Source organism: Streptomyces aidingensis (assembly GCF_900112355.1).
Classification (GTDB): domain Bacteria; phylum Actinomycetota; class Actinomycetes; order Streptomycetales; family Streptomycetaceae; genus Streptomyces; species Streptomyces aidingensis.
Map to the genome: position 1 here is coordinate 407,523 of NZ_FOLM01000003.1, position 56,489 is coordinate 464,011.

Here is a 56,489-nt window from a genome sequence, read left to right on the forward strand (position 1 = left end):
CCAACGGCAGCGGAAAATCCACCCTGCTGCGCATCCTGGCCGGGGAACTCACCCCCGTGGCCGGCACCGTGCGGGTGGCCGGCCGGACCGGCCGCCTGCCGCAGCACCACACCCCGGACCCCGCGCTCCGGGCCGACCGGGTGCTGGGCATCGACCGCATCCGGTCCGCCCTGCACGCCATCGAGGCGGGCGACGCCCGGGAGGAGCACTTCACCGCCGTGGGCGACGACTGGGACATCGAGGAACGCACCCGCGCCGCCCTCGCCCAGCTCGGCCTGGCCCACATCGGCCTGGACCGGCCGGTGGGGCGGCTCTCCGGCGGCGAGTCCGTGCTGCTCCGGCTGGCCGCCCTGCTGATCCGCCGCCCCGAGGTGCTGCTGCTGGACGAACCCACCAACAATCTGGACCGCGCGGCCCGGGAACGGCTCCACGCCGCCGTCACCGCCTGGCCCGGAGCACTGATCGTGGTCAGCCACGACCGGGAACTGCTGGAGCTGGTGGACCGCGTCGCCGACCTGCACGACGGCCGGGTCACCGTCTACGGCGGCACCTACTCCGCCTACCGGGAGGCACTGGCCGTGGAGCAGCAGGCCGCCGAGCGGACGGTGCGCAGCGCCGAGTCCGAGGTCCGCCGCCAGAGCCGCGAACTCGCCGAGGCGCACGGCAAGCTGGCCCGCCGTACCCGCTACGCCGAAAAGATGTACGCCAGCAAGCGGGAGCCCCGGGCGGTGATGAAGCTGCGCAAGCGCTCCGCCCAGGTCTCCGCGGGCAAGCACCGCATCCTGCACGAGGAGCGGCTGGCCGAGGCGCGCCGGAAGCTGGCGGAGGCCGAGGAGCAGGTCCGGGAGGAGGCGGAGATCCGGGTCGATCTGCCCGGCACCCGGGTGCCGGCCCGCCGCCGGGTGCTCACCGTGCGCGGCGCGGTGCTGCCGCACGGCCGGGCCGGGGCGGTGGACCTCACCGTGGCCGGGCCCGAGCGCATCGCCCTCACCGGCCCGAACGGCGCCGGGAAGTCCACGCTGCTGCGGGCGGTGGCCGGGGAACTGGCCCCGGTCTCCGGCGGGATCGAGGCGCATGTGCCGCTGCGCCACCTGCCGCAGCGGCTCGATCTGCTGGACGACGGGCTGACCGTCCTGGAGAACGTCCGCCGGCTGGCCCCGGAGGCCGGACCGCAGCGGATCCGGGCCCGGCTGGCCCGCTTCCTGTTCCGCGGCGCCCGCGCCGACCGGCCGGTGTGCACCCTCTCCGGGGGCGAGCGGTTCCGCGCCACCCTGGCCGCGCTGCTGCTGGCCGAGCCGGCGCCGCAGCTGCTGCTGCTGGACGAACCGACCAACAACCTGGATCTGACCAGTGTCCGGCAGCTGGTCACCGCGCTGGAGTCCTATGCGGGAGCGCTGCTGGTGGTCAGCCACGACCTGCCGTTCCTGCGGGAGATCTCGCTCACCCGGTGGCTGCGCCTCCCCGCGGCGGACGAAGCCGGGGGCGAGGGGGCGGCCGGCGGCCTGCTGGAGACCGGTCCGCCGTGAGCGGCGGGCACCCGGGCGGCGACGGGACGGCGGCGGCGCGGAACCGGGAGACCGGCGAGGACGGCACGGCCCCCGGGCCGCCGGTCATCGGCGGGGGCCGGGGCGGTCCGGGCCGGCCAGCAGACCGCGCAGCGCCGCGGTGACCTCCTCCGGCCGCTCCAGGGCGGGCAGATGGCCGGTGTCCGGCAGGTCGATCCGGCGGGCCCCGGGAATGCCGGCGGCCAGCAGATCCGAGACCTCCTGGATCTCCGGCACATCGGACAGGCCGTTGATCACCAGGGTGGGCACGGTGATCTCGCCCAGCCGGTCCCCGGGCAGCGGCTCGGGCAGCCGCTCCGTCACCGGCGGATGCCCGCCGCCCCACTGCCGCAGCCAGTGGTCGCGCAGCATGGTCACGCACAGCTCCCGGACCCCGGGCGCCAGCGCCTCCGGGCCCCGGTCCGGCCCGGCCACCATCCAGGCCACATGGGCCTCGGCCATGGCGGTGGCGTCCTCGGCCAGATACGGGGTGGTGGCGCCGGAGCGGTAGCGCTCCCGGCGCTCCGCGGGGACCGTGGCGTGCACCCGCCGGGCCGCCTCCGCCAGCATCCGCTCGGGCCAGGGGCGGCCGGAGAGCCCGGAGCAGAGCAGGGCCAGCCCGGCCACCCGGCCGGGCTCGGCCAGCGCCGCCTCCAGGGCGTAGCTGCCGCCCATCGAACTGCCGGCCAGCACCGCCCGGGACACCTTCAGCCCGTCCAGCACCGCCAGCAGGTCCTCATGGTGGGCGAACGGTCCGGCGGGCCGGGCGGATTCGCCGTAGCCCCGCCAGTCGTAGCGGATCACCCGGTGCCGGCCGGACAACGCCCGGAACTGGTGCTCCCACATCCGGCGGTCCGCGATCCCGGCGTGCACCAGCACCACCGCGGGCTCGCCGTCGCCCGCCTCGTCGTAGCCGAACTCCCCGGTCTCCGTCCGCAGCAGCGCCATGCCGGAACGATAACCGGGGCCGCCGGGCGGGCGGGTCAGCGGCCGGCCACCAGGCCCGCGGGAAAGACGCCGGAGGCGACCACGGTCCGTGCCCAGCCGCCGGCCAGCTCCGTCAGCCGCCGCACCCCGGCCGGGCCGAGATGCTCGTACGGTGCGCGGTCCAGCCGGTCGGTCTCGTTCTCGATCTCCTTGCGCAGCGCCAGACCGTCCTCGGTGAGCCGGCCGCCGGCGTCCAGCAGCCCGCGGGCGCGCAGCCGGGACTCGGCCGCCGCCCATTCCCCGGCCGTCCAGCCGCGGGTGCGCAGGGCCTGCTCCCGGGTCATGCCGTGGCCGCTGGCGCCATGGCTGACCAGTGCCTCCAGCGGGTCCAGGCCCTCCCGCAGCAGTACCGCGAGATGGCCGTCGCCGCGGTGCTCGCGCAGCACGGTCGCGGCATGCCACAGCCGCAGATGCGGTGCCTCGGGCCGCGGCAGCCCGGCATTGGCCGCGCACAGCGGGCGGCCGTGCCCGGCGCACGCCTCGGCGGCGCGCTCCGCCAGCGCGGCGGCCTCGGCGGTCTCCGGGGCGTGTGCGAAATCCTGGCCGAACTGGCGGCGCAGCAGCGCGTCGGCGGCCCGCAGCCGGGCCTCGGTCACCTGCTGCGGCGTGGCCGCCTGCCACACCGCCGGCAGATGACGGGCGACCAGCCCCGGGCTGAAGTTGTAGAAGGTCGCGGCGACCGTGCCGGCGCCGACGGCGCCCAGCGGTGCGGCACGGGCGGCGAAATACGCCGCCTGCCATGCGGCGAGCCCGTACGGGCGCAGCTCCGCGGGCAGTTCGGGCGCGAAGTACAGCTGCGAGTGCAGCGGGTTGAGAGCGGCATGGCAGTACCGCCCCGCCCGCGGGGCAAGTGAGGTCATGGCCGACACGTTACCCATGGGTAGAACATCCGGGGTATCCCCGCCGGCCGCACAGTGGGCCAACGCACATCCCGCCCGGTCAGGCGGCCGGCCCGGCCGAGGGGGACCAGGGAAAGCGCGGGGCGCGGCGCTCCAGGAAGGCGGTGATGCCCTCGCCGGCCTCGCCGGCCGCCTCCTCCTGTCCCCGCCACCAGGCCAGCCGGGCGGCTGCGGGCCGCTCCCCGGCGTCCTCTCCGGCGTCCTCCCCGGGGTCCTCCCCGGCGGCGTCCGCGAACTCCTTGGCCGCCTGCTGGGTCAGGGCCGAGCGGGAGCGCAGCACGGCGGTGAACTCCGCCACCCGGCCGTCCAGTCCGCCGGTCGGCAGCACCTCGTCCACCAGTCCGGTGCGCAGCGCGCGTTCCGTGCCGATCAGTTCGGCGGAGAACAGCAGATACTTGGCGGCCGACGGCCCCACCAGCCGGACCAGCCGCCGGGTGGCACCCGGCGGGTAGACGAGGCCCAGCCTGGCCGGGGTCACCCCGAAGACCGCGCCGCGCTCCGCGAACCGCAGGTCGCAGGCGACGGCAAGCTGGCAGCCGCCGCCCACACAGGCGCCGCGCACCGCCGCCAGGGTCGGCCGGGGAAACGCCGCCAGCGCCTCCTCGGCGCGGGTGGCCAGATCCCGCGGGGCCTCGGCGTCCCGCAGGCTGCCGATGTCCGCGCCCGCGCTGAAGGTCCCGCCGTGGCCGGTCAGCACCAGCGCCCGGACCGCCGGGTCGGCGCGCAGCCCGGCCAGCAGTTCGGGGAACTCCCGCCACATGGCCGGTGTCATGGCGTTGCGCTTCGCCGGATTGCGCAGGGTGAGGGTGGCGATTCCGTCCCGGATCGCGCAGTGCAGGCCCGCGTCCATGCCCGCGATGGTACGGGCCGGGCTCGGGCGGTCCTCGGCCGGATGGCGCAGCCGGACCGGCGAACCACATGCAACCGGGGCAAAATGGGCGGCGGCCCCGCCGTCAGGCGGCCGGCCGGACCGACGGACCGGAGCAGGTGGTGCCCGCATGAGCCGCAGCAGTCCCGACACCCCGAACACCCCGAACACCCCCGGCCGTCCCGGCTCCTCCGGCGGCCCGGCGGCGCCCGGGAGGTCCGCCGCCGACCGGGTCAGCCGCGGCCTGTCCTGGCTGGTCGTGCTGGGCTCCCTGCTGGTGCTGGCCGGGCTGGTCGGCCTGGTCTATGTGGGCGTGGCCACCCTCACCTCGGTGCTGCTCTTCGGCTGGCTGCTGCTGTTCGGCGGTGTGGTGGCCCTGGCGCACGCGCTGGCCTCGCGGCATTCCCGCTATGTGTGGCTGGGGCTGATCGTCGGTGCCCTGAACATCGCGGCCGGTCTGATCCTGATCCTGCATCCGGACGTCAGCGCCGCCGGCCTCACCCTCTTCGCCGGACTGCTGTTCCTTTCCGGCGGGGTGTTCCGGCTGTTCGGCGGACTGGTGGTGCGCGGCAGCGAGATGATCTGGAGCCTGGTGCAGGGCGCCTTCGGCATTCTGCTGGGCATCCTGGTGCTGGCCGAATGGCCGGAGAGCACCCGCTATGTGCTGGGCACCTTCTTCTCGCTGGCGCTGCTCTTCGACGGGCTGGGCCTGATCGCCACCGGCATGGGCGGTCGCCAGCTCGTGCGGATGGTCGCCCCGGGGGAGTCCGGGCCGGCCGGGAGGGCGGGGGACGGCGGGAACACCTGAGCGGGGAAACGGGGGCGCCGCCTCCGGTTGAACGGTCGTAACCGCTTGGCTTTCGTCACGAATGAGTCAAGAGAAGGCAGAGAACGGCAAAATACGACCACTTGCGTTCAGTGCGTCATGGTGCGCTGGCACATGCCAACACTCGGACTGAGACCGCGTCGGCCGTCCGCACCCGGGCGCGGGACAGGGATCCGGACGCAGAAGAGGGGTCGGTGCCTCGCATCATGGACAGTCGATCAGGGGCACTCCCGCAGCAGCCCGCCGTCCCCGGCACCCCCCGCGCCGGTGCCTGGCGCTTCACCGCCGCCCCGGTGACCGCCTGCGTCCCGCAGCTCAGGCACGCCGTGCGCGACCTGATCCGGCGCCAGGGGGCACCGCTGTCCGAGGACCTGATGCACGGGCTGATGGTGATCCTCTCCGAGCTGGTCTCCAACGGCGTCAAGCACGCCGCGCTGCTCACCCCGGAGCTCGGCGTGGAGGTCGCGCTCGGCCAGGGCTGGATCCGGGTCTCCGTCGAGGACAACCACCCCTACCGGCCGGCCGCCCTGGAGGCCGACGGCGAGCAGACCGGCGGACGGGGACTGCTGCTGGTCAAATGCATCGCGCTGGAGGCCGGCGGCGCCTGCGGGGTGGAACCCACCGCGGCCGGCGGCAAGATCATCTGGGCCGCCGTGCCGATGGACCGGTGACCCCGCCCGGCCCGCCCCGGCGCCGGCCGCTCACCAGCCGGCCGCGCCGCCCGTCAGCTCACGGATCGCCGGCCGCGCCGCGTCCAGCACGGTCATGAACCAGGCCGAGAACGGCTCCCGCGCCCGGCGCAGGTCCAGCTCCCGCGGAGTCACCAGCGCGGTCTCCGCCACCTCCGCCGGGTCCGGCTCCGGCGCCCCGGCCACCACCCCGGCGAACAGGTGGTTGAACTCCCACTCCACCAGGCCGGAGGCCGGATCGGGATGCCGGTAGGTCACCGTGCCCGCCTCCCGCAGCAGCCGCGGCGCGACACCCAGCTCCTCCGCGGTGCGCCTGGTGGCCGCCAGAAACGGCTGCTCGCCCGGATAGGGGTGGCCGCAGCAGGTGTTGGACCAGACCCCCGGCGAGTGGTACTTGCCCGGTGCCCGCCGCTGCAGCAGCAGCCGGCCCGCCTCGTCGAACAGGAAGACCGAGAAGGCCCGGTGCAGCCGCCCCGGTTCCCGGTGGGCCGAGAGCTTCTCGGCCGTTCCCGTGGTGCGGCCGGCCTCGTCCACCAGTTCCAGCAGGATCGGGCCTGCCGGGCCGGAGGGACCGGGAACGGGAGTGCTGGGGGAGGTGTGGGGCATGAGGCTCAATCTCGACTTTCGCTCGCGACTCGCTCGGCTTGCGCGCCCTGACGATCACAGTCTGCCCGCTCCCGGCCCGGCCCGGTGACCGGACTGCCGCAGGCGGACACCAGTGCGGAACTCCCGCCGGCGCCCGGCCTCAGTGACACAGCCCCGGCTCGTGGTCGGCATGGCCGTGCGGTTCGAGCTGGAAGGTGCAGTGCTCCACGTCGAAATGGCCGCCCAGACACTCCTGGAGGTCGTGCAGCATCTGCTCGTGCCCCACCGCGTCCAGCGTCTCCCGGCCCACCACCACATGCGCGGAGAGCACCGGCATGCCGGAGGTGATCGTCCACACATGCAGATCGTGCAGATCCGTCACCCCCGGCAGGGCCAGGATGTGCGCCCGCACCTGGTCCAGATCCACGTCCCTGGGCGCCGCCTCCAGCAGCACCTCCAGCGCCTCCCGTGCCAGCCGCACCGTGCGCGGCACGATCAGCAGCGCGATCACCAGCGAGGCCACGGTGTCCGCCCGCTGCCAGCCGGTGGCCAGGATCACCAGCGCGGCGATCACCACCGCCAGCGAGCCCAGCGCGTCCGCCAGCACCTCCAGGAACGCGCCCCGCACATTGAGCGACTCCCGCTGGCCGCGCATCAGCAGGGCCAGCGAGACCATGTTGAGCAGCAGCCCCAGCACCCCGAACAGCACGGTGAGCCCGCCCGGCACCTCGGCCGGATCACGCAGCCGCTGCACCGCCTCGAACAGGATGTAGCCGCCCACCCCGAACAGCAGCAGGCAGTTCAGCAGCGCCGCCAGGATCTCCATCCGGGCCAGACCGAAGGTGCGCCGCCCGCCGGCCGGCCGCTGGGCGGCGGAGATCGCCAGCAGCGCCATGCCGATACCGATCACATCGGTGGCCACATGGCCCGCGTCCGCCAGCAGGGCCAGCGAACCGGTCAGCAGCGCGCCCACCACCTCGGCCACCAGCAGGGCGCAGGCGATCGCCAGGGTGAGCCGCAGCCGGCCGCGGTAGGCGGCGGCGGCCGTGCCGCCGCGGCCCCTGCCGGGGCCGCGGCCATGGCCGCGGCCGTGGTGGTGCCCGGCTCCCATCGTGCAGCGCCTCGCCTTCGCCCGCGGTCCGTCGGTGAGCCCAGTGAACTATGCCCCCCGGCCCCGCGGCAACGCGGCACTGAACACCGTTGTCATCTCCCCTGACCTGCGGTTTCGCCCGTCCGGGCGGTCAGGGGGCGGTCAGGGGGCGGCCACCTGCCCGGACACCTCGGCGGCCCCTTCCGCGGCCTGCCGCCGGCCCGCCCAGGCCGAGGCCACCATGTCGCGCAGATCACGCCGGGCGGTGAAGCCCAGCACCTCGGCCGCCCGGGCGACCGAGGCCACCACCCGGGCCGGGTCCCCCGGGCGCCGCCCGGTCACCTCGGCGGCCGGCTCCCGCAACCCGGTGACCTCCGCCACCAGCTCCGCCAGCTCCCGCACCGAGGTGCCCCGCCCGGTGCCGATGTTCACGGTCAGATCGCCGCCGCCGGACCGCCCGGTGTACCGGGCCGCCACCAGGTGCGCCCGCGCCAGATCCGCCACATGCACGTAGTCCCGCACACAGGTGCCGTCGGGGGTCGGATAGTCGTCACCGCAGATCTGCGGCGGCTCGCCCCTGGCCAGCCGTTCGAAGAACAGCGGGATGACATTGGAGGTGCCCCGGTCGGCCAGCTCCGGCCGGGCGGCGCCCGCCACATTGAAGTAGCGCAGACACACCGTGGCCATGCCGTGCGCCCGGCCGGCCGCCCGGGTCAGCCACTCCGCGGCCAGCTTGGTCTCGCCGTACGGATTGACCGGGCGGCAGGGGGCGTCCTCGGTGACCCGGTCGGTGTCCGGCGTGCCGTAGACGGCGGCCGAGGAGGAGAGCACGAACCGCCGGACACCGGCCGCCGCCACCGCCTCCAGCAGCACGGTCAGGCCATGGACGTTCTCCCGGTAGTAGAACTCCGGCCGGGCCACCGACTCGGCGACCTCCTTGCGGGCGGCCAGATGCACCACCCCGGCCACCCGCCGCCCGGCCAGCGTCCGGTCCAGCAGCGGCCGGTCGGCGACCGTGCCGCGCACCAGCGGCACCCCGGGCGGCAGCCGGTCCGGGATGCCGGCCGACAGGTCGTCGAGGACCACCACCCGCTCCCCGGCGGCCAGCATCTCCCGCACCACATGCGCGCCGATGTATCCCGCGCCGCCCGTGATCAGCCACGTCATGGACGGCAGCCTATGCCCCCGCGGGACGCCCCGGCGGCCGGCTGCGCCCGGGCGGCCCGGCGGAACGGTCCGTGATGAACGGACGGTGAAGAGACGGCCACCCATCCGCTAGTCTCGGCCAGCGGCCACAGGCCCGGGATGTGCCGCGCGGGGGCGGGCGCTTCCGGGCCCATCACCGTGCAGACCGCCGAGGAGTGGGTGACGCTGTCGACCGCCATGCTGACCGGCCAGCCCGTCGCGGGTTCACCTCTGGAGGAGGAACTCCGCCGCCTGGGCTTCACCGTACGCCGCCCGGACGGTGAACCCCCGCTCGCCGTACTGGCGGACCTGCCCGCCGGGGAACGGGTGGCCGTGGTCGACCCCCGCTTCGTCGGCCACACCCACAGCCTGCGCCTGGCCCTGGCCGATCCGCGCTTCCCGGCCGCCGCGGTCCCCGGCGCGCTGGGCGTGCAGCCGGCCGGCCGTCCGGCGCTGGAACGGGCGCTGGCCGCGGGCTGCCCGCTGCTGCCGGACCGGCTCGCCGGCCGGCTCGCGGCGGACGGCACGGCCGTGCACCGGCCGCCGCTCGGTCCGCTGGTGGCGCGGGTGCCGGAAGGCGGACCCGAGCGGGCGGCGGCCACCGCCGCGGTGGCCGCCGTGGACGGCGAGGCGGTCCGGCTGCGCTCCGCCGTGAAGGCCCGGGACGGCTTCTTCACCACCTTCTTCGTCAGCCCCTACTCCCGCCATCTGGCCCGCTGGTGCTCCCGCCGGGGGCTGACGCCGAACCAGGTCACCACCGCCTCGCTGGTCGTCGCGCTGGCCGCGGCGGGCTGCGCCGCCACCGGCACCCGCCCCGGCTACGCCGCCGCCGCGCTGCTGCTGCTCGGCTCCTTCGTACTGGACTGTGCCGACGGCCAGCTCGCCCGCTACGACCTGGCCTACTCCCCGCTCGGCGGCTGGCTGGACGCGGTGTTCGACCGGGCCAAGGAGTACGCCTTCTACGCCGGGCTGGCGCTGGGCGCGGCCCGCGGCGGCGACGGGGACCAGGTATGGGCGCTGGCGCTGGCCGCCATGATCCTCCAGACCTGCCGCCATCTGCTGGACTCCGCCTTCGCCGCCGCGGCCACCGGCGGCGGCCCGGCCGCGGCGCTCTCCGGCCGCCTGGACCGGGCGGGCTGGACGGTCTGGGCGCGCCGCATCGTGGTGCTCCCGATCGGCGAGCGCTGGGCCCTGCTGGCGGTGCTCACCGCGCTCACCACCCCGCGCGTCACCCTGACCGTGCTGCTGATCGCCGGCGGGGCCGCCGCCGGGTACACCACCGCCGGCCGGCTGCTGCGCTCCTGGCCGGGCCGCGGTTCCGGCGGCCCCGCGGCACCGGCCGCCGCCGCCCGGCGGCTGGCGGCGCTGACGGACGGCGGGGTGCTCGCGGCGGCGGCGGCGCGGTGGCCCCGGCCCGCCGCCCGGTACGCCGCACCGCTGTGGGCCGCGGCCGGCACGGCCCTGCTGACCGCCGCGCTGCTGCTCCCGGCCACCGCCGGCACCTGGTGGACCGCCCTGGCCGCGGCCGGCTACGCGCTGTGCGCGGGACGGGCGGTGGCCGCCCCGCTGACCGGTCCGCTGGACTGGCTGCTGCCCCCGATGTTCCGGGCCGCCGAGTACGGCACCGTGCTGATCCTGGCCTCCGGCGCCGGAAACGGCCCGCAGACCGACATTGCGATGAACGGAACCTTGCCCGCTGGTTTCGGGCTGGTGGCCGCCTGCGCCTACCATCACTACGACACCGTGTATCGCCCGCGGAACGACGCGGCACCGCCCCCCGCCCGGCTGGGATGGGCCTCCGGCGGACACGAGGGCCGCATCCTCGTGGTCGTGCTCGCCGCGCTCTGCGCGTCCGCGACGGCGTTCACCGTCACCCTGGCGCTCCTGGCCGGAGCGCTGGCGGCCCTCTGGCTCACCGGGAGCATCCGTTACTGGAGCTCCGGCCGGCCGGGCGGGGCGCGCCTTGCACACGACGAGTCAGGAGAGCCCGCATGATCGGCCTGGTACTGGCGGCTGGAGCCGGACGGCGGCTGCGCCCCTACACCGACACCCTGCCCAAGGCCCTGGTGCCCCTCGCCCGGGAGCGGGACGGCCGGCCCGTCACCGTGCTCGATCTCACCCTCGCCAATTTCGCCGCGATCGGACTGACCGAGGCCGCCGTGGTGGTCGGCTACCGCCAGGAGGCGGTGCGGGAGCGCCGGTCGCTGCTGGAGCGCCGGCACGGCGTGAAGCTCACCCTGATTGAGAACGACAAGGCCGAGGAGTGGAACAACGCCTACTCCCTGTGGTGCGCCCGCCAGGTGCTGGGCGAAGGGGTGATCCTGGCCAACGGCGACACCGTGCACCCGGCCTCGGTGGAGCGCGCCCTGCTGGCCGCCCGCGGCGGCGACCGCCGCATCATCCTCGCCCTGGACACCGTCAAGAAGCTGGCCGACGAGGAGATGAAGGTGGTCAGCGACCCGGCCGCCGGGGTACGCCGGATAACCAAGCTGATGGACCCGGCCGAAGCCGGCGGTGAGTACATCGGCGTCACGCTGATCGAGCCCGGGGCCGCCGCCGATCTCGCCGACGCGCTGCGCACCACCTTCGAGCGCGACCCCGGCCTCTACTACGAGGACGGCTACCAGGAACTGGTGGACCGGGGCTTCCGCATCGACACCGCCCCGATCGGCGAGGTGCCGTGGGTCGAGATCGACAACCACGAGGATCTCGCCCGGGGCCGGGAGATCGCGTGCCGGTACTGACCCGTCTGATCCCGTCCCCGGTCACGGTGGACATCCGCAGCGGCGCCCTGGACGGCCTCGCGGCGCTGCTGGCCGATCAGCGCATCGCCCCGACCGGCACGTTCGCGGTGGCCGTGAGCGAGGGATCGGGGCGTGCGCTGCGCGAGCGGCTCGCGCCCGAACTCCCCGGCGCCGACTGGTTCCAGGTCGGCGGCGGCACCCTGGACGACGCGGTACGGCTGGCCGGCCGGGTCCGGCGCGGCCACTACGACGCCCTGGTGGGGCTCGGCGGCGGCCGGATCATCGACTGTGCCAAGTTCGCAGCCGCGCGGGTCGGCCTGCCCATGGTGGCGGTCGCCACCAATCTCTCGCACGACGGCCTGTGCTCGCCGGTGGCCACCCTGGACAACGACGCCGGCCGCGGATCCTACGGGGTGCCCACCCCGATCGCCGTGGTGATCGACCTGGCGGTGATCCGCCGGGCCCCGTCCCGCTATGTCCGCTCCGGCATCGGCGACACCATCTCCAATCTCTCGGCGGTGGCGGACTGGGAGCTGTCGCACCGGGTCACCGGCGAGCCCATCGACGGCCTGGCCGCGGCCATGGCCCGCCAGGCCGGCGAGGCCGTGCTGCGCCACCCCGGCTGCACCGGGGACGACGACTTCCTGACGGTGCTCGCCGAAGGGCTGGTGCTCACCGGCATCGCCATGTCCATCGCCGGCGACAGCCGGCCGGCCTCCGGGGCCTGCCATGAGATCAACCACGCGCTGGACCTGCTCTACCCGCGCCGCCGGGCGCCGCACGGCGAACAGTGCGGCCTCGGCGCGGCCTTCGCCATGCATCTGCGCGGCTCCCCGCAGACCCCGCTGATCGCGGCCTCGCTGCGCCGCCACCGGCTGCCGGTGCTGCCCGGCGACATGGGTTTCACCGAGGAGGAGTTCCTCCGGGCCGTGGAGTTCGCCCCCCGGACCCGGCCCGGCCGCTACACCATCCTCGAACACCTGAACCTGACCACCGAACAGATCAGGAACGCGTACGCAGACTATGTCGACACCGTCAAAGCCATCGGTTGCTGAGCTCCGCCCCGTCGTCCATCCCCAGGGGATCAAGGACCGGCGCAGCGGCGAACACTGGGCCGGCCGGCTGTACATGCGGGAGATCTCCCTGCGCTGGACCCGGCATCTGGTGAACGGCCGGCTCAGCCCCAACCAGCTCACCGGACTGATGGTGCTGGCCGGAATGGCCGCGGGCGCGGTGCTGCTGCTGCCCGGGGTGCCCGGCGCGCTGGCCGCCGCCCTGCTGATCCAGCTCTATCTGCTGCTGGACTGCGTGGACGGGGAGGTGGCCCGCTGGCGCGGCGAGACCTCCGTCACCGGCGTCTACCTGGACCGGATCGGCCACTATCTGGCCGAGGCGGCGCTGCTGGCGGGCTTCGGCCTGCGCGCCGCCGATGTCTTCGGCTCCGACGGGGGCGGTCCGCAGTGGCTGTGGGCCTTTCTGGGCACGGTGGCCGCGCTGGGCGCCGTCCTGATCAAGGCGGAGACCGACCTGGTGGACGTGGCCCGGCTGCGCGGCGGCCTGGCGGCGGCCGGGGAGGAGTCCGCCACGCCGCGTTCCTCCGGGCTGGCGCTGGCCCGCCGGGCCGCCGCCGCGCTGAAGTTCCACCGGCTGGTCGGCGGCGTGGAGGCGTCCCTGCTCATCCTCGCCGTGGCCGCCTTGGACCGGCTCGCCGGAGGGACCTCCCCGCTCTTCTTCACCCGGCTCGGGGTGGCGGTGCTGGCGGCGATCGCGGTCGTGCAGACGGCGCTGCATCTGGTGTCCATCCTGGCGTCCAGCAGGCTGAGGTGAGCACGGTGGCCGCGGCACAGCTCAGCGTCGGCGCGGTGATCATCACCATGGGGGACCGTCCGGCCGAACTCGGCCGGCTGCTTCAGTCCGTGGCGGCCCAGGAGGGGGACCCGGTCCAGGTCGTGGTGGTCGGCAACGGCACCGAACTCCCCGGTCTGCCGTCCTGGGTGCGCACCGTGGAACTGCCCGAGAATCTCGGCATCCCCGGCGGCCGGAACGTCGGCATCGAGGCGTTCGGGCCGGGCGGCGGCGAGGTGGACGTGCTGCTGTTCCTGGACGACGACGGCCATCTGCCCGACCGGGAGACCGTGCAGCGGGTGCGGCAGGCGTTCGAGGCCGATCCGCGGCTCGGCATCATCAGCTTCCGCATCACCGATCCCGAGACCGGGACCACCGCCCGGCGCCATGTGCCGCGGCTGCGCGCCTCGGACCCGGCGCGCTCCTCCCGGGTGACCACCTTCCTGGGCGGCGCCAACGCCGTCCGCAGCCAGGTGTTCCAGCAGGTCGGCCCGTTGCCGGACCGCTTCTTCTACGCCCATGAGGAGACCGACCTGGCCTGGCGGGCGCTGGACGCCGGCTGGTCCATCGACTACCGGGGCGATCTGGTGCTGCACCATCCGACGACCTCGCCCGCCGCCCGGCACGCGCTCTACCACCGGATGCTGGCCAGGAACCGGGTCTGGCTTTCCCGCCGGAATCTGCCGCTGCCGCTGATCCCGGTCTATCTTCTGGTGTGGCTGGCCATCACGCTGGCCCGGCGGCCGTCCGGGCCCGCGCTGAGGGCCTGGCTGGGCGGTTTCGCGGAGGGCTGGCGCACTCCGTGCGGTCCCCGGCACCCGATGAGCTGGCGTACCGTGTGGCGACTGACCCGTCTGGGACGCCCCCCGGTGGTCTGACAGGCTCGGGTCTGACACCATCCTGTGGCCGGAACGTGACCGGGCACCCGGTGGGGGGCCCGCTCGTGCCGGCGCGGCAGCTGTGCCCTGTGACGTGGCCGAAGAGGACGAAAGTTTCAAGGTGAGCGAGACAACGCACCAGCGGACGACCGCCGGTTCCCCGGGCCCCGCGCCCGACCGAGATCTCAGCGCCGCGGAGCTGGCGGCCCGCCACGGCCTGACGGTCAGCGGTGCCCGGCCGTCGCTTCCCGACTATCTCCGGCAGCTCTGGGGGCGCAGGCATTTCATCCTGGCGTTCTCCCAGGCCAAGCTGACCGCGCAGTACAGCCAGGCGAAGCTGGGCCAGCTCTGGCAGGTGTTCACCCCCCTGCTGAACGCCTTCGTCTACTTCCTGATCTTCGGCCTGCTGCTCGGCGGCCGGGGCAACATGGAGATGCCGGAGTACATCCCCTTCCTGGTCATCGGCGTCTTCGTGTTCACCTTCACCCAGTCCTCGGTGCTCGCCGGGGTGAAGTCGATCTCGGGCAACATCGGCCTGGTCCGGGCCCTGCACTTCCCCCGGGCCTCGCTGCCCGTCGCCTTCTCGCTCCAGCAGCTCCAGCAGTTGCTCTACTCGATGATCGTGATCGCCGCCGTGCTGGTGGGCTTCGGGCACTACCCGACCTGGAGCTGGCTGCTGATCGTCCCGGCGCTGGCCCTCCAGTTCCTCTTCAACGCCGGCCTGGCCCTGATCTTCGCCCGCTGGGGCAGCGCCACCCCGGACCTCGCCCAGCTCATGCCCTTTGTGCTGCGCACCTGGATGTACGCCTCCGGGGTGATGTTCCCGCTCCACTACATGGTCATCGAACGGGCGAACGGCCCGGAGTGGCTGGCGAACCTGTTGATGAGCAACCCCGCCTCCGTCTACATGGAGGTGATGCGCCAGTCGCTGATCAGCGGACCCGCCCACCAGAGCCTGCCGGGCTGGTTCTGGCTGCTCGCGGTCGGCTGGGCCCTGGTGATAGGGGTCGGCGGCTTCGTGTACTTCTGGAAGGCGGAGGAGCGGTACGGCCGTGGCTGAGCGAAACGACACCGCCGGGCGCGCCGGCTCCCCGGGCACCGGCACGGAGCCGGCGGACGGGCGGGAGCCGGCCGGCGAGCCGCGCGTGCCGACCGTGATCGCGGACGATGTGCATGTGGTCTACCGGGTCTGGGGCGCCGGGCCCAAGGGCAATGCCGCCGCCGCGCTGCGCCGCATGGTGCGCCGGGAACGCCGCCCCAAGGTCACCGAGGTGCACGCGGTGCGCGGGGTCAGCTTCATCGCCTACCGGGGCGAGGCCATCGGCCTGATCGGCTCCAACGGCTCCGGCAAGTCCACCCTGCTGCGCACCATCGCCGGGCTGCTGCCGCCCGAGCGGGGCCGGGTCTACACCAATGGCCAGCCGTCCCTGCTGGGCGTCAACGCCGCCCTGATGAACGACCTGACCGGGGAGCGCAACGTCGTCCTGGGCGGGCTGGCCATGGGCATGACCCGGGAGCAGATCAAGGGGCGCTATCCGCAGATCGTGGAGTTCTCCGGGATCAACGACAAGGGCGACTTCATCAACATGCCGATGCGGACCTACTCCTCCGGCATGTCCGCCCGGCTGCGGTTCTCCATCGCCGCCGCCAAGGACCACGATGTGCTGATGATCGACGAGGCGCTGGCCACCGGCGACAAGAAGTTCCAGCGCCGCTCCGAGGCCCGCATCCGGGAACTGCGGGAGCAGGCCGGCACGGTGTTCCTGGTGAGCCACAACAACCGCTCGATCCGGCAGACCTGTGACCGGGTGCTGTGGCTGGAGAGCGGCGAACTGGTCATGGACGGCCCCACCGACCTGGTGCTCAAGGCGTACGAGGAGGAGACCGGCCGCTGACCGGCGCCCGGCCCCGGCCGCGGTACGGCCCCGCTCCCGCGGTGGGCGGGGCCGTACCGCGCGTGTCCGGATCCGGCGCCGGTCACCCGGCAAGGTAGAAATGAAGGTATGACCATCACCGCTGCGGGGGCAGCGCCACCGGCGGACCAGGACGCCGTCCGCGCCACCCTGGCCAAGGCGGCGCGGGAGAACTTCCCGGTCGCCCCGGGATTCCTGCCCCGGGCCTGGCGCCAGGACCTGATCGCCGTCTACGGCTGTGCCCGGCTGATCGACGACATCGGCGACGGCGACCTGGCGCCCGGCGGCGCCGACGCCGGGCTGCTCGGCGTCCCGGAGCCGGACCGCGGTGACCGGCTCGCCCTGCTGGACGCCGCCGAGGCCGATCTGGACCGGGCCTTCGCCGCGGCCCGCGGCGCCGCCGCGGAGGGCCCCCGCCACCCGCTGCCGGCCGCGCTGGTGCCCGCCGTGCGCCGGTCCGCGCTGAGCCCCGAGCCGTTCCGCGCCCTGATCGAGGCCAACCGCCAGGACCAGCGGGTCCACCGCTACCGGGACTTCGCCCAGCTGCTCGGCTACTGCGAGCTGTCCGCCAACCCGGTGGGCCGGCTGGTGCTGGCCGTCACCGGGACCACCACCCCCGAGCGGGTGCGCCGCTCCGACGCGGTCTGCACCGCCCTCCAGATCATCGAGCATCTCCAGGACACCGCCCAGGACCTGGCCCGCGGCCGGATCTACCTGCCCGCCGACGACATGGAGCGGTTCCGGGTCGGCGAGGCGGACCTGGCCGCGCCCACCGCGGGCGCCTCGGTGCGCGCCCTGGTCGCCGTCCAGGCCGACCGGGCGCGTAGGCTGCTCGACGAGGGCGCGCCGCTCGTGGGCAGTGTGCACGGACGGCTCCGGCTGCTGCTGGCCGGTTTCGTCGGCGGCGGCCGGGCGGCGCTGCGGGCCATCCACAAGGCCCGCTTCGACGTGCTGGCCCAGGCCCCCACGGCCGGCCGGACCGGCCTGCTGACCGCCACCGCCGCCACCCTGCGGCACCACGCGACGAGAATGTGAGCTCCCACCCGTGACCCAGAGCCCACGGCTGACCCCAGCGCTCGCCGCGGCCTACCGCTACTGCGACGCCGTCACCGCCGGCCAGGCCCGCAACTTCGCCTACGGCATCCGGCTGCTGCCCGCCGCCAAACGCCAGGCCATGTCCGCGCTCTACGCCTTCTCCCGGCGGATCGACGACATCGGCGACGGCACCCTGGAACCGGACGTCAAGGAGCTGCGGCTGAAGGAGGCGCGGGGCCTGCTGGACCGCATCCGGCACGGCGAGATCGGTGAGGACGCCACCGACCCGGTGGCCGTCGCCCTGGGCCATGCCGCCCGCCGCTTCCCCATCCCCATGGCCGGCCTGGACGAGCTCATCGACGGGGTGCTGATGGATGTGCGCGGCACCGCCTACGAGACCTGGGAGGAGCTGCGCGGCTACTGCCGCTGCGTGGCCGGGGCCATCGGCCGCCTCTCGCTGGGGGTCTTCGGCAGCCGGCCCGGCGCCCGGGACTCCGCCCGCGCCGCCGAGTACGCCGACACCCTGGGCCTGGCCCTCCAGCTCACCAACATCCTGCGCGACCTGCGCGAGGACGCCGCCGACGGACGCAGCTACCTGCCCGGCGAGGAACTGCGCGCATACGGCTGCACCGAGGGCTTCGGGCGCCCGGAGCCGCAACCCGGCTCGGACTTCGAAGGGCTGGTCCGCTTCCAGGTGCGCCGCGCCCGCAGGCTGTTCGCCGAGGGCTTCCGGCTGCTGCCGCTGCTGGACCGCCGCTCCGGTGCCTGCGTGGCCGCCATGGCCGGGATCTACCACCGGATGCTGGACCTGATCGACGCCGACCCGCGGGCCGTGCTGCGCGGCCGGGTCTCGCTCCCCGCCGCCCAGAAGGCCCTGGTCGCGGTGCGCGGCCTGAGCGGCTGGGAGGCCCGGTCGGTGGCCCGCGCCACCGCCCGGCCGGCCGCCCCCGGAGGCCCGGCATGACCGCCGGGCGGTCCGCGCTGGTGATCGGCGGCGGGCTGGCCGGGGTGAGCGCGGCGCTGTCGCTGGCCGACCGCGGCCACCGGGTCACCCTGCTGGAGAGCCGCTCCCGGCTCGGCGGGCTGGCCTCCTCCTTCCGCCGCGACTCACCCGCCGGCCGGCTCACCGTGGACAACGGCCAGCATGTCTATCTGCGCTGCTGCACCGCCTACCGCTGGTTCCTGGACCGGATCGGCGCCGCCGCGCTGGCCCCCGTGCAGCGCCGGCTGGACGTGCCGGTGCTGGACGCCGCCCGCGGCCGGCTCGGCAGCCTGCGCCGCACCGGCCTGCCCGCCCCGCTGCATCTCGCCGGGGCGCTGGCCGGCTACCCCCATCTGTCCGCCGGGGAACGGGCCAGGACCGCCCTGGCCGCCCTCGCGCTGCGCCGGCTGGACCCGCACGACCCGGCCCTGGACGGCCGGTCGTTCGGCGACTGGCTGCGCCGCCACGGCCAGAACGGGCGCTGTCTGGCGGCGCTGTGGGACCTGGTCGGGGTGGCCACCCTGAACGCCCGCGCCGAGGACGTCTCGCTGGCCCTGGCCGTGATGGTGTTCCGCACCGGGCTGCTCACCGACCCGGCCGCCGCCGACATCGGGCTGCCCGCCGTGCCGCTGGGCGAGCTGCATCACACCCGGGCCGGCGCCGCCCTGGAGCGGGCCGGGGTCCGGGTCCGGCTGCGCACCCGGGCCAGGGCGGTGCGGCCGGCCGGCGAGGGCGGCACCGGCTGGCGGGCCGCGGTGCGCGACGCAGACGGCCGGCTGGCCGAGCTGACCGCGGACAGCGTGATCCTGGCCGTGCCGCAGCGGGAGACCCACGGGCTGCTGCCGCCCGGGGCGCTGCCCGACCCCGGCCGGCTGCTGCGGATCGGCACCGCGCCGATCCTCAATGTCCATGTGGTCTACGACCGGCCGGTGCTGCGGCGGCCCTTCTTCGCCGCGCTGGGCACCCCGGTGCAGTGGGTCTTCGACCGCACCCGCCCCGCCGGACTGACCGGCGGCGGGCAGTATCTGGCGCTCTCCCAGTCGGCGGCCCGGGACGAGATCGACCTGCCCGTGGCCGAGCTGCGCGCCCGCTATCTGCCGGAGCTGGAGCGGCTGCTGCCGCCCGCCGGGAAGGCCGTGGTGCGGGACTTCTTCGTCACCCGGGAACGCACCGCGACCTTCGCCCCGCAGCCCGGGGTGAACCGGCTGCGGCCCGGGCCCCGCACCCGGGCCCCGGGCCTGTGCCTGGCCGGCGCGTGGACCGCCACCGGGTGGCCCGCGACCATGGAGAGCGCGGTCCGCAGCGGCCTGGCCGCGGCCGGGGCGGTCTCCGGCGGCCGGGCGGCGGAGACCCCGGGCGGGCCGGTGCGGCTGCCCGGTGAGCACCTCCCGGCCCACGGCGGCGACGCCGCGCAGGACCCGGCGGCCGGCGCGCCGCCCGTACCCCATGAGGAGCACCCGTGACCGCGACCGACACCACCGCTGAGGTACTGGCGCTGCTGGAGCGCGGCCGGGCGCTCACCACGCCCGCCCTGCGCACCGCCGTCGGCAAGCTGGCCGCGCCCATGAACACCGTCGCCGCCTACCACTTCGGCTGGATCGACGCCACCGGCCGCCCGGCCGACGGCGACGGCGGCAAGGCGGTCCGCCCGGCGCTGGCCATCCTCTCCGCCGAGGCCGCCGGAGCCCCGGCGGAGGCCGGGGTGCCCGGCGCGGTGGCCGTGGAGCTGGTGCACAACTTCTCGCTGCTGCACGACGACCTGATGGACGGCGACGAGCAGCGCCGCCACCGGGACACGGTCTGGAAGGTGCACGGCCCCGCCCAGGCGATCCTGGTCGGCGACGCCCTGTTCGCGCTGGCCCTGGACACCGTGCTGGACGGCTCCGCGCCCGGCAGCGCCATGGCCAGGGCCGCCCGCCGGCTGGCCAACGCCAGCCGGGCGCTGATCGACGGCCAGGCCCAGGACATCACCTTCGAGAGCCGGGAGCGGGTCACCGTCGCCGAGTGCCTGGAGATGGAGGGCAACAAGACCGGCGCCCTGCTGGCCTGCTCGGCCTCCATCGGCGCGGTGCTGGGCGGCGCCGACGACCGCACCGCCGACGGCCTGGAGTCCTACGGGCACCATCTGGGCCTGGCCTTCCAGGCCGTGGACGACCTGCTGGGCGTCTGGGGCGACCCGGCCAGCACCGGCAAGCAGACCTGGAGCGATCTGCGTCGCCGCAAGAAGTCGCTGCCGGTGGTCGCCGCCCTGGCGGCGGAGAACCCGGCCGCGGAGCGGCTGGCCGCGCTGCTCACCGCCGACGCCAAGAAGCCGGCCGAGGAGTTCCAGGACTTCGACGAGGCCGAGTTCGCCACCCGCGCGGCGCTGATCGAGGAGGCCGGGGGGCGGCGGTGGACCGCCGACGAGGCCCGCCGGCGGCGCGACGCCGCGGTGCACGCCCTGGACGGCCTGGACATCCCGCCCGCGGTCCGCCGCCGCTTCACCGCCCTCGCCGACTTCATCATCACCCGCCGCCACTAGGCCCGGTCCGGCACCCGGCGCCGGTCGGGCCCGCGGCGTCCGGTGCGGTGCGCCCCGAAGCCCCGCGGGCCCTGGAGGTGCCCCCGGCAAGGCGGAGGGCCGGCCCCGGCCGCCGGCCTGGGCGGGCCGCCGGGGACGCGGGTCTCACGGGGCGGTGAGCCAGGCGGCGGTGTCCGGCGGCAGACCGCCGCCGTCCAGCGGGCCGCTGGCCAGCAGCACCTCGCGGTGCGGTGGCAGCGGCTGCGGCCGGCCGGAGAGGTTCACCGCGCAGCGGAAGCCGGGCCGGCGTGCGAAGGCCAGCACCTCCGGCGCGGACGGCAGCCATTCCAGCGCCGGGCCGTCGCCCTCGCCCAGCGCCGGATGGGCGCGGCGCAGCCGCAGCGCCCGCCGGTACAGCTCCAGCATGGACGCCGGGTCCCCGCTCTGCGCGGCCACGGTCAGGTCCTTCCAGGCCGGGGGCTGCGGCAGCCACGGCGGTGCGCAGGCGCCCGGCGGGGAGAAGCCGAACGGCGGCTCCTGCCCGGACCAGGGCATCGGCACCCGGCAGCCGTCGCGTCCCCGCACGGTCCGCCCGGAGCGTTCCCACACCGGGTCCTGGAGGACCTCCTCGGGCAGGTCCTCCACCTCCGCCAGGCCGAGCTCCTCGCCCTGGTAGAGGTAGGCCCCGCCGGGCAGCGCCAGCATCAGCAGCGCGGCGGCCCGGGCCCGCCGCAGGCCCAGCTCCAGGTCGAGCGGGGCGTCGGTCGGGGAGCGGGTCAGCACCCAGTCCCGGGTCTGCGGGCGGCCCAGTCTGCTGGCCGCCCGCAGCACATCGTGGTTGGACAGCACCCAGGTGGCCGGTGCCCCCACCGCGGACAGCTCCGCCAGGGTGCCGGAGACGACCTCCCGCAGCCGCCGCGGCTCCCACCGGCTCAGCATGAAGTCGAAGTTGAAGGCGGTGTGCAGCCCGCCGGGGGCCACATAGCGGGCCAGCCGGGCCGGGGAGCGCAGCGACGCCTCGGCGACGAACATGCGATCGCCCGGGAACTCCTCGGCCAGCTTCCGCCATTCCCGGTACACGCGCTGCACCTCGTCCCGGTCCCAGTGCGGATGGCCGGGGTGGGCCCGGGGCGCCACCGGATGGTCCTCGGCGAAGTCCGGCAGCCGGCCGTCCTTGGCCAGGCCGTGGGCCACGTCCACCCGGAAGCCGTCCACGCCGCGCTCGAACCAGAACCGCAGCACCGAGGCGAACTCGGCGGCCACCTCGGGATGGTCCCAGTTGAGGTCGGGCTGCCCCGGGGCGAAGAGATGGAGATACCACTCGCCGGGGCGGCCGTCCGCCTCGGCGACCCGGGTCCAGGCCGGGCCGCCGAACACCGACGCCCAGTTGTTGGGCGGCAGCGCGCCGCCGGGGCCGCGCCCCGGCCGGAAGTGGTAGCGGGCGCGTTCCCGGCTGCCGGGCCCGGCAGCCAGCGCCGCGCGGAACCACTCGTGGCGGTCGGAGGTGTGGTTGGGCACGATGTCCGGGATGATGCGCAGCCCCAGCCGGTGCGCCTCCTCGATCAGCTCCTCCGCCTCCCGGAGCGTGCCGTACACCGGGTCGATGTCCCGGTAGTCGGCCACGTCGTAGCCGTGGTCGGCCATGGGGGAGGGGTACCAGGGGGTGATCCACAGCGCGTCCGCGCCCAGCCCGCGCAGATACGGCAGCCGCTGCCGGATACCGGCGATGTCCCCGACACCGTCGCCGTTTCCGTCCGCGAAGCTGCGTATGTAGATCTGGTAGATGACGGCACTGCGCCACCACGGCGCGTCGGGCACGGCGGACATGCTGGGTCACGGCTCCTGGAGGCGCCGGGCCGCCGGCCGCCCGCGCGGTGCGGCCCGGAGAGGGTGGGCGTGGACGGTCGGGCGGACGGTCAGGCGGAGGCGCCGAGCAGCGAGGCGCGCAGCCGCTCGCGGTCCGGGGCGGTCAGGCCCAGGCCGCGGGAGAGATAGTTCTCGGTGCCGCTCCACTCCTGCTCGATCTCGTCGAAGGCGGCCTGGAGGTACTCCGCCCGGGCATCGAACAGCGGCGCCAGCAGCTCGGTGATCTCCGCCGTGGCGGCGGCGTCCTCGGTCCGCTCCGAGGCGGCCCGCCGGAACCGGTAGCGGCGCTGGGCATCGCCCGAGAGCAGATAGTCGGTGACGATGGCGTCCCGCTCCACCCCCACCGCCAGCAGCACCACGGCCACGGTCAGGCCGGCCCGGTCCTTGCCGGCGGCGCAGTGCAGCAGCGCCGGCATGGCGCCGTCCGCCAGGGTGCGCAGCACCTGCCCGTACTCGGCGGTACGGGCGCTGATCAGCATCCGGTAGGAGGCCGTCATCCGGGCCGCGGCCCGGCCGTCGCCCAGGGATTCCCGCAACTGGGACAGATCGCCGTGCCGCACCATGCGCCAGAACTCGGCGCCGTCCGCCGGATCGCTGAGCGGCAGATTCACGTTCCGCACACCGGGCAGTTCCACGTCGAGGCCGTCCACCGCCCGGTCCGCGGAATTGCGGAAATCGAAGATGGTGTGCAGTCGCAGCTCCGACAGAAACCGCTGGTCCTCCTCGGTGGCATGGGCGAGGTGACCGCTGCGGAAAAGCCGCCCGGTGCGGATCCGGTGGCCGTCGGTGGTCGGCAGGCCGCCCAGATCGCGGAAATTGCGGACATTGGTGAGAAGCGGCTCGGCGGACTGCTGCTGCGTCACTGGACCTCCGGACGACACTGCCGCCGGCGTCCGCGCCGACGGGCGGGAGGGCCACCCTACGCCAAGACATGCACGGATGAGGGTGTGATGATGACCGCATGGAGGGCGTGCAGGGTCCGGAAGGTGAACTGTTTCCGATCGAAGATGTCCGGGAGCCGGTGACGGTGGCACCCGGCGCGGTGCATCTGCCCGGCCGGCTCGGCCCGGGGCGGCAGCGGGAACTGCTGGCCGCCTGCCGCGTGTGGTCCCGCCCGCCGGCCGGACTGCGCACCGTGCGCACCCCGGGCGGCGTGATGTCCGTGCGGCAGGTCTGTGTGGGCCTGCACTGGTATCCCTACGGCTATGCGCGGACCGTGGTGGACGGCGACGGGGCGCCGGTGAAGCCGTTTCCGGCCTGGCTGGGGGAGTGGGCCCGTCGGACCGCGGCAGCGGCCGGGTACGCCGCGGAGGAAGCCGGGGAAGCCGGGGAAGCCGGGGAGGCCGGGGCGGCCGGGGAAGCCGGGAAATACGCCTATGACATCGGGCTGGTGAACTTCTATCCGCCGGGGGCGCGGATGGGGATGCACCGGGACGGCGACGAGCGCTCCGCCGCCCCGGTGGTTTCCTTCAGCCTGGGGGACGCCTGTGTCTTCCGGTTCGGCAATACCGCCGGCCGCTCCCGCCCGTGGACGGATGTGGAGCTGCGCAGCGGGGACGCCTTCGTGTTCGGCGGTCCGTCCCGGCTGGCCTACCACGGCGTGCCGCGCACCCGGCCGGGGACCGCCCCGGCCGCGCTGGGCCTGGCCGGCCGGCTGAATGTCACCGTGCGGGTGTCCGGCCTGGACGGTCCGGGCCGGTGACGGTGTGTGTGTCCTGGGTCACCGCTGTGCCTGCCGCGTGCGCCAGTTGTGGGCGGGAGCGGTGTGCGGTGTGGCGCCGGTGAGGGCGCTATGGGAAGCTCCGGAAAAGCTCCGGTACGGGCGTGCGGAAGGGTAGCGTGCGTTCGCGGACGTTCCTGGTCCGTCCCTCGGGAATTGCCCGGGAAAGTCGTTTCATGGCCCGTCTTGCGGTCCGGAACGGCGAACCCGGTTGGTTCCGGGGGGCGTTATGATCCCCCGGAACGATCAAACGAACAACCGAACTTTTCACTCGTCGGGAGCTGGCGAGGGGTGGCGAATCCCGGAACTCACGCCATCCCGCGCGATGTTGGCGGCTAGCGTGGCCGGGCACGCAGTACCTTCACCCCGCCGCCCGTACCGGCGCGCCCGGTGCCCGCCCAACTTCCGGGCGGATACCACCTGTTCGCCGATCGCCCGCTGCCGACCCACAGTTGAACCGCGTGAGCTGACGACACACTCCGAGGACGCCGATGCCCGAACCGCAGAGTTACGCGGCGAGCGCCGGAAGCGGACGCCCCGCTCCCGGTGGTTCACGGCCCGCTCCCACCGGCTCCGCCCCGCGTTCCGCCGAACGCCACCACGGCCGGGCCTCGGCCCGTCTCGCCGAGGGCGAAGGCGAAGCGCGGCGGCGCGTGCTCCGCCTGGCGGTGGTCCCGTCGCTTCTGGTCTCCGCGGTCTGCACCGCGGTCGTCACCTATCTGCTGCGGGTGCACGACGGACCGGGCAACTACTCCCCGGCGCTGTGGACCGTGCTCGGCGGTGCTCTGCTGCTGGTCTGCCTGATCGTGGCCGGTGCCGCCTACGGCGCCACCGGCGAGAGCCGGGCCCAGGCCGCCCGCTACGCCGCGCTGCGCCGCCAGGCCGCCCGGGGCCGCGGGGAACTGCACTCCCTGCTCCGGCGGGTGGAGCGGGGCGAGCGCATCCGCCCGCCGGAGCACGCCCCGCCGCCGCCCGACCCGGACGGCGACGCCATGGAGCAGCTGGCCCGGGAGATCGCCTGCGCCCAGTACGCGGCCCAGGCGGCGGTGGCCGAGGCCGCGCATCTGGTGCGCGGCAGCGTCAGCGGCAGCGACGAGAAGGTCGAGGTCTTCGTCAACCTCGCCCGCCGCCTCCAGTCGCTGGTGCACCGGGCCATCGAGTATCTGGACGAGCTGGAGAACGAGGTCGAGGACCCGGACCTGCTCAAGGGCCTGTTCAATGTCGACCACCTGGCCACCCGGATCCGCCGGCACGCCGAGAACCTGGCCGTGCTGGGCGGCGCGGTGGCCCGCCGGCAGTGGACCCGCCCGGTCGGCATGACCGAGGTGCTGCGCTCCGCCATCGCCGAGGTGGAGCAGTACTCCAGGGTCAAGCTGGTGCCGCCGGTCGAGGGCACGCTGCGCGGCCACGCCGTGGCCGACGTCATCCATCTGCTCGCCGAGCTGGTGGAGAACGCCACCGCCTACTCCGCGCCGCAGACCCAGGTGCTGATGCGCGCCCAGTACGTCACCGCCGGTCTGGCGGTCGAGGTGGAGGACCGCGGGCTGGGCATGAGCGCCGCCGAGCAGAAGCGGATGAACGCGCTGCTCTCCGGCGCCGAGCGGATCGAGGTGGGCGAGCTGCTCCGGGACGGCCGCATCGGCCTGTTCGTGGTGGCCTCCCTCGCCCAGCGCCACAACATCGTGGTGCAGCTCCAGAGCAACATCTACGGCGGCACCCAGGCGGTGCTGGTGGTGCCGCGGGAACTGCTGGGCGAGTCCGCCGGCGAGCGCTCCGGGGGCCGGCAGCCGGCCGGCGCGGTGACCGCCGCCCCGGCCCCGGCTCCCGCCCCGGCCGCCGCTCCCGCCCCGGCCGCGTCCGGGCACCCGCTGCCGCAGCCGCGGCGGGAGGCGATAGAGCCGGCCGAGCACAGCCGGCCGGATCTGGCCGGCCCCGCGGCGGCCGGGCCGCCCGCCCCGGTGGACCCGGTCGGCCGGGTCGGCCGCGGCACCGCCGGGCAGCACGGCCACGCCCGGCCGGAAGCCCACCGGCCCCCGCCCCAGCCGCAGCCCAAGGCCCAGCCGGACCCCCGGCCCGAGCCCCGGCCCGGGGAACTCGGCCGGACCCAGGAGCGGGCCCAGGAACGCGGACATCCGGCGGCACAGGGCCCGGCCACCATGCCGCTCGGCGTGATCCCCCCGCTCGGCGACCAGGGGGCCGACCGCCGCCCCGAACTCCCGCGCCGCCGCCGTCAGGAGCACCTGGCACCGCAGTTGCGGGACGAACCGCAGTCCCGTTCCCCCGCCCAGGACGACCGGGAATTCGGTCACGATCCCGGTCTGATGGCCGCCTTCCGGCGCGGCGCCAACCTCGCCAACGATTCGGAAGAACGGTAACGACCCGCTATGCAGAACCCCAGCCCAGACCGCTAGCCCCGAGCGTGCACCAGAGGCGGGCCGCCGCCACCGTCACGGCCGCGGCCCGCCCCGAACCCCCGGCTACATCGCCAGCCGCGTAGCCGCGCACCCTCAGACTCAGCCCTTGAGGAGACTTAGGCGACCATGGTGAGTGAAGCGCCCCTCGGCCAGACCACGGACCTTTCCTGGCTGCTGTCCGGCCTTGTGCAACGGGTCCCGCACACCCGCAGCGCGCTCCTGCTGTCCAGCGACGGGCTGGTGAAGGCCGCCCACGGACTGGACATCGACGCCGCGGACCACCTGGCCGCGCTGGCCTCCGGCCTGTACTCGCTGGCCCGGAGCGCCGGAGCCCGGTTCGGCGACGGCGGCGATGTGCGGCAGGTGGTGGTGGAACTGGACGCCACGCTGCTGTTTGTCTCGACCGCCGGGCAGGGCGCCTGCCTGGCCGTGCTGGCGGGCCGGGACGCGGACGCCGCGGTGCTCGGCTACGAGATGGCCATGCTGGTCAAGAGCGTGCGACCGGCGCTGATGACGCCGGCGCGGCAGCACGCGGGACAGTGACCGGTGCGGGATCCGGAGCGGGAAGACCCTTATCTGGACGACCGAGCCGGGCGGCTGGTGCGGCCGTACACGGTCAGCAACGGCCGGACCCGGCCCACCGCCGCCTTCGATCTGCTGACCCTGGTCATGGCCACCGGCCGGGGGCGGTCCCACAACCATCTGGGCCCCGACCACAGCGAAGTGCTGGGGCTGTGCACCACGCCGATCACGGTGGCCGAGATCGCCGCCCACATCAGGATGCCCGCGGCGGTGACGAAAGTTCTCCTGTCCGACCTGGTCGACTCCGGAGCCGTGACCACCCGGGAACCGGTGGTGCCGCGTCACGACTCCACCGACCGAGACCTGTTGGAGGCGGTGCTGCATGGACTCCGCAAGCGGCTCTGACCCGTTCCCCACGGCAGTCAAGATCCTGATCGCGGGCGGGTTCGGCGTCGGCAAGACGACTTTTGTCGGCGCGGTCAGCGAGATCGAGCCGCTGAGCACCGAGGAACTGCTCACCCAGGTGAGCGCCGCCCACGACAGCCTGGACGGGGTGGAGAACAAGCGCACCACCACCGTGGCGATGGACTTCGGGCGGATCACCCTCAGCGAGCAGCATGTGCTCTATCTCTTCGGCACGCCGGGCCAGGAGCGCTTCTGGTTCATGTGGAACGAGCTGTGCGAGGGAGCCCTGGGCGCCGTCGTGCTGGCCGATACCCGTCGGCTTGCGGACTGTTTCTCGGCGGTCGATTTCTTCGAGCGCCGGGGAATCGATTTCATTGTGGCGGTGAACGAGTTCGACAACGCGTACCGTTACACGCCCGAAGAGGTGCGGGCGGCGATCGACCTCAGTCCCGAGGTGCCGGTGGTGCTGTGCGACGCCCGCCAGGCCGCCTCCGGGACGCAGGTCCTCATCACCCTTGTCCAGCACCTGATCAACACGAGGAGCCCCTATGGCGACGTCGTACGACCCCACGAGTCACCTGCTGCTTACTCCTGAGGACCGCGACGCCCCGGCCCGGATGATGCGTTTCCGGGAGCTGGGGCTGGGCGACCGTCCGGTGGCCGAGTTCGACGCGTTCGCCCGCAGGCTGGCCGAGCTGACCGGCGCGCCGTTCGCGGTGGTGAATTTGGTGGGGGAGGACCACCAGTATTTCGCCGGGCTGTACGCCACCGGCAGCGAGCAGGCGGTGGAGCTGGGCCCGAACGAGCCGGCGGGCGGGATGGACCGGATGATGGACCGGGACCACGGCTACTGCCCGCATGTGGTGGTGCGGAAGAAGGCCCTGGTGCTGGAGGACGTCTGCGACTACCCGCGGTTCGCCGGCAACCCGGTCGTGGACGAGCTGGGCATCCGCTCCTATCTGGGCGCCCCGCTGCTGGACCCCTCGGGCATCGCGCTGGGCACCGTCTGCGTGGTCGACCAGGAGCCGCGGCCCTGGGGCCGCCAGGGCCTGGAGACCATCAAGGCCATGGCCGCAGAGCTCGCCGCCACCATCCAGCGCGGAATCGCCGTCCCCCACTGAACCCGCTGAACCCGCTGAACGCACCGGACCCGCTGGACCGTCCCGTCCCGGCCGGGGGCCGGGCCGGGGCGGCAGCGGTGGTGGTCAGGCGTTTTCGGCGCCGAAGCGGTCGCGGTAGGTGTCCAGGTCCTCTTCGGTGATCTTGGCGAACAGCACCGGCGGCACGGTGAACGGCGTACCCGCCGGGAGCGCGTCCAGGGCGCGGGCCTCGGCCGCGGTGACCCAGCGGCGGGTGTCGTCCCCGAGCGCGAAGGTGCCCCGCATGGCCCGGGCCGCGGCCGGGATGAACGGCTCGGAGACCACCGCGTACAGATGGATCAGGTTCATCGCGGTGCGCAGCGTCAGCGCGGCGGCGTCCTGGTCCTGCTTGATCTCCAGCCAGGGCGCCTTCTCCTCCAGATAGGAGTTGCCCGCGCTCCACAGCGCGCGCAGCGCCGCGGCGGCCTTGCGGAACTGGAGCGCCTCCAGATGCTCCTCGTACTCGGCCAGCAGCCGGGCGATCTCCTCGCCGAGCTTCCGCTCCGGCTCGCCCGCGGCGTGCCCGGCCGGGACCTGCTCGCCGAACCGCTTGCGGGAGAAGGACAGCACCCGGTTGACGAAGTTGCCCAGGGTGTCGGCCAGGTCCTTGTTGACCACCGAGGCGAACAGCTCCCAGGAGAACGAGGAGTCGTCCGACTCCGGGGCGCCCGCCATCAGGAAGTAGCGCCAGTAGTCCGCGGGCAGCAGGCCGAGCGCGGCGTCGGTGAAGATGCCGCGGTTCTGCGAGGTGGAGAACTTGCCGCCGTAGTAGGTCAGCCAGTTGAACGCCTTGACGAAGTCGACCTTCTTCCACGGCTCCCGGGTGCCGAGCTGGGTGGCCGGGAACATCACGGTGTGGAACGGGACATTGTCCTTGGCCATGAACTGGGTGTAGCGGACGGTCCCGGCCACGTCGTACCACCAGGAGCGCCAGTCGCGCTCCTCGCCCTCGGGCGCGGCGTCCGCCCACTCCTTGGTGGCTCCGATGTAGCCGATCGGGGCGTCGAACCAGACGTAGAAGACCTTGCCGTCCTCGGCGAGCTCCGGCCAGGTGTCGGCCGGCACGGGCACGCCCCAGGTGAGATCGCGGGTGATGGACCGGTCGTGCAGGCCCTCGGTGAGCCACTTGCGGGCGATGGAGGAGGCCAGCGTGGGCCATTCCTTGCCGTGCTCGTCAACGAACTGCTCCACCTCGCCCTGGAGGCGGGACTGGAGCAGGAACAGGTGCTTGGTCTCCCGCACCTCCAGCTCGGTGGAGCCGCTGACCGCGGAGCGGGCGTCCAGCAGGTCGGTGGGGTCCAGCACCCGGGTGCAGTTCTCGCACTGGTCGCCGCGGGCCGCCTCGTAGCCGCAGTGCGGACAGGTGCCGATGATGTAGCGGTCGGGCAGGAAGCGGCCGTCGGCCAGCGAGTAGACCTGGCGGGTGGTGCGCTCCTCGATGAAGCCGTTCTCGTGCAGCTTGCGGGCGATGTGCTGGGTGATCTCGACGTTCTGCCGCGAGGAGGTCCGGCCGAAGTGGTCGAAGTGCAGCTCGAAGCCGTCGTAGACGGCCTTCTGGGCGTCGTGCTGGCGGGCGCAGAACTCGTCCACCGGCAGTCCGGCGTCCTTGGCGGCCAGCTCGGCGGGGGTGCCGTGCTCGTCGGTGGCGCAGATGTAGAGCACCTCGTGGCCGCGCTGCCGCAGGTAGCGGGCGTAGACATCGGCGGGGAGCATCGAGCCCACCATGTTCCCCAGGTGCTTGATCCCGTTGATGTACGGCAGCGCACTGGTGATGAGGTGTCGGGCCATCCTCGGATGCTCCAATGGTGAGGTGACAGCAGTGGTCACGGAAGGTGACAAGGAGTGCCGGACCGGGTGACCGCCGCGCGGGCGGACGCCGGGGCTTGTTCATCCTAGCCATCCGGCGGCCCCGGTCCGTACCCGGTTTCGCCCCGCCTGCCGCCCCGAGCGCCCCCGGCGCCCCGCTCAGACGGCCATGGGGAGCTTCTCCGGCGGTCCGGGGCGGGCGTAGAACCAGCCCTGGGCGGAGTCGCAGCCCAGCTCCTTGAGCCGCTCGGCCTGGAGCCCGGTCTCCACCCCCTCGACCGTCACCGACAGCCCCAGGGTGTGACTGAGCGAGACGATGCCCTCGACGATCCGCAGATCCACCGGGTCCGGCGGATGGTGCTGGAGCCCCTCGGTGAAGGACCGGTCCAGTTTCAGGGTGGAGGCCGGCAGCCGCCGCAGGCTGGCCAGATTGGAGTAGCCGGTGCCGAAGTCGTCCAGCGCTATGCCCACGCCCAGCTCGGCAAGCTGGCGCAGCGGCTTCAGCTCGTGGTCGTCGGCCCGGACCATGGCCGATTCGGTGACCTCCAGGCACAGTGATCCGGCCGGCAGCCCGAACTCCTCCAGCACCGCCACGGTCTCGTCCACCAGATCCGGGTGGTGCAGCTGGCGGGGGGAGAGATTGACGTTCACCCGCAGCGGCCGGGCGCCGCCGATGCCGCGCACCTGCCACTCGCACGCCTGCCGCACCGCCTCGCGCAGCACCCAGCGGCCCAGCGGCACGATCAGGCCGGTGTGCTCGGCCAGCGGGATGAAGCGGTCCGGACCGAGCACCCCGTGCCGCGGGTGGCTCCACCGCACCAGCGCCTCGGCGCCCTCGATGGAGCCGTCCTCCATCCGGATCAGCGGCTGGTACTCGATGAAGAACTCGCAGCCGCGCAGCGCGGAGGGCAGATGGTGGGTGAGGTGGTGCCGGCTGATGGCGCGGGCCTCGGAGTCCGGATCGGCCACCGCGTACCGGTTGCCGCCCTCGGACTTGGCCCGGTACATGGTGATATCGGCGCTGCGCAGCACCTCGGAGGCGGTGAGATCGCCCACCGGGCCCTCCACGATGCCTATGGAGGCGCGCACCATCAGCTCCCGGCCGCCCAGGTCCACCGGCTCGGACAGCACGTCCAGGGCGCGCTCGGCCAGCTCGGTGACGGTGGCGCGGCTGGGCGGGTCGGTGATCAGGGCGACGAACTCGTCGCCGCCGATCCGGGCCAGCAGCTGGCGGGGGCCGGAGACACAGGAGTGCAGCCGCTCGGCCACCGCGATCAGCAGCTGGTCGCCCACGGCGTGCCCCAGGCTGTCGTTGACCGCCTTGAAGCCGTCCAGGTCCAGGTAGCACAGCCCGATCCGGGCGCATTCCGAGCCGGGGCCGAGCGCCTGCTCCAGCCGCTCGAAGAACAGCGCCCGGTTGGGCAGGTCGGTGAGCGCGTCATGGGTGGCCTGGTAGCGCAGCCGCAGATTGAGCAGCCGGCGCTCGGTGATGTCCTCCATCATGGCCAGCATGTACTGGGGTTCACCGTCGGCGTCGCGCAGCAGCGAGACGGTGAGATTGGTCCACAGCACCGTGCCGTCGCTGCGGTTGTAGGGCTTCTCTATGGAGTAGTGGTCGCGCTCGCCGCGCATCAGCTCGCCCTGGAGCCGCCAGGTCTCGGGAAAGTCCTCGGGGTGGGTCCAGTCGGTGACGTTGCGGCTGCGTATGTGGTGCTCGGAGCCGCCGAACATGGTGGACAGCGTGCGGTTGGTCTCCAGGATGTTGCCGTCCATGTCGGCCAGGCCGATGCCCAGGGCGGCGTCGTTGAAGACCGCGCGGAACCGGGTCTCGCTCTCGTGCAGCGCGGTGGCGATGTCGGTCTGCGCCTGGAGCGCGGCCCGGGAGAGCGCCTCCTGCTCGGTGCGGGTGCGGTTCTGCAGGGCCTGTGAGAAGCCGGCCGCGATGGCGTGCTGGAGCCGGGCGCAGCGCGCCCGTGCCTCCTCGGCCGGGAGCGCCTGGGCGTCGAGGCAGTACAGCAGCAGATAGGCGTCCAGCACGCCCAGGATCCGGGGCAGCGAGTCGGGGGCGGTGCAGTGCGCGGCGACCAGTGCCTCGCCCACGCCGCGGCCGGGGGACGGGTCGAACGGCCGGGCGTGCAGCGCCTCGGCCAGGGTGCGCGTCAGCCCCAGCAGGTGCGCCTCGAACTCGGGCCGCGTCATGGAGGTGGCCGTGGCCGGATACACGGCGCGCGACCAGATGCGGGCGAACCGCGCCGGCCCGTCGGGCGGCTCGCCGGGCTGGTCCTGGCCCTCGCGCGGGTGCCCGGCATCCGGTGGTGTCACGCTTTGCGTCCTACTCCGGCGAACCCGGTGTACACGACGGGGTCCTCCTCGTCCGTGGGTCCGTCCGGACGCCAGTCGGGCATGCTGACCAGTCCGGGTTCGACCAGCTCGAAGCCGCCGAAGAAGTCCGCGACGGCGGCCCGGTCGCGCATGATCAGGGGCGAGGAGCTGCGGCGGTAGACGCCCATCACGGCGTCGCCCTCCTCGCTGGTGCGCGGGCCGCCCTCCACGGAGGCGTGGGTGAGCACCAGCAGGCTGCCGGGGGCCAGCCGGGCGCGGTAGTCGGCCAGCACCTCCAGCGGCCGGTCCTCGTCCGGGATGAAGTGCAGCAGGGCGACCAGCAGCAGGGCGACCGGGCGGTCGAGGTCGAGCAGCCGATCGGCCTCCTCGCTGGCCAGCACGTCCTTGGGGGAGCGGAAGTCGGCGTTGACGATGCCGGCCCGCTGCTCGCCGGCCAGCACGGCGCGGCTGTGCGCCACGGCCACCGGGTCGTTGTCCACGTAGAGCACCCGGGCGTCGGGGGCGGCGGCCAGCGCCACCTCGTGCACATTGCCGAAGGTGGGGATGCCGGAGCCGATGTCCAGGAACTGGGTGATGCCCTGGGCCACGGCCCAGCGCACCGCCCGGCGCATGAAGGCCCGGTTGGCCTGCATGATCTTCGGCAGGCCGGGAAACGCCTCCATCGCTCTGCGCGCCGCTGTCCGGTCGACCTCGAAGTTGTGCGAGCCCCCCAGGTAGTAGTCGTACATCCGGGCCACACTCGGCACGGACAGATCGATTCCCGGTGGCGCCCAGGCGGGTCGCTCCATGAAGACCTCCTGCACGGCGGCGATTTGGCGTTCAGGGGGCTGAGCGTACTGACCGCAGATGACAGAGGGAAGAAAACGGAGGGTCGTGGTCCCCCTGCTGCGGCAGAATGCTGGCATATGTGCCTATCAATCCTGTTATCAGGCAGCGCTTACTTGACATTGGGGCAACGATGTCCGTCATGGCCGGCCGGGGCGGCCGGGAGGGGTGACGGAGCCTCTCCCGGCCGTGGCGCGCTCCCGCAGACGCGCCGTCAGGTGGCGTTCCGGTCGGCGGCGTTGGCGTTGCTGCCGCCCGGCACGGCGGGAGATCCGGCGCCGTGCCGGGCGGGGCCCTGGCCGGGTGTCAGATGGACACCCCGTGCTGCCGCAGATAGGCCAGCGGGTCGATGTCCGAGCCGAACTTCGCCGAGGTGCGGATCTCGAAGTGCAGGTGCGGCCCTGTGGAGTTGCCGGTGGAGCCGACGCGGCCCACCTGCTGCCCCGCACCCACCTGCTGCCCGGCGGACACCGAGATCGCCGACAGGTGCGCGTACTGGCTGTGCCTGCCGTCGGCGTGCCGGACGATCACCTCGTAGCCGAAGGAGCCGGACCAGCCGGCCGAGACCACCGTGCCGGCCGCCACGGACTTCACCGAGGTGCCGGTGGCCGCCGGGAAGTCGGCACCGGTGTGGTAGCCCAGCGACCAGCCGCCGCCGGTGGCCCGGTAGTGGGTGCCGACCGGGGCGCTGACCGGTGCCACATGGGTGGCGGCGGCCGGCTCCGGGTCGCTCCGGCCGGTGTCCCGGTCGGCCTTGTCGCTCTCCTGGACGGCCTGCTCGGTCTTCTGGGCCTGCTGCGCCTGCTCGGTCTTCTCGGCCTTCTCGGTTTTCTCGGTTTTCTGCTGCTTCTGCTGCGGCTCCGCCTCGGCCCCGCCGGGCAGGGTGAGCCGCTGGCCGGGGAAGATCAGATGGGGATTGTCCCCGACGGTGGCCCGGTTGAGTTCGTACAGGGACTGCCAGCCGCCGCGCAGCCCGTGCCGGGTGGCGATCCGGTACAGGCTGTCGCCGGGCGCCACCTCGTAAGCCTCCGCGCCGGCCTGTGCCCCGGCGGACTCCGTCGTCCGCCCGCCCTGCTGGGCCGTGGGCTGTGACTCCTGCCGGGTCTGCTGCCGGGACTGCTGTCCGGCCTCGCGCCCGGTCTCCCGGGAGGCGCGCTCGTCCTGCTGGGCGGACGCGGACCCGGTGGAGACCTCGGGCTGCACACCGTCGTCGGTGAGCCCGGCCCGCACCGAGCAGGTGGGCCAGGCGCCCGGCCCCTGGCCGTCCAGCACCTTCTCGGCGATGGTGATCTGCTGGTCCTTGGAGGCCAGGTCGGCCCGCGGGGCGTAGGCGGTGCCGCCGAACGCCTCCCAGGTGGACTGCTTGAACTGGAGGCCGCCGTAGTAGCCGTTCCCGGTGTTGATGTCCCAGTCACCGCCGCTCTCGCACTCGGCGACCTTGTCCCACGTCTCCACCGAGGCGGCGGAGGCGCCGGTGGCGCTGAGCAGCGGGAGGGCGAGCCCTGCGCCGCTGGCGGTGACGGTGAGCGAGGCCCGGGTGACGGGACTGGGCTTGTAACGGCGGTGTCGTCCTCGAACGGTCATCGCGGTGGGTCCTCCCCCTCCGGCGGTAACTCGACCCCACACGATCGCGGCGCCGCCGGGCCGGCACGGTCGTCCGACCGGGCGTCAGCGAACGTCGTGATCATGTGAGTTGTACGGCGATCAGCCTAGAGTTGGCCGCTTTGGGCGAGCAAGGGAGCGCCGGGTCGCCGGGGAGCGCATGCGATGTCCGCGCCGGAAATGATGTTGCGGGCTACCGGCGCGTGGGGCGCACAATGGAGACACCGCGGGCGGGGTGATTGGGCAGGGCCTGCGGTGTTTCTCCGTATTTATTTGTCAGGACATCTCCCGGGGGGAGTGATCACGTTGGGGTACACGGAGCTGCCCGGAGCCCGGGTGCCGGTCCGGATCTGGGCCGACCCGTCTTCGGTGGACGAGGGCGCGCTGCGTCAACTGCACAATGTGACGACGCTTCCCTGGGTACGCGGACTCGCCGTGATGCCGGACGTGCACTACGGCAAGGGGGCGACCGTGGGCTCGGTCATCGCGATGGAGGGGGCGGTGTGCCCGGCGGCGGTCGGGGTGGACATCGGCTGCGGCATGACGGCGGTGCGCACCTCGCTCACCGCCGACCATCTGCCCGGTGATCTGTCCCGGCTGCGCTCCCGGATCGAGCAGGCCGTCCCCGTGGGCCGCGGCGCGCACGCCGAGCCGGTCGGCCCGGGCCGGCTGCACGGCTTCCCCACCGCCCGCTTCGAGGAGCTGTGGCGACGGTTCGAGGCGCTCGCGCCGCAGGTCAGGGCGCGTGCGGACCGGGCCGGCAAGCAGCTCGGCACGCTGGGCGGCGGCAACCACTTCATCGAGGTGTGCACCGACACCGAGGGCGCGGTCTGGCTGATGCTGCACTCCGGCTCCCGCAACATCGGCAAGGAGCTGGCCGAGCACCACATCGGCGAGGCCCGCAGGCTGCCGCACAACCGGAATCTGGTCGACGGCGATCTGGCGGTCTTCGTCCGGGGCACCCCGCAGATGGCGGCCTACCGTCATGACCTGTTCTGGGCCCAGGAATACGCCCGGTGCAACCGGGAGCTGATGATGGCTCTGCTCCAGGACGTGATCCGCCGGGAGTTCCGCAAGGCCCGGCCGGTCTTCGGCGAGGTGATCTCCTGCCATCACAATTATGTGGCGGAGGAGCGCTACGACGGCATGGAACTGCTGGTGACCCGCAAGGGCGCGATCCGGGCCGGAGCGGGGGAGTACGGCATCATCCCCGGCTCGATGGGAACCGGTTCGTACATCGTCCGGGGGCTGGGGAATCCGGCCTCTTTCCAGTCCGCCTCGCACGGCGCGGGCCGGCGGATGAGCCGGGCGGCGGCCAAGCGCCGCTTCACCGTGCGGGATCTGGCCGACCAGACCCGGGGTGTGGAGTGCCGCAAGGACTCCGGTGTCGTGGACGAGATCCCGGGCGCCTACAAGCCGATCGAGCAGGTGATAAACCAGCAGCGCGATCTCGTCGAGGTGGTCACCAAACTGAAGCAGGTGATCTGCGTCAAGGGCTGAGCGGCGGCCGTCCCCCTCCCTGGGCGGGGACGGCCGCTCCACCCGGAGGTCTGCGGCCGCATCGGCAAGAAGTGTCATAGCGGGATGAAAGCTCGTATCACGGGAAGCCGAGGGGATTCCTCGACTTGACCCTGCCCCGAACCGGCCGTGGAAATGACTCCGATCTTGGAATTTTAATGTTCCGGCCGGTTTCGGCCGGCCGGGGCCGGGACGCCCGCCCCGGCGCGGGGGCCGGCACCGGCCGCGGGCCCGTGCCCGGGCCGCCGCGGCGGGGCTGAGCAGGCAGAACCCGCTCCCGGGCGGGAGCTGCCCGGTCCGTCCGGATTGCGCCGTGCGGTATCCGGCGCCGGAGCCGGAATTCTGACAGGTCACGGTCAGGAAGCGGCCGGGAGAACAGCGTGCGACGGGCCGGGAGTTCCGTTGCCCCCGCCGGTTCCGGAGCCGGCCCGGGGCCCCGCCGCGCGGACGGGAACCCCCGCTTCTCCGCGGGCATCCCGCCGCCCCGGCGGCCGTTGCGCGGGCCGGAAGCGTCATCGTGCCGATACCGGACGGGGTCGTGGTGCGGGCCCCGGCCGGGGGCGGCGCATCGGCGGGCCAATGCCGCGGCCGGCGGCCGGCTCCGTCGCCTTTCCCGCCCATGGACCCTCCTCGCCGCTATCCGGCTCCCCGCCCCCTCATGATGGCAGGCAATTCCCCGCCGCTTGTGCCGGACCGGACGGCAAAAGCGGTGAATATGTCGTCACGCTATGACGCCCGGCGGCCGGCTCCGGCCGCCGCGGGACCCGGCGCCGCGGCCGGCGGCCGGTACGGTCGGGCGGACGCGGGGAAGCGGACGGGTGTGCGGGAGGAGCCACGGCGATGGCGGTCACGGACCAGGCGATCGACAGAATCAAGGCGATGATTGTGGCCGGTGCGCTGGCCCCCGGCCAGCGGCTGCCCCGGGAAGAGGAATTGGCCGAGGACCTCGGCCTGTCCCGCAATTCGCTGCGGGAGGCGGTCCGCGCCCTGACCGCCATGCGCATTCTGGTCGTCCGGCAGGGCGACGGCACCTATGTCTCCAGCCTTGAGCCCGGTCTGCTGCTGGAGTCGCTTTCCTTTGCCTCCGATGTCTCCACGGGTGAACGGGCGCTCCAGTTGCTCCAGGTGCGCCGTCTGCTGGAGCCGCAGGCCACCGCGCTGGCCGCCGGGCGGGTGACCGACCAGGACCTGGCCCGGCTGTCCGGGCTGCTCCGGCGCTGCAACGAGGCCCGGGACGTGGAGGAGTTCGTGGCCTGCGACATGGACTTCCACGGCGCCATCGCCGATCTGGCGGGCAATCCGGTGCTCTCCGCGCTGCTGCGGATCGTCTCCAGCCGCACCCAGCGGGTGCGGGTGCTGCGCGCCGCGGGCGGAGACGCGGTGCTCGCCGGCGCACAGCGGGAGCACGCCGCCATCGTGGAGGCGCTCGCCGCACGGGACGCCAAGCTGGCCGAGGCCGGTGCCGCCGTGCACATCGCCGGGGTGGAGCGCTGGCTGCGCGCCGCGACGGCGGCCGGCCGGGAGCCCGGCCCCCCGCAGGCCCCGGCGACCCCCTGAGACACCCGGGGGATGCAAGGGAATTCACCCGATCTCTGGGCCTGTTCAGCCGGAGCGGACCCGGCTATCGTGCAAACCGGCCCTGATACCTCCGATCTCTGGAGTCACCGGTGAAGCTGATGCGTCTGGGACGGAAGGGCGCCGAACGTCCGGCGGTCCGCGCCGACGACGGGCGGGTGCTCGATCTGGCCCCGGTCACCGGGGACGGCGACATCGACGGCGCCTTTCTGGCCTCCGGCGGGGTCGGGCGGGCCCGCGAGGCGCTGGCGGCCGGCCGGCTTCCGGAACTCCCCGGCGCCGCCGGGCTGCGCATCGGCGCCCCGGTGGCCCGGCCCGGCAAGGTGGTCTGCATCGGCCTCAACTACCGCGACCACGCCAAGGAGACCGGCGCGGACATCCCCGCCCGCCCGGTCGTCTTCCTGAAGGACCCGGGCACCGTGATCGGCGCCTGTGACGAGGTGCTGATCCCGCGCGGCTCGGTCCGCACCGACTGGGAGGTGGAACTGGCCGTGGTCATCGGCCGCCGCGCCCGCTATCTGGAGACGCCGCAGGAGGCCGCGCGGGCCGTCGCCGGCTACGCCGTCAGCAACGATGTCTCAGAACGCGAGTTCCAGCTCGAATACTCGCCGCAGTGGGACCTGGGCAAGTCCTGCGAGACCTTCAACCCCCTGGGGGCCCTGGCTGGTCACCGCCGACGAGGTGGCGGACCCGCAGAACCTCGGCCTGCGGCTGTCGGTCAACGGAACCCGGCGCCAGGAAGGCCACACCGGCGACATGATCTTCGGCGTCCATCATCTGGTGGCCTACCTCAGCCGCTACATGGTCCTGGAGCCCGGCGACGTGATCAACACCGGCACCCCGGCGGGCGTCGCCCTGGGCCTGCCCGGCAAGCCCTTCCTGCGCCCCGGCGACGTGGTGGAGCTGGAGATCGACGGACTGGGGCGGCAGCGCCAGACCCTGGGCCGGGCCTGAGCCCGCGGGAAGGGACGGACCGGCAGCGCCATGAGCCGCATCACCGCCGTGGAGACCCACGACATCCGCTTCCCCACCTCGCGCGAGCTGGACGGCTCCGACGCGATGCACCCCGACCCGGACTACTCCGCCGCCTACCTGGTGCTGCGCACCGACGAGGCCGGAACGGAGGGCCACGGCTTCGCCTTCACCATCGGCCGCGGCAACGAGGTGCAGGTCGCCGCCCTGAACGCGCTGCGCCCGCAGCTCGTCGGCCGCCGGCTGGACGACATCTGCGCCGATCCCGGCACCGTCTACCGCGCCCTCACCGCGGACAGCCAGCTGCGCTGGCTGGGGCCGGAGAAGGGGGTCATCCACATGGCCGTCGGCGCGGCCGTGAACGCCGTCTGGGACCTGGCCGCCCGGCGGGCCGGCAAACCGCTGTGGCGGCTGCTCGCCGAGGCACCGCCGGAATGGCTCGCCGCCCAGGCCGACCTGCGCTATCTGGAGGATGTGCTGCCCCGCGAGCGGGCCGTGGAACTGCTGCGCGCCGGGCGCCGGGACGCCGGCCGGCGCACCGCCGCCCTGCTGCGCACCGGCTACCCCGCCTACACCACCTCCCCGGGCTGGCTCGGCTACTCCGACGAGCGGCTGACCCGGCTCGCCCGCCGGGCGGTGGCCGACGGCTTCACCCAGATCAAGCTCAAGGTCGGCGCCGACCTGGCCGACGACATCCGGCGGCTGCGCGCCGCCCGGGCCGCCGTCGGGCCGGACATCCGGATCGCCATCGACGCCAACCAGCGCTGGCATGTGCGGCAGGCCATCGAATGGACCAGGGCGCTCGCCGAGTTCGCCCCCTACTGGATCGAGGAGCCGACCAGCCCCGACGACATCCTCGGCCACGCGGCCGTGCGGCGGGCCGTCGCCCCGGTGAAGGTGGCCTCCGGCGAGCACGCCCAGAACCGGGTGATCGTCAAGCAGTTGCTCCAGGCCGGGGCGATCGACGTGCTGCAACTGGACGCCGCCCGGGTCGGCGGGGTCAACGAGAACCTGGCCGTGCTGCTGCTCGCCGCCGACCGCGGCATCCCGGTCTGCCCGCACGCGGGCGGCGTGGGGCTGTGCGAACTCGTCCAGCACCTGGCCATGTTCGACTATGTGGCGCTCAGCGGCAGCACCCGGGACCGGGCGGTGGAGTATGTCGACCACCTGCATGAGCACTTCACCGATCCGGTGCGGATCACCGGCGGCCACTACGCCGCACCGTCGGCGCCCGGCTTCTCGGCCCGGATGCGCCCGGAGTCCCTCGCCCGCTACCGCTACCCCGACGGCGAGTTCTGGGCCGCCGACCGCGCCGGCCGCGCCGCCGGTGGACGGCGGGACACGGAGAGGACGGTGGAGACCGCATGACGGAGCAGGACGAGGCGGCGCGCACGGCCGGCGGCGGCCCGGAACTCGCGGGCCTGCGGGCCCTGGTCACCGGCGGCGCCTCGGGAATCGGACTGGCCGCCGCCCGGCTGCTGGCCGCCCGCGGCGCCCGGGTCGCCGTGCTGGACCTGCGCCCCGGGTCCGTCCCCGCGCCGCTGACCGGATACCGGGCCGATGTCTCCGACGACGCCTCGGTGCGCGCCGCGGTGACCGCCGCCGCCGGGGCCCTCGACGGCCTGGACATCCTGGTCAACAACGCGGGCATCGGCGCCACCGGCACCGTGGCCGACAACCCCGACGAGGAATGGCACCGGGTCTACGACGTCAATGTGGTCGGCATGGTGCGCACCAGCCGGGCCGCCCTGCCGTGGCTCCGTGCCTCGGCCCACGCCTCGGTGGTGAACGTCTGCTCCGTCGCCGCCACCGCCGGCCTGCCCCGGCGGGCCCTGTACTCGGCCACCAAGGGCGCGGTGCTCTCACTCACCCTGGCCATGGCCGTGGACCATCTGCCGGACGGCATCCGGGTCAACTGCGTCAACCCCGGCACCGCGGACACCCCGTGGGTCTCCCGGCTGCTGGACGCCGCGGACGACCCGGAGGCCGAGCGCGCCGCACTGGCCGCCCGCCAGCCGATGGGGCGGCTGGTCACCGCCGGGGAGGTCGCCGCGGCCATCGCCTATCTGGCCGGACCGGCCGCCTCCGCGGTCACCGGCACCGCCCTGGCCGTGGACGGCGGCATGGCCGGGCTGCGCCCCCGCCCCGCCGGCCGGAACTGACCGGGCCCCGGCGGGCCGGCCGTGCCACGGTGGACAGGTCCGGCACCCGACAGCGGAAGGAGAAACCGTCACCATGCGGCTCAGCACGCTGGGCGCCACCGGCGTCACCGTCACCGAACTCGCCCTCGGCGCCGCTCCGCTGGCCGGGCTCTACCGCCCGGTGGACCCCGCCGCGGCCCGCGCCGCCGTGGACGCCGCCTGGGACGCCGGCGTGCGCTGCTTCGACACCGCGCCGCACTACGGCCTCGGCCTGTCCGAACGCCGCCTGGGGGCCGCGCTGGCCGGCCGCCCGCGCGACCGGTACACCCTCTCCACCAAGGTCGGCCGGCTGCTCCGGCCGCTGCCCCCGCCGCACCGCGGCGACGACCCCGCGGGCGGCTTCGCCGTCCCGGCCACCCACGAGCGGGTCTGGGACTTCAGCGCGGCCGGGGTGCGCCGCAGCCTCACCGACAGCCTGGACCGGCTCGGTCTGGACCGGATCGACATCGCCTATCTGCACGACCCCGACGACCACGCCGGGCCCGCCTTCGGCGAGGCCCTGCCCGAACTGGCCCGGCTGCGCGCCGAAGGCGCCGTCTCGGCCATCGGCGCCGGGATGAACCAGACGGACATGCTCACCCGGTTCGTCCGCCACCGCGGCATCACCGTCGATGTGGTGCTGTGCGCCGGCCGCTACACCCTGCTCGACCAGGACGCGCTGCGCGAACTGCTGCCGGCCGCCGCCCGGCACGGCACCTCCGTGGTCATCGGCGGCGCCTTCAACTCCGGGCTGCTGGCCGACCCCCGCCCCGGCGCCACCTACGACTACTCCGCCGCCCCCCGGCCGCTGCTGCGCCGCGCCCTGCGGCTCAAGGAGGTGTGCGAGGAGCACGGCGTCCCGCTGCGCGCCGCCGCCCTCCAGTTCCCCCTCGGGCACCCCGCGGTGAGCAGCGTGCTGGTCGGGGCGCGCTCCGCCGAGGAGGTGCGGGACGCCGCGGCCATGATGGCCCGCCCCGTTCCCGAGACCCTCTGGGATCGGCTGCGCGCCGAGGGCCTGCTGCCGCCGCGGGTCCCCGTCCCGCCGGAGCGGGCCGCGTCATGAGCCGGCCGCCGCTGATCGACGCCCACCACCATCTGTGGGATCTCTCCGTCCGCGACCAGGACTGGATCACCGGGGAGGCGCTGGCCCCGCTGCGCCGCGACTTCACCCTCGCCGACCTGGCGCCCCGGGCGCGCGCGGCCGGGGTCACCGCGACCGTCGTGGTACAGACCGTCACCGTGCCGGAGGAGACCCCGGAACTGCTGGCGCTGGCCGCGGACAGCGACCTGGTGGCGGGGGTCGTCGGCTGGACGGATCTCACCGCCCCCGGCGTCGGCGAGGCGCTGGCGGCGCTGCGGGCCGGGCCGGGCGGGGACCGGCTGGCCGGCATCCGGCACCAGGTGCAGCTCGAAGGCGACCCGCGCTGGCTGCTCCGCCCGGACGCCCTCCGCGGGCTGGCCGCGGTGGCCGCCGCCGGGCTGGTCTACGACCTGGTGGTCCTGCCGCACCAGCTGCCCGCCGCGGCCGAGGCTGCCGACCGCCTCCCGGAACTCACCTTCGTCCTCGACCACCTGGGCAAACCGCCCATCGCCGCGGGGGACCGCGGGCAGCGTGCCGACTGGGCCGCGGCGGTGCGCCGGCTGGCCGCCCGGCCCAACACCGTGTGCAAGCTGTCCGGCATGGTGACCGAGGCGGACTGGCACCGCTGGACGGTGGCCGGGCTGCGCCCGTACGCGGAGGTGGTGCTGGAGGCGTTCGGGCCGGAGCGGCTGATGTTCGGCTCCGACTGGCCGGTCTGCCGCCTGGCCGGCGGATACCGGCGGGTGCTGGCCGCGGCCCGGGAACTGACGGAGGGGCTCGCCCCGGCCGAGCGGGACGCGGTGTTCGCCGGCACCGCCGCCCGCGTCTACCGGCTGTCGCCGCCCGCCCGGTCCGGCTGACCCGCCGGCGGGCCGGCCGGGCCGCCGGCGTCGCCGCCGGAGCCGCCGTGGACGTCGTCATGGACGTCGTCATGGAAGTCGTCGTCGAAGGCGGCGCCGAGGGCGGTGGCGATCAGGCCGGGGAGGTCCGGGCGCCCGTCCTCCCGCGTCCAGCGCACCAGGGCGACATGCATGGCGGCCAGGCAGGCGCCGGCCGCCACCCAGGTGCGGAACTCGGCTTCGGGATCCGGCGCGTCGCCGAGCAGCGCGTCCACGATGGCCCGCTGGGTGGCGTACTGGCTGTCCAGATGGCGGGCGCGCAGGGCCGGGACGCCGGTCATCAGCCGGAGCCGGGCGAGCAGCATGTCCCGCCCGGGCGAGGAGCGCGTCTCCGGCTCCCGGGCGGCGGGTCCGACCAGCGTGCGGGCCGTTTCGACCAGGGTCCGCCCGATGCGCCGCACCACGGGCTCGTCGGCCGGCCGGGCCGCCACCCGGGCGGCGAGCAGCGGGTCGTACCGGTCGTACAGGACCAGATCCTCCTTGGTGGGGAAGTGCCGGTAGACGGTCATCGCCGAGACCCCGGACGCCCTGGCGACGTCATGGACGGTGGTCGCGTCATAGCCGTGCTCGGTGAACAGCCGCACCGCGTGCGACTGGATCATGTCCCGGGTCTCCGCCCGACGCCGTTCGCGCAGACTCGGCCCTTCACCACTCATGCGGGACACGCTACCGTGCTGGTAGTCAGTAACAGTTCGAGAGTGACTAACACATCGAGGTGAGTGGTGAGTGGTATGGAGAGCGGGCAGACCGGCAGGACCGCCCTGGTGACCGGAGCCTCCCGCGGTATCGGGCGCGCCATCGCCCGGCGTCTCGCCGCCGACGGCGCACTCGTCGCCGTGCACTACGGCAGCAGCGAATCCGGGGCGCGCCAGACGGTCGCGGAGATCGCGGAGGCGGGCGGGCGGGCCTTCCCGGTCCGGGCCGAACTGGGCACGCCAGGGGACATCGGCACGCTGCTCGACGGCCTGGTGCGGGGGCTCGCCGGGCGACCGCTGGACATCCTGGTCAACAATGCCGCGACCGCCCCGGGCGGGCCGATCGGCACCGACACCCCCGAACGGTTCGATCATCTCTTCGCGGTCAACGTCAAAGCGCCCTACTTCCTGATCCAGCGGGCCCTGCCGCTGCTGCGCGACGGCGGCCGGATCATCACCCTCACCTCGGTGGCCACCCGGGTGGCCAACCCCGGCCAGACGTCCTTCGCCATGGGCAAGGGCGCCCTGGAGACCATGACCCGGACCCTGGCCGGCGCGCTCGGCGTCCGCGGGATCACGGTCAACGCCGTGGCCCCCGGCGCCACCAGGACCGAGGCCAACGCGGCCGTCTTCGAGGCCCCGGGCCTGGCGGACTTCCTCACCGGCCAGACCGCCCTCAACCGCCTCGGCAGCGCCGAGGACATCGCCGACGCCGTCGCCTTCCTCGCCTCCGACGACGCCCGCTGGATCACCGGCCAGGTGCTCGACACCAGCGGCGGCATCCACCTCGGCCTGCGGGCCTGATGCGCGGTCGCCGCAGCAGGGGGCGGGCCGGGGTCAGGAGCGGCGGGCCCGGCTGGGCTGGACGCGTCGGGGCTCGCCGGCCATCTTGGGATGGTCCGGGGGATAGGGCATGTCGCCCAGACCGTGATCACGCTCGTCGCGGTCGGCCAGTTCCAGGACGGTATCGATGCGGAACCGGTGGTCCTCCATGTCCGCGTGCACATCACCCAGCTCGGCATAGCGGTGCGGCATGGTCTCCAGGTCGAAGTCCTCCGGCCGGGCGCCGTCGGTCAGCTCCGCCCAGCGCAGCGGCGCGGACACCGTGGCCCGGGCGCGCGGGCGCACCGAATACGGACTGGCCATGGTCCGGTCGCGGGCCATCTGGTTGTAGTCGACAAAGATCTTCTCGCCCCGCTCCTCCTTCCACCAGGCGGTGGTGATCCGGTCCGGCGCCCGCCGTTCCAGCTCCCGCCCGACGGCGATCACCGCCCGCCTGACCTCGGTGAAGGTCCACTCCGGCACGATCGGCACAAAGACGTGCAGACCGCGCCCGCCGGAGGTCTTGGGCCAGCCGCGCAGCCCCAGCTCGTCCAGCAGGGCGCGCAGCTCCCCGGCGGCCCGCACCGCGTCGGGGAAGTCCGTGCCGGGCTGCGGGTCGAGATCGATGCGCAGCTCGTCCGGGTGGTCCGCCCGCCCGCGCCGCACCGGCCAGGGGTGGAAGGTCAGGCAGCCCAGATTGGCCGCCCAGATCACCGCGGCCGGTTCGGCCGGGCAGATCTCGTCGGCGTACCGGCCGCTGGGAAAGGTGATCCGCTCCGTGCCGATCCACCCGGGCAGACTCTTCGGCGCCCGCTTCTGGTAGAAGGACTCGCCGCCCACCCCGTCCGGATACCGCTCCAGCATGGTGGGGCGGTCGCGCAGTCCCCGCACCACCCCGTCCGCCACCGCCAGGTAGTAGCGGGCCACATCCATCTTGGTGAAGCCGCGCTCCGGAAAGTAGACCTTGTCCGGGCTGGAGAGCCGCACCGTGCGGTCCCCGACGGTCAGCTCCACGGCCTCGCCTTTGCCTGCCATGCCCTCAAGCTAGGCCCCTCACCCGTCCGCCGCCTCCCGGGAGACGCGCCGTACCGCCGGCCGGAGACTGACGATCATGGATCTCCCGGTGATGCCGTTCGTCAAGCCCATGCTGGCCAAGTCCGCCGCCCGCATCCCGCCGGGCATGCACTACGAGGGCAAATGGGACGGCTTCCGGGCCCTGGTCTACCGGGACGGCCCGGAGCTGGAGATCGGCAGCCGGGGCGCCCGGCCGCTCACCCGCTATTTCCCCGAGCTGGCCGCCGCCCTGCTGGACCGGCTGCCGTACCGGGTGGTCGTCGACGGGGAGATCGTGATCATCCGGGAGGGCCGGCTGGACTTCGACGCGCTCCAGGAACGCATCCATCCCGCCGACTCCCGGGTCCGCATGCTGGCCGGCCGCACCCCCGCCGGCTTCATCGCCTTCGACCTGCTCGCGGTGGCGGACGAGGCCCTGCTGGACGTGCCCTTCGCGGACCGCCGCCGGCTGCTGGAGGCGGCGCTGCGCGACGCCTCCCCGCCGCTGCACCTGGCCCCGGCCACCACCGACCGGGCGGAGGCCGAACGCTGGTTCGAGCAGTACGAGGGCGCGGGCCTGGACGGCGTGGTCGCCAAGCCCCTCGATCTGCGCTACCGCTTCGACCAGCGCCTGATGATCAAGATCAAGCACGAGCGGACCGCCGACTGCGTGGTGGCCGGCTACCGCGTCCACAAGACCGGCGCGGGCGTCGGCTCACTGCTGCTCGGCCTCTACGACGACACCGGGCGGCTCCAGCACGTCGGGGTCTGCGGGGCCTTCACCGCTCGCCGCCGCACCGAGCTGCTCGACGAGATCGGGCCGCTGCGGATGACCGACCCCGCCGGCCACCCCTGGGCGGCCTGGCAGGACGAGGCCGCGCACGCCGAGGGGCGGCTGCCCGGCGCCGTCAGCCGCTGGTCGGGCTCCGGCGCCGGGGCCAAGGACCCGTCCTGGGTGCCGCTGCGGCCCGAGCGGGTCTGCGAGGTCGCCTACGACCATCTCCAGGGCGACCGCTTCCGGCACACCGCCCAGTTCCGCCGCTGGCGGCCGGACCGCGAGCCGGAGCAGTGCACCTACGCCCAGCTGGAGGAACCGCTCCGGTTCGATCTGGGCCGGATCCTGAGCTGACGGCCGGCGAACGGACCCGGGGGGCGGCGGGCCGCGCTCAGCCCAGCGGCGGCGCGGTCGGCGCCGGCCCGAGTGTGGTCGTGCCCGGGGTGGCCCGGTGCCCCAGCCCGGTCCGGTAGGCGTCCATGGCGGCATCGGCCCGCCCCTCCCGGCGGAACAGATCGCCCAGCAGCAGGCAGATCTCGGCCAGGTCCCCGGCCTGGCCGGCCTGCTCCAGCAGGCTCATGGCGGTGGCGTAGTGCCGCTCCGCGGTCTCGTTCTCGCCCGCCTCCTCGGCCATCATCCCCAGCAGCCGGTGCGCCGCCCCCACATGCATCGCCCCCGGGTCGGGCACCCGCTCGCCCAGCAGTCCCTGGAGCAGTCGTCCGGCTTCCTGCCGGCTGCCGCGCCGCCGCAGCACATCGGCCAGTTCGATCTCCACCTGGGCGGCGTACAGCGCGGCGTGCCGTTCGGCCAGGATCTCCCGGGCCGTGCGCAGCTCCCGCTCCGCCTGCTCCAGATCCCCGTTCTGGGCGTGCACATAGCCGCGCATCCAGTGGCAGTTGGCCAGCTCGGTGCGGATCTGCAACTGCTGGTAGAGCTCGGCCGCCTTGGTCAGCGAGGCGTCCGCCTCCGCGGTCCGGCCCTCGGCCAGCAGGGTGCGGGCCACCTGCCGGTGCATCTGCGCCACCAGCGCCGGGTCGGTCACCTGCGCGGCCAGCGCCAGCGCCAGCTCGGCGGCGTGTGCGGCGCGCGCCGGCGCGCCCAGATCCATGTACGGCCCGATCACCGCGGTGTAGAGCAGCAGCAGCGCGTCGGGGTGATGCAGCCCGGAGGCGTTCAGCCCGTCGATCGCGCTCTCCAGCAGATAGACCGCGTAGCGCAGCTCACCGGCCAGCAGATGGGTGATCGCCCGGCCCCGGACGGCGGGCACCCGCTGCGGCAGCGGTGCCTGCGCCAGCCGCTTCTCGGCCGCCTCGAAGTGCTCCCGGGCCAGCAGCACATCGCCCGTCTCCAGGGCGCAGGACCCCAGGCCGAGCAGCGCCGCGGCGCACTCCGCGTCCAGTTCGTGGGCCTCCGCCTCGGCCAGCAGTTCCCGGTACCGGGCCGCGGCCCGGCCGGCGCTGCCGGTGGCCAGCTCCTGCTGGGCGCCGGTCAGCCGCAGCCGCAGCTCGGTGGCGAAATGGGCGGGGCGGCCGGTGGCGAGTTCCTCGTAGCCGACCTTCAGCCGCTCGGCGAGGAAGCGCAGCGCCTTGTCCGAGGGGCGGACCCGTCCGGCCTCCAGGGTGGAGATGTACGCGGCGGTGTACGCCGGTTCGGCGAGCTGCCGCTGGGTGAGGCCAAGCGCGGTGCGCAGCCGCAGCACCCGCCGGCCGATCGCCTCCGGGGAGGTGCGGTCCTCCTCGTCGGCGCCGTCCGGCGCCTGCGCCCTGGCCATCATGCCTGCCTCCGCGCCCCCCTGCGAACAGCCGCCCGGACCCCGCCCCGACGCCGTCCCCGTCACCCTATCCTCCCGGGCCGGGGGACCGCCGCCCGTGCGTCAGCCGCCCGCCGTGGCCGCCGGACCGGGGGCCCCGGCGGGCGGACCGGCGGCGGGCGGTCCGGCCGGCCGGGGCGGCGGGGCGAAGGCCGAGCGGTGCGGGACGAAGTCGGTGCCGCTGCCCAGCACGCCGCCCAGGGCGGTGACCACCGGCCCCGGGGCGTCGGTGAACAGCAGCCCCCGCACGGGGGTGCGGCGCTCCTCGCCCCACTGCTTGAGCCAAGCCTTCCAATGGTGGGCGACATACTGCACAAAGGCCTCGAAGACCTCCGGGCGGCTGTCCAGATGGCCGGGCCGGGTGTCGATGACCAGGGCGGCGGCGCAGCGGTGTGCCTCCGGGCCGCCGCCGCCCGGGAAACGGTAGTCGCCGCTTTCGCCGGTGCGCGCGGCGCGCAGCGCCTCCTGGACCATCGAGGGGTTGCCGGCCACCGAGACGATCAGGGCGCAGCGGGCCGGCGGCTCCCCGGCCGGCGTGCCGTCCGGGGCGGTGGCCCGGCCGAACACCCGGATGTCCAGGGGGTCGCCCAGCGGCCGGTCCAGCACCCGGGCCAGGGGCGGGCCGTCCCGCTCGGCGGTGGGCGGCTCGGCCGGCCGGCTGTCCAGGGTCAGGGCCGGGAAGACCCCGCCGCCCGGCGTGCGGGACAGGTCCATCAGGGTCAGCCGCTCGTGCCGCTGGTCCTTCAGCCTGCGGCCCAGCGCGTATGCCTGGTGCAGCCGGGCGGTGAGGTAGAGGGAGACGGACCGCACCGGGCCCCGGTCGGCGGCCTCCTCGGCCAGCCGGGCCTGGATCACCTGGTAGGCGAGTGCCACCGGGTCGGCGGCGCCGGGGTCCGGCTGGCCCTCCAGCAGTTTCCCGGTGCTGACGGTGAAGCAGCGGGCATGCCGGTCCATGGCGTCGGCCCGCATCAGCTCCACCCGGTGCTCGTCCCAGCCCTGGCCCGGGCGGCCGAGGTAGAGCACCAGTCCTACGCCCTCCCGGTAGTAGAGCGTGGACCAGCAGTAGCCCAGCACCAGCACGGCCGCCAGCGCGACCAGGGCGAGCCACCAGAAGGAGCCGCCGATCCGCGGCACCTCCTGTACCAGCGTGGGCAGCATGCCCAGGGCCAGGGAACCGGAGACGGACGCCGCCAGCAGCAGCAGGCCCGCCGGGGAGGCGAGCCGTGCCCGTAGGAACTCCAACCTGCGCCGCACGGCACCCCCTTGGGTGTCAGCCGGGCCCCGGGCCGCCATGATGGCGCACCCCTCGCCGGGCGCACAACCGAGGAGGGAACCGAACCAGCCGGAGAAATGTCCGAAAAGTTAGGAACAATCCATCGATATCGTTCGACCGGCCCGGGGGCGGGAACGTGGCAGCCATGGAAACGGTGAAGGCAGAGGGCACCGGGGCACGGGAAGGGGGCGGCCGGAGGGCGGGAAGCCGGATCGGGACCATGGGACGGATGGGCTCGCTCGGCGCCCTCGCCGCCCATGTGCTGCTCCCGTTCCTGGCCCATGTGGGGTGGTATGTGATCGCCGCGGCCTGTCTGGTCGTGGTGATCACCTGCGAGATCAGCAGCCGGCGCCGCACCAACTGGCTGGTGGCGGTGGCCACCCTGGCCCTGGCCGCGGTCGTGCTGCGGCTGGGGTGAGACCGCCCCGTCCGCCACCGCCGCAGCCCGCCCGCCGCCCCGGCCCGCCCCGCCGTCGCCGGCGCCGCCCGGACCGGGGGCGGGCGCTACAGCCGTTCGAAGCCGCGCATGCGCTCCCAGTCGGTGACGGCCGCCTCATGGGCCTCCAGCTCGGCCCGGGCCGCCCGGGCGTAGTGCGCGACCACCGCGGGCCCGAAGACCTTGGCGGCGATCTCGCTGCGCTCCCAGCGGTGCAGCGCCTCCGCCAGGGTCGCCGGCAGCCGCGCCACCCCGGTGTCGGCCAGTGCGTTCCCGGTGTACTCCGCGGGCAGCGGCAGTTGGTGCTCGATCCCCCAGCGCCCTGCCGCCAGCGCCGCGGCCACCGCCAGATACGGGTTGGCGTCCCCGCCCGGCACCCGGTGCTCGATGCGCAGCGAGAGGCCGGAGCCGACCACCCGGACCGGGCAGGTGCGGTTGTCCCGGCCCCAGGCGATGCCGGTGGGCGCGAAGGCACCGGGCCGCAGCCTCTTGTAGGAGTTGATGTTGGGCGCCATCAGCAGGGTGAAGTCCGCCAGGCAGGCCAGCTGCCCGGCGACGAAGTGCCGCATCAGCGGGGACATGCCGTCCGGCGCGGCCGGATCGGCCAGCACCGGGTCGCCGTCCGCGGAGCGCAGCGACAGATGGACATGGCAGGAATTGCCCTCGCCCTCGTCGTACTTGGCCATGAAGGTGACCGCGCGGCCCTCCTGCTCGGCGATCTGCTTCACCCCGGTCTTGAAGAACACATGGTTGTCGCAGGTGGCCATGGCCTCGGCATAGCGGAAGACGATCTCGTACTGGCCGGGGTGGACCTCGGCGCGGGCGGTCTCCATGACCAGCCCCGCGGCGGTCATCTCCCGCCGGATGCGGCGGGCCAGCGGCTCCAGCCCGGCCAGGCCCTGGAGCGCGTAGTCCGCGTTGTGCCGGGTGGCCGGCCGCAGGCCGTGGTAGCGGCGGTCGTGGGCGGCGGCCGGGCTCTCCTCGAAGACCAGGAACTCCAGCTCGGTGCCGGCCCAGGCGGTCAGGCCCGCACCGGCCAGCCGGTCGAGCTGCTCGCGCAGCATGCGGCGCGGGGCCACCGCGACCGGCTCGCCGTCCGGCCAGGCGGCGTCCGCCAGCACCAGGGCGGTGCCCGGCTCCCAGGGCGGGAAACGCACCGTGGCGGGGTCGGGATGCAGCACGAAGTCGCCGAAGCCGGCCCGCCAGGCGTCGATGGCATAGCCCGGGCCGGTGTTCATCTCGACATCCGTGGCCAGCAGATACAGGCAGGCCCCGAAGCCGCGGCCGGCGATCTCGTCCAGGAAGTAGGGGACGGACAGCCGGCTGCCCTGGAGCCGGCCCTGGAGATCGGGAAGGGCGACCACGACCTCCTCCAGCCGCCCGGCCGCCGCCTCCTCGCGCAGCCTGTGGTACGGATCCGGTGCGGCCGGGGCGCTCATCGGCCCTCCCCGGCTTCGGCCGGGCCGGTGACCGGGTTGGCGAGCGGATTGGCGACGGTGCCGTGCACCACGTCGAAGCCCTCGTCACGCTCCGCCCGGTCGTGGAAGCCGCCGCCCAGCAGCTGCTCGCGGTTGAGCGCCACCCGGTCGAACTCGGCGGCGAACAGCCCGAAGTCGTCGCAGCGGTCGGCGAGTTCCGGGAAGCGGCGGTGGTAGCGCTCGATCTCGGCCCGCACCAGCGCCCAGAACTCGGCCTCCGGGACACCGAGATGGGTCTCCGCCAGCGGGGCGAAGAACCGGAAGTGGCCGGCGAACACCGCGGAGAGCAGCGAGTGTGCCAGCTCGTGCGCGGGCCAGCGCAGCAGCACCCGGTCCGCCCGGGCGGAGAGCGCGGCGTATTCGGGCCGCCGCTCCGGCAGCAGATTGACATCCTCGGCGAAGTCCTTGACCGCGATGCCGACCGGGATGTCGGCGGCGTCGTAGAGGATGACGGTGTTCTCGCCGTGCGGGCAGAAGGCGGTGCCGTAGCGGTAGAGGTGGTGCAGCAGCCCGGGCAGCAGAGCGGCCAGAAAGCGGGCCAGCCAGTCGCGCGGCGGCAGACCGGAGCGGGCGACGAGCTCGGCGGCCAGCGCCCGGCCGTCCGAGCCGGTCTTGAGCAGCGCGGCCATGGTGCGGGCCTTCTCGCCCGCGCGCAGCAGGGCGGGCAGCGGCTCCCGCCAGACGGCGCCGAGCAGTTCGTGATAGCGGTAGGGCGCGTCCCCGATTCCCTCGTACAGCGGATGCCGCACGGCCACCGACGCCACCTCGCCCAGCGGATGGAAACGCAGCTCGTCGCGGAGATAGGGGTCGGCGGCGCGCAGCCCGTGCAGCCAGGCGGTGATGTCCGGGGCGGCGCCGGTCGGTTCGGTGGACAGCCCGCGCCAGACCAGCGTGTTGCGGATGAGCAGCGGCACCTTGACGTTGTGGCGGTGCGGATGATCCAGATTGGCCAGGGTGCGGATGGACTGCAGCGGGCGGTAGCGGTCCGGGCCCTCGCCGAGCCGGACCAGGCGTCCGTCGGCCAGATAGGGCGCGAACAGCGGGACCACCGCCTCGTCCCAGTGGAAGGGGTGCACGGGCAGCCAGCGGTAGTCGGCGGGGGAGCGGCCGGCGGCCGTGCAGGCGTCCTCCAGGGCGGCGGCGAACTGCTTGCGGGTGGACTCGTCCAGTTCCCCGGCGAGCAGCCGGTCCTGGGTGTCCAGGCCGGGGACGCCGGCATAGCCGGCCAGCGAGGTGTGCACGGCGGCCCAGACCAGCCGCACCGCACCGGCCGCCTCGGGGGCGTAGGCGGCGGCGTCGGAGGCGGCGAAGCCCAGCCGGCCCTTGTTGAGCACCATGCACGGGTGGCCGTCCTGGTGGGCCTCCAGCTCCAGATGGTCCAGATCGGCCAGGGCGGCGGCGGGCAGGGCGCGGGCCAGGGTCAGCGCCTCGGCGCGGCGGGTGGCGAGCAGTTCGCGCAGTGCCTCGGCGGTGGTCGGGCCGTCCCAGCCGAGCACGGCGCGGGCGTCCAGGAACAGCCGCTCCGGGCCGGCTTCGCCCGGGTCCGCGCCGGGACCGGACTCCGGGGCCGGGTGGCGGCGCACCGAGGACTCGTCGATGCGCCAGGTGGCGAAGGTGCCGCGGGCGGCGCGGAAGGTCCAGTACACGCCGTCGCCCAGTTCCAGGCGGTAGCCGTCGCCGGCCGGTTCCGCCGGATCGGGCACGGGCGTGAGCAGTTCCTCGTAGGCGAACTCGGCGAGCGCCTTGGCCAGCAGCCGGCGTCCGGCCGCGGCCCAGTGCTCCGGGCCCGGGTGGTCGATGCGGCCGGTCGGGCCGGTCGGGTCGGCGGGGATCAACGTGCGTGCTCCTCGATCGGGACGGCGGGCTGAACGGCGGGCTGGGAGGAGGGCTGGACGGGGGGAGCGGCGTGCCGGGCCCCGGCGGCGTCCGGCGCGGCGGGGACCGGGGCGGCGGCCGTCGCGGCGGGCCGGAGCGGTCCGCCGGAACGGGCGCCCGGCAGAGCCGCCGCGGGGGCGGCGGGCCGCGGGGCGGGGGCCAGTGAGACCAGGCCGGCGCAGAGCAGGGCGCCGGCCGCCACGGCGAGCGGCAGCGCCAGATCGGCCGACACGGCGGCGGCAGCGGCCAGCGGGGCGGCGATCAGGCCCAGCGAGCGGACCGTCTCCACCCCCGTGAAGGCCGGTCCCGCCGTGCCGGTGGCGCGGAACATCCGCAGCTCCACCGCGACCTGGCCCAGACCCAGCGCGGCGCCGAACAGCAGCCGCCCGCCGGCCATCGCCGCAACACCGGAGGCGGCCCACTGCCACAGGAAACCGGCCGCCGCCACGCCCAGCGCGGCGGGCAGCAGCCGCGGCCCCAGCAGGTCGTGGCAGCGGCGGGCGAACGGCAGCACCAGCAGCGCCGCCACGCTGGGCAGGAAGTAGAGCACCGCCGAGCCCGCGTCGCCGCTGCCGAGTTCCAGCGCCAGTTCGGTGAAGAACGGCCGGGACACCGTGAGCGCGAAGTCGAAGGCCACCCCGATCAGTGCCGCCTGGGCGAGCAGCAGCAGCCGGCCGCGCCGTATTCGGCCGCCCGGCGGGGGCAGCCCGGGGCCCGGACGGGACGGGACGGGGCCGGCGCCGGGCGCCGCGGCCGGTGCCGCCTCGCCGGCCGTGCGGGCGAGCGGCAGCCGGGCCAGCATGCGCCAGACCAGCACCGCGAGCGCCACATCCAGCAGGGCGAAGGCCGAGATGCCCAGCCGGGGCTGCGGCAGCGCCAGCACCCCCGCCCCCACCAGCGTGGCGGCCACCGCCGCCACATGGAACACCACCACGATGGCGCAGATCCCGGCCAGCCTGGCATGGTCGGCGTCGGTGCCCTCCTCCGCCCTGCGGGTGTACTCGCCGATCAGCGCCGGGTAGGCCAGCAGCAGCGAGGCATTGGTCGCCACGCAGGCCGCGGACAGCCCGGTGAACCAGGCGTAGTCGGGTGCCGCGCCCAGCAGCAGGTCGCACACCGAGGCCGCGCACAGCCCGGCCAGCACCAGCCGGTGCGGCGCCCAGCGGCGGGCGGCCAGCCCCCACAGCGGCAGCGCGGCCAGCCCGACGATCCGGCACACCCACAGATACAGGCCGGTGGCGCCGGGGTCGTCGATGCCGTAGAGCCGCTCGAAGAGCTGCGGCAGAAACGGTGTCAGGGCCGTCTCGGCGATCAGATACAGCCCGATGACGGCGATCAGCACCACGCGTATGCCATGCCCCCCGGCCGGTGCCGCCGGTGCCGCCGGTGCGGCGGGGGCTCCTCCCGGCGCGGTCATGTCCGGCTGCCCACCGGGTCCGTGGCCGGGTCCTCCGGGCGGGCCGGGGCAGGCACCACCGGCGCATCGGCGGCGGGCAGGCCGAAGGTGGTCCAGGAGACCCGCTCCGGCACCGGCACCACGTCCCGCCCGGCCACGGTGTTGAGCACGGTGGCGGCACGCCAGGCGCCCAGGGTCAGATCCGGGGCGCCCACCCCGTGCGAGTGCATCTCGGCGTTCTGCACATAGAGCGTGCCGGTCACCCGCGGGTCCAGGGCGACCCGGTAGCGGCCGTCCACCCGGTAGCGGCCCTTGGCGTCCCAGTCGATCAGCCCGGCCAGCGGTTCCAGGCAGTCCGGCCGCCGCGCCGCATAGCCGGTGGCCGCCACCACCGCGCCGGTGCGCACCGTGAACTCCGCGTCCTGGTCGGCATTGCGGCAGCTCAGCAGATAGCCCTCGCCGTCCGGCCGGACGGCGGTGAGCTCCGTTCCCGGATGCAGCGCGGCGCGCGGGCGCCCGCCGCCGATGGTCCGCTCGTACAGCTCGTCGTGGATCTCGCCCAGCGTGTCCGCGCTGACGCCCTTGTAGAGCTGCCACTGGCTGCGCACCAGTTCCTCGCGCCGGGTCTCGGGCAGCGAGCGGAAGTGGCGGATGTAGTCGGGGGTGAAATGCTCCAGCCCGATCTTGGAGTACTCCATGGGCGCGAACGCCGGGGTGCGGGCCAGCCACCGCACATACGGGCCGCCCCGGCCCTCGCCGTCCTGCCGGCGCAGCAGGTCCAGCAGCACCTCGGCGCCGGACTGGCCGGCCCCGATCACCGTCACGTCGCCGGCCCGGTCCGCCAGCGTCTCGCGGTGGGTGCGGTAGTCGGCGCTGTGCAGCACCCGGCCGCGGTGCGCCGGGTCGGCCAGCAGCGGGCGCAGCGGCTCCGGCACCACCGGCTCGGTGCCCACGCCGAGCACCACCTGACGGGCCGGCACCCGCTCGGTGACGCCCGCGGCGCTGCGGAAGACGACCGTGAAGACGCCCCGGTCCGCGTCCCACTCCACGGCGGTCACCCGGGCGTCGAAGCGGCAGGACGGCAGGGATTCGGCGACCCAGCGGCAGTAGTGGTCGTACTCCCGGCGCGGGATGTGGAACCGCTCGGCGAAGAAGAACGGGAACAGCCGGCCGTGGGCGCGCAGATAGTTGAGAAAGGTCCACGGGCTGGTCGGGTCCGCCATGGTGGCCAGGTCGGCCAGGAACGGCACCTGGAGCACCGTGCCCTCCATCAGCAGCCCGGGGTGCCAGGAGAAGGCCGGCCGGCCGTCCAGGAACAGGGTGCGCAGCCCCGGCACCCCGTCGGCGAGCGCCGCCAGCGAGAGATTGAACGGGCCGATGCCGACGCCGACCAGATCATAGGGCGCGGCGGGTCCGGGTGCGGTGGAGTCGGGTGCTGT

General features: G+C 74.4%; 49 protein-coding genes and 1 pseudogene (2 of these 50 cut by a window edge). 30 read left to right on the forward strand and 20 right to left on the reverse strand.

Going from position 1 to position 56,489, the window contains the following annotated elements; translation table 11 throughout:
* Window positions 1–1,526 carry the 3' portion of an ABC-F family ATP-binding cassette domain-containing protein gene (locus BM242_RS08980; protein ID WP_093838157.1) on the forward strand. The gene continues 154 nt to the left of window position 1, outside the view, so 1,526 of the gene's 1,680 nt are visible here — the last part of the coding sequence; its start codon lies off the left edge, out of view; the stop codon is at window positions 1,524–1,526.
* An 84-nt stretch (window positions 1,527–1,610) separates the two neighbouring features.
* Here the strand turns inward: BM242_RS08980 and BM242_RS08985 are convergent, their stop codons facing one another.
* From BM242_RS08985 to BM242_RS08995, 3 genes are all read right to left on the reverse strand, one after another.
* Window positions 1,611–2,492: an alpha/beta fold hydrolase gene (locus BM242_RS08985; RefSeq protein ID WP_093838158.1), complete on the reverse strand. Its 882-nt coding sequence runs from the start codon at window positions 2,490–2,492 to the stop codon at window positions 1,611–1,613.
* 35 nt (window positions 2,493–2,527) lie between these two features.
* Window positions 2,528–3,391 carry an SCO6745 family protein gene (locus BM242_RS08990; protein ID WP_093838159.1) on the reverse strand — a complete coding sequence of 288 codons (864 nt, stop codon included), beginning with the start codon at window positions 3,389–3,391 and terminating at the stop codon, window positions 2,528–2,530.
* Window positions 3,392–3,470: 79 nt separating this feature from the next.
* Entirely contained in the window at window positions 3,471–4,280 is an 810-nt protein-coding gene (locus tag BM242_RS08995) for an enoyl-CoA hydratase/isomerase family protein (RefSeq protein ID WP_093838160.1), read from the reverse strand.
* A 148-nt stretch (window positions 4,281–4,428) separates the two neighbouring features.
* On the opposite strand from BM242_RS08995, the gene BM242_RS09000 reads away from it, so the two are divergent.
* A complete protein-coding gene (locus BM242_RS09000) occupies window positions 4,429–5,106 on the forward strand; it encodes an HdeD family acid-resistance protein (protein WP_093838161.1) in 678 nt (225 codons plus the stop codon).
* Between the two features lie 224 nt (window positions 5,107–5,330).
* On the forward strand, window positions 5,331–5,795 hold the full coding sequence (locus BM242_RS09005; protein ID WP_093838162.1) for an ATP-binding protein: 465 nt from the start codon (window positions 5,331–5,333) through the stop codon (window positions 5,793–5,795).
* 30 nt (window positions 5,796–5,825) lie between these two features.
* Here BM242_RS09005 and idi read toward each other — a convergent pair whose 3' ends face one another.
* The 3 genes from idi to galE all read right to left on the reverse strand — a co-directional run bounded on the left by idi (window position 5,826) and on the right by galE (window position 8,655).
* A complete protein-coding gene (idi, locus tag BM242_RS09010) occupies window positions 5,826–6,419 on the reverse strand; it encodes an isopentenyl-diphosphate Delta-isomerase (protein WP_093838163.1) in 594 nt (197 codons plus the stop codon).
* 139 nt (window positions 6,420–6,558) lie between these two features.
* A complete protein-coding gene (locus tag BM242_RS09015; RefSeq protein WP_093838164.1) occupies window positions 6,559–7,509 on the reverse strand; it encodes a cation diffusion facilitator family transporter in 951 nt (316 codons plus the stop codon).
* Window positions 7,510–7,650: 141 nt separating this feature from the next.
* The gene (gene galE, locus BM242_RS09020; protein ID WP_093838165.1) at window positions 7,651–8,655 is read right to left on the reverse strand and encodes a UDP-glucose 4-epimerase GalE; all 1,005 of its coding nucleotides are present in this window, start codon (window positions 8,653–8,655) and stop codon (window positions 7,651–7,653) included.
* A 204-nt stretch (window positions 8,656–8,859) separates the two neighbouring features.
* Here galE and BM242_RS09025 point away from each other — a divergent pair, with 204 nt between their 5' ends.
* From BM242_RS09025 to BM242_RS09075, 11 genes are all read left to right on the forward strand, one after another.
* Window positions 8,860–10,668: a DUF5941 domain-containing protein gene (locus tag BM242_RS09025; RefSeq protein WP_093838281.1), complete on the forward strand. Its 1,809-nt coding sequence runs from the start codon at window positions 8,860–8,862 to the stop codon at window positions 10,666–10,668.
* A complete protein-coding gene (locus BM242_RS09030; protein WP_093838166.1) occupies window positions 10,665–11,417 on the forward strand; it encodes a phosphocholine cytidylyltransferase family protein in 753 nt (250 codons plus the stop codon). Before BM242_RS09025 ends, BM242_RS09030 begins: the two co-directional genes overlap by 4 nt.
* Complete coding sequence (locus tag BM242_RS09035; RefSeq protein WP_093838167.1) at window positions 11,405–12,472, forward strand: iron-containing alcohol dehydrogenase family protein; 1,068 nt, start codon at window positions 11,405–11,407, stop codon at window positions 12,470–12,472. Before BM242_RS09030 ends, BM242_RS09035 begins: the two co-directional genes overlap by 13 nt.
* Window positions 12,441–13,244 carry a CDP-alcohol phosphatidyltransferase family protein gene (locus BM242_RS09040; protein ID WP_093838168.1) on the forward strand — a complete coding sequence of 268 codons (804 nt, stop codon included), beginning with the start codon at window positions 12,441–12,443 and terminating at the stop codon, window positions 13,242–13,244. The genes BM242_RS09035 and BM242_RS09040 overlap by 32 nt, the downstream gene beginning before the upstream one ends.
* A gap of 47 nt (window positions 13,245–13,291) precedes the next feature.
* Window positions 13,292–14,140 (forward strand): glycosyltransferase family 2 protein, encoded by an 849-nt coding sequence (locus BM242_RS09045; RefSeq protein ID WP_093838282.1) that lies wholly within the window; start codon window positions 13,292–13,294, stop codon window positions 14,138–14,140.
* A gap of 121 nt (window positions 14,141–14,261) precedes the next feature.
* Complete coding sequence (locus BM242_RS09050) at window positions 14,262–15,200, forward strand: ABC transporter permease (protein WP_093838283.1); 939 nt, start codon at window positions 14,262–14,264, stop codon at window positions 15,198–15,200.
* A complete protein-coding gene (locus BM242_RS09055; RefSeq protein ID WP_093838169.1) occupies window positions 15,193–16,035 on the forward strand; it encodes an ABC transporter ATP-binding protein in 843 nt (280 codons plus the stop codon). Before BM242_RS09050 ends, BM242_RS09055 begins: the two co-directional genes overlap by 8 nt.
* A 108-nt stretch (window positions 16,036–16,143) precedes the next feature.
* Complete coding sequence (hpnC, locus tag BM242_RS09060; protein WP_093838170.1) at window positions 16,144–17,088, forward strand: squalene synthase HpnC; 945 nt, start codon at window positions 16,144–16,146, stop codon at window positions 17,086–17,088.
* 10 nt (window positions 17,089–17,098) lie between these two features.
* Window positions 17,099–18,052 (forward strand): presqualene diphosphate synthase HpnD, encoded by a 954-nt coding sequence (gene hpnD, locus BM242_RS09065; RefSeq protein WP_245833926.1) that lies wholly within the window; start codon window positions 17,099–17,101, stop codon window positions 18,050–18,052.
* A complete protein-coding gene (hpnE, locus tag BM242_RS09070; protein WP_107365101.1) occupies window positions 18,049–19,533 on the forward strand; it encodes a hydroxysqualene dehydroxylase HpnE in 1,485 nt (494 codons plus the stop codon). Before hpnD ends, hpnE begins: the two co-directional genes overlap by 4 nt.
* Window positions 19,530–20,591: a polyprenyl synthetase family protein gene (locus tag BM242_RS09075; protein ID WP_245833927.1), complete on the forward strand. Its 1,062-nt coding sequence runs from the start codon at window positions 19,530–19,532 to the stop codon at window positions 20,589–20,591. Before hpnE ends, BM242_RS09075 begins: the two co-directional genes overlap by 4 nt.
* 144 nt (window positions 20,592–20,735) lie before the next feature.
* Here BM242_RS09075 and BM242_RS09080 read toward each other — a convergent pair whose 3' ends face one another.
* Both BM242_RS09080 and BM242_RS09085 read right to left on the reverse strand, forming a co-directional pair.
* Window positions 20,736–22,397 (reverse strand): glycoside hydrolase family 13 protein, encoded by a 1,662-nt coding sequence (locus tag BM242_RS09080; protein ID WP_093838171.1) that lies wholly within the window; start codon window positions 22,395–22,397, stop codon window positions 20,736–20,738.
* 89 nt (window positions 22,398–22,486) lie between these two features.
* Entirely contained in the window at window positions 22,487–23,299 is an 813-nt protein-coding gene (locus BM242_RS09085) for a tyrosine-protein phosphatase (RefSeq protein WP_093838172.1), read from the reverse strand.
* Between the two features lie 98 nt (window positions 23,300–23,397).
* Between BM242_RS09085 and BM242_RS09090 the strand changes: the two genes are divergently transcribed.
* The 6 genes from BM242_RS09090 to BM242_RS09115 all read left to right on the forward strand — a co-directional run bounded on the left by BM242_RS09090 (window position 23,398) and on the right by BM242_RS09115 (window position 28,618).
* Window positions 23,398–24,138: an alpha-ketoglutarate-dependent dioxygenase AlkB family protein gene (locus BM242_RS09090; RefSeq protein ID WP_093838173.1), complete on the forward strand. Its 741-nt coding sequence runs from the start codon at window positions 23,398–23,400 to the stop codon at window positions 24,136–24,138.
* Window positions 24,139–24,647: 509 nt separating this feature from the next.
* Entirely contained in the window at window positions 24,648–26,531 is a 1,884-nt protein-coding gene (locus BM242_RS09095) for a sensor histidine kinase (protein WP_107365102.1), read from the forward strand.
* 165 nt (window positions 26,532–26,696) lie between these two features.
* The gene (locus tag BM242_RS09100) at window positions 26,697–27,113 is read left to right on the forward strand and encodes a roadblock/LC7 domain-containing protein (RefSeq protein WP_093838174.1); all 417 of its coding nucleotides are present in this window, start codon (window positions 26,697–26,699) and stop codon (window positions 27,111–27,113) included.
* Between the two features lie 3 nt (window positions 27,114–27,116).
* Window positions 27,117–27,497 carry a DUF742 domain-containing protein gene (locus BM242_RS09105; RefSeq protein WP_093838175.1) on the forward strand — a complete coding sequence of 127 codons (381 nt, stop codon included), beginning with the start codon at window positions 27,117–27,119 and terminating at the stop codon, window positions 27,495–27,497.
* On the forward strand, window positions 27,475–28,092 hold the full coding sequence (locus tag BM242_RS09110) for a GTP-binding protein (RefSeq protein ID WP_093838176.1): 618 nt from the start codon (window positions 27,475–27,477) through the stop codon (window positions 28,090–28,092). Before BM242_RS09105 ends, BM242_RS09110 begins: the two co-directional genes overlap by 23 nt.
* Window positions 28,046–28,618 (forward strand): GAF domain-containing protein, encoded by a 573-nt coding sequence (locus tag BM242_RS09115; protein WP_093838177.1) that lies wholly within the window; start codon window positions 28,046–28,048, stop codon window positions 28,616–28,618. Before BM242_RS09110 ends, BM242_RS09115 begins: the two co-directional genes overlap by 47 nt.
* 84 nt (window positions 28,619–28,702) lie before the next feature.
* Here BM242_RS09115 and metG read toward each other — a convergent pair whose 3' ends face one another.
* The 4 genes from metG to BM242_RS09135 form a co-directional block, all read right to left on the reverse strand.
* Entirely contained in the window at window positions 28,703–30,424 is a 1,722-nt protein-coding gene (gene metG, locus BM242_RS09120; RefSeq protein WP_093838178.1) for a methionine--tRNA ligase, read from the reverse strand.
* A 177-nt stretch (window positions 30,425–30,601) separates the two neighbouring features.
* Window positions 30,602–32,764, reverse strand: coding sequence for a putative bifunctional diguanylate cyclase/phosphodiesterase (locus BM242_RS09125; protein ID WP_425443823.1), 2,163 nt, complete (start codon window positions 32,762–32,764; stop codon window positions 30,602–30,604).
* Window positions 32,761–33,573 (reverse strand): SAM-dependent methyltransferase, encoded by an 813-nt coding sequence (locus BM242_RS09130; protein WP_093838287.1) that lies wholly within the window; start codon window positions 33,571–33,573, stop codon window positions 32,761–32,763. The genes BM242_RS09125 and BM242_RS09130 overlap by 4 nt, the downstream gene beginning before the upstream one ends.
* 343 nt (window positions 33,574–33,916) lie before the next feature.
* Window positions 33,917–35,194, reverse strand: coding sequence for a transglycosylase family protein (locus BM242_RS09135; protein ID WP_093838179.1), 1,278 nt, complete (start codon window positions 35,192–35,194; stop codon window positions 33,917–33,919).
* 324 nt (window positions 35,195–35,518) lie between these two features.
* Here BM242_RS09135 and BM242_RS09140 point away from each other — a divergent pair, with 324 nt between their 5' ends.
* The 7 genes and pseudogenes from BM242_RS09140 (at window position 35,519) to BM242_RS09170 (ending at window position 43,398) form a co-directional block, all read left to right on the forward strand.
* The gene (locus BM242_RS09140; RefSeq protein ID WP_093838288.1) at window positions 35,519–36,712 is read left to right on the forward strand and encodes an RtcB family protein; all 1,194 of its coding nucleotides are present in this window, start codon (window positions 35,519–35,521) and stop codon (window positions 36,710–36,712) included.
* A gap of 858 nt (window positions 36,713–37,570) precedes the next feature.
* Entirely contained in the window at window positions 37,571–38,287 is a 717-nt protein-coding gene (locus BM242_RS09145; RefSeq protein ID WP_093838180.1) for a FadR/GntR family transcriptional regulator, read from the forward strand.
* A 110-nt stretch (window positions 38,288–38,397) separates the two neighbouring features.
* Window positions 38,398–39,259: pseudogene (locus tag BM242_RS09150) on the forward strand (fumarylacetoacetate hydrolase family protein).
* A gap of 30 nt (window positions 39,260–39,289) precedes the next feature.
* Window positions 39,290–40,645: an enolase C-terminal domain-like protein gene (locus BM242_RS09155; protein ID WP_093838181.1), complete on the forward strand. Its 1,356-nt coding sequence runs from the start codon at window positions 39,290–39,292 to the stop codon at window positions 40,643–40,645.
* A complete protein-coding gene (locus BM242_RS09160) occupies window positions 40,642–41,439 on the forward strand; it encodes an SDR family NAD(P)-dependent oxidoreductase (protein ID WP_093838182.1) in 798 nt (265 codons plus the stop codon). The genes BM242_RS09155 and BM242_RS09160 overlap by 4 nt, the downstream gene beginning before the upstream one ends.
* Window positions 41,440–41,512: 73 nt before the next feature.
* Window positions 41,513–42,520: an aldo/keto reductase gene (locus tag BM242_RS09165; protein WP_093838183.1), complete on the forward strand. Its 1,008-nt coding sequence runs from the start codon at window positions 41,513–41,515 to the stop codon at window positions 42,518–42,520.
* On the forward strand, window positions 42,517–43,398 hold the full coding sequence (locus tag BM242_RS09170; protein ID WP_093838184.1) for an amidohydrolase family protein: 882 nt from the start codon (window positions 42,517–42,519) through the stop codon (window positions 43,396–43,398). Before BM242_RS09165 ends, BM242_RS09170 begins: the two co-directional genes overlap by 4 nt.
* On the opposite strand, the gene BM242_RS09175 is transcribed toward BM242_RS09170, so the two are convergent.
* The gene (locus BM242_RS09175; protein ID WP_093838185.1) at window positions 43,365–44,093 is read right to left on the reverse strand and encodes a TetR/AcrR family transcriptional regulator; all 729 of its coding nucleotides are present in this window, start codon (window positions 44,091–44,093) and stop codon (window positions 43,365–43,367) included. The two genes, BM242_RS09170 and BM242_RS09175, sit on opposite strands and share 34 nt — an antisense overlap.
* 75 nt (window positions 44,094–44,168) lie before the next feature.
* On the opposite strand from BM242_RS09175, the gene BM242_RS09180 reads away from it, so the two are divergent.
* Window positions 44,169–44,936, forward strand: coding sequence for an SDR family oxidoreductase (locus tag BM242_RS09180; RefSeq protein WP_093838186.1), 768 nt, complete (start codon window positions 44,169–44,171; stop codon window positions 44,934–44,936).
* Window positions 44,937–44,969: 33 nt separating this feature from the next.
* Here BM242_RS09180 and ligD read toward each other — a convergent pair whose 3' ends face one another.
* On the reverse strand, window positions 44,970–45,989 hold the full coding sequence (gene ligD / locus BM242_RS09185; RefSeq protein ID WP_093838187.1) for a non-homologous end-joining DNA ligase: 1,020 nt from the start codon (window positions 45,987–45,989) through the stop codon (window positions 44,970–44,972).
* A 76-nt stretch (window positions 45,990–46,065) separates the two neighbouring features.
* Here ligD and BM242_RS09190 point away from each other — a divergent pair, with 76 nt between their 5' ends.
* On the forward strand, window positions 46,066–47,136 hold the full coding sequence (locus BM242_RS09190) for an ATP-dependent DNA ligase (protein ID WP_093838188.1): 1,071 nt from the start codon (window positions 46,066–46,068) through the stop codon (window positions 47,134–47,136).
* Between the two features lie 37 nt (window positions 47,137–47,173).
* Here the strand turns inward: BM242_RS09190 and BM242_RS09195 are convergent, their stop codons facing one another.
* Both BM242_RS09195 and BM242_RS09200 read right to left on the reverse strand, forming a co-directional pair.
* Window positions 47,174–48,556, reverse strand: coding sequence for a helix-turn-helix domain-containing protein (locus tag BM242_RS09195; protein ID WP_425443824.1), 1,383 nt, complete (start codon window positions 48,554–48,556; stop codon window positions 47,174–47,176).
* 99 nt (window positions 48,557–48,655) lie between these two features.
* On the reverse strand, window positions 48,656–49,846 hold the full coding sequence (locus tag BM242_RS09200) for a hypothetical protein (RefSeq protein WP_139238296.1): 1,191 nt from the start codon (window positions 49,844–49,846) through the stop codon (window positions 48,656–48,658).
* Window positions 49,847–50,094: 248 nt separating this feature from the next.
* On the opposite strand from BM242_RS09200, the gene BM242_RS09205 reads away from it, so the two are divergent.
* Window positions 50,095–50,283 (forward strand): hypothetical protein, encoded by a 189-nt coding sequence (locus tag BM242_RS09205; RefSeq protein WP_093838190.1) that lies wholly within the window; start codon window positions 50,095–50,097, stop codon window positions 50,281–50,283.
* Between the two features lie 86 nt (window positions 50,284–50,369).
* Here BM242_RS09205 and BM242_RS09210 read toward each other — a convergent pair whose 3' ends face one another.
* The 4 genes from BM242_RS09210 to BM242_RS09225 form a co-directional block, all read right to left on the reverse strand.
* A complete protein-coding gene (locus tag BM242_RS09210) occupies window positions 50,370–51,740 on the reverse strand; it encodes a glutamine synthetase family protein (protein ID WP_093838191.1) in 1,371 nt (456 codons plus the stop codon).
* Window positions 51,737–53,614, reverse strand: coding sequence for an IucA/IucC family protein (locus BM242_RS09215; RefSeq protein WP_093838192.1), 1,878 nt, complete (start codon window positions 53,612–53,614; stop codon window positions 51,737–51,739). The genes BM242_RS09210 and BM242_RS09215 overlap by 4 nt, the downstream gene beginning before the upstream one ends.
* Window positions 53,611–54,996, reverse strand: coding sequence for a hypothetical protein (locus tag BM242_RS29295; protein WP_175541321.1), 1,386 nt, complete (start codon window positions 54,994–54,996; stop codon window positions 53,611–53,613). The genes BM242_RS09215 and BM242_RS29295 overlap by 4 nt, the downstream gene beginning before the upstream one ends.
* A 71-nt stretch (window positions 54,997–55,067) precedes the next feature.
* Window positions 55,068–56,489 carry the 3' portion of a lysine N(6)-hydroxylase/L-ornithine N(5)-oxygenase family protein gene (locus tag BM242_RS09225; protein WP_093838194.1) on the reverse strand. It continues 6 nt past the right edge of the window, so the window shows 1,422 of its 1,428 coding nt (coding positions 7–1,428); the start codon falls outside the window, past its right edge; its stop codon occupies window positions 55,068–55,070.

Bases quoted from the DNA above. Each gene is read 5' to 3' on its own strand.
- BM242_RS08985 (WP_093838158.1), bottom strand. From the start codon at position 2,492: ATGGCGCTGCTGCGGACGGAGACCGGGGAGTTCGGCTACGACGAGGCG.
- BM242_RS08990 (WP_093838159.1), bottom strand. From the start codon at position 3,391: ATGACCTCACTTGCCCCGCGGGCGGGGCGGTACTGCCATGCCGCTCTC.
- BM242_RS08995 (WP_093838160.1), bottom strand. From the start codon at position 4,280: ATGGACGCGGGCCTGCACTGCGCGATCCGGGACGGAATCGCCACCCTC.
- BM242_RS09000 (WP_093838161.1), top strand. From the start codon at position 4,429: ATGAGCCGCAGCAGTCCCGACACCCCGAACACCCCGAACACCCCCGGC.
- BM242_RS09005 (WP_093838162.1), top strand. From the start codon at position 5,331: ATGGACAGTCGATCAGGGGCACTCCCGCAGCAGCCCGCCGTCCCCGGC.
- idi (WP_093838163.1), bottom strand. From the start codon at position 6,419: ATGCCCCACACCTCCCCCAGCACTCCCGTTCCCGGTCCCTCCGGCCCG.
- BM242_RS09015 (WP_093838164.1), bottom strand. From the start codon at position 7,509: ATGGGAGCCGGGCACCACCACGGCCGCGGCCATGGCCGCGGCCCCGGC.
- galE (WP_093838165.1), bottom strand. From the start codon at position 8,655: ATGACGTGGCTGATCACGGGCGGCGCGGGATACATCGGCGCGCATGTG.
- BM242_RS09030 (WP_093838166.1), top strand. From the start codon at position 10,665: ATGATCGGCCTGGTACTGGCGGCTGGAGCCGGACGGCGGCTGCGCCCC.
- BM242_RS09040 (WP_093838168.1), top strand. From the start codon at position 12,441: ATGTCGACACCGTCAAAGCCATCGGTTGCTGAGCTCCGCCCCGTCGTC.
- BM242_RS09045 (WP_093838282.1), top strand. From the start codon at position 13,292: ATGGGGGACCGTCCGGCCGAACTCGGCCGGCTGCTTCAGTCCGTGGCG.
- hpnC (WP_093838170.1), top strand. From the start codon at position 16,144: ATGACCATCACCGCTGCGGGGGCAGCGCCACCGGCGGACCAGGACGCC.
- hpnE (WP_107365101.1), top strand. From the start codon at position 18,049: ATGACCGCCGGGCGGTCCGCGCTGGTGATCGGCGGCGGGCTGGCCGGG.
- BM242_RS09080 (WP_093838171.1), bottom strand. From the start codon at position 22,397: ATGTCCGCCGTGCCCGACGCGCCGTGGTGGCGCAGTGCCGTCATCTAC.
- BM242_RS09090 (WP_093838173.1), top strand. From the start codon at position 23,398: ATGGAGGGCGTGCAGGGTCCGGAAGGTGAACTGTTTCCGATCGAAGAT.
- BM242_RS09095 (WP_107365102.1), top strand. From the start codon at position 24,648: ATGCCCGAACCGCAGAGTTACGCGGCGAGCGCCGGAAGCGGACGCCCC.
- BM242_RS09100 (WP_093838174.1), top strand. From the start codon at position 26,697: ATGGTGAGTGAAGCGCCCCTCGGCCAGACCACGGACCTTTCCTGGCTG.
- BM242_RS09110 (WP_093838176.1), top strand. From the start codon at position 27,475: ATGGACTCCGCAAGCGGCTCTGACCCGTTCCCCACGGCAGTCAAGATC.
- BM242_RS09115 (WP_093838177.1), top strand. From the start codon at position 28,046: ATGGCGACGTCGTACGACCCCACGAGTCACCTGCTGCTTACTCCTGAG.
- metG (WP_093838178.1), bottom strand. From the start codon at position 30,424: ATGGCCCGACACCTCATCACCAGTGCGCTGCCGTACATCAACGGGATC.
- BM242_RS09130 (WP_093838287.1), bottom strand. From the start codon at position 33,573: ATGGAGCGACCCGCCTGGGCGCCACCGGGAATCGATCTGTCCGTGCCG.
- BM242_RS09135 (WP_093838179.1), bottom strand. From the start codon at position 35,194: ATGACCGTTCGAGGACGACACCGCCGTTACAAGCCCAGTCCCGTCACC.
- BM242_RS09145 (WP_093838180.1), top strand. From the start codon at position 37,571: ATGGCGGTCACGGACCAGGCGATCGACAGAATCAAGGCGATGATTGTG.
- BM242_RS09155 (WP_093838181.1), top strand. From the start codon at position 39,290: ATGAGCCGCATCACCGCCGTGGAGACCCACGACATCCGCTTCCCCACC.
- BM242_RS09160 (WP_093838182.1), top strand. From the start codon at position 40,642: ATGACGGAGCAGGACGAGGCGGCGCGCACGGCCGGCGGCGGCCCGGAA.
- BM242_RS09165 (WP_093838183.1), top strand. From the start codon at position 41,513: ATGCGGCTCAGCACGCTGGGCGCCACCGGCGTCACCGTCACCGAACTC.
- BM242_RS09170 (WP_093838184.1), top strand. From the start codon at position 42,517: ATGAGCCGGCCGCCGCTGATCGACGCCCACCACCATCTGTGGGATCTC.
- BM242_RS09175 (WP_093838185.1), bottom strand. From the start codon at position 44,093: ATGAGTGGTGAAGGGCCGAGTCTGCGCGAACGGCGTCGGGCGGAGACC.
- BM242_RS09180 (WP_093838186.1), top strand. From the start codon at position 44,169: ATGGAGAGCGGGCAGACCGGCAGGACCGCCCTGGTGACCGGAGCCTCC.
- ligD (WP_093838187.1), bottom strand. From the start codon at position 45,989: ATGGCAGGCAAAGGCGAGGCCGTGGAGCTGACCGTCGGGGACCGCACG.
- BM242_RS09190 (WP_093838188.1), top strand. From the start codon at position 46,066: ATGGATCTCCCGGTGATGCCGTTCGTCAAGCCCATGCTGGCCAAGTCC.
- BM242_RS09195 (WP_425443824.1), bottom strand. From the start codon at position 48,556: ATGATGGCCAGGGCGCAGGCGCCGGACGGCGCCGACGAGGAGGACCGC.
- BM242_RS09205 (WP_093838190.1), top strand. From the start codon at position 50,095: ATGGGCTCGCTCGGCGCCCTCGCCGCCCATGTGCTGCTCCCGTTCCTG.
- BM242_RS09210 (WP_093838191.1), bottom strand. From the start codon at position 51,740: ATGAGCGCCCCGGCCGCACCGGATCCGTACCACAGGCTGCGCGAGGAG.